Here is a 55,991-nt window from a genome sequence, read left to right on the forward strand (position 1 = left end):
ATGTCCCGACTCAATCCCCGGCAGCAAGAAGCCGTGAACTACGTCGGCGGCCCTCTATTGGTGCTCGCCGGTGCTGGCTCCGGCAAGACCAGCGTGATCACGCGCAAAATCGCGCACCTGATCCAGAACTGCGGTATCCGCGCCCAGTACATCGTCGCCATGACCTTTACCAACAAGGCCGCGCGCGAGATGAAAGAGCGGGTCGGTACCCTGTTGCGCGCCGGCGAAGGTCGCGGCCTGACCGTCTGCACCTTCCACAACCTCGGTCTGAACATCATCCGCAAGGAGCACGTGCGGTTGGGCTACAAGCCCGGTTTCTCGATCTTCGACGAGACCGACGTCAAGTCCCTGATGACCGACATCATGCAGAAGGAATACGCGGGCGACGACGGCGTCGACGAGATCAAGAACATGATCGGCGCCTGGAAAAACGACCTGATCCTGCCGCCTCAGGCGCTGGAGAACGCGCGTAATCCCAAGGAGCAGACCGCCGCGATCGTCTACACCCACTATCAGCGCACTCTCAAGGCGTTCAACGCGGTGGACTTCGACGACCTGATCCTGTTGCCGGTAAAACTCTTCGAAGAGCACGCCGACATCCTCGAAAAGTGGCAGAACAAGGTGCGCTACCTGCTGGTCGACGAATACCAGGACACCAACGCCAGCCAATACCTGCTGGTAAAAATGCTCATCGGCAAGCGCAACCAGTTCACCGTGGTAGGCGACGACGACCAGTCGATCTACGCCTGGCGTGGCGCGCGGCCGGAAAACCTGATGCTGCTGAAGGACGACTACCCATCGCTGAAAGTGGTGATGCTCGAGCAGAATTACCGCTCGACCAGCCGCATCCTGCGCTGCGCCAACGTGCTGATCTCGAACAACCCGCACGAATTCGAAAAGCAGCTGTGGAGTGAAATGGGCCACGGCGACGAAATCCGCGTGATCCGCTGCCGCAACGAAGACGCCGAAGCCGAGCGCGTGGCGATGGAAATCCTCAGCCTGCACTTGCGCACCGACCGCCCGTACAGCGACTTCGCGATTCTCTATCGCGGTAACTATCAGGCCAAGCTGATCGAGCTGAAGCTGCAGCACCATCAGGTGCCGTACCGCTTGAGCGGCGGCAACAGCTTCTTCGGTCGCCAGGAAGTGAAGGACCTGATGGCCTACTTCCGCCTGATCGTCAACCCGGACGATGACAACGCCTTCCTGCGGGTGATCAACGTGCCGCGCCGGGAAATCGGCTCGACCACCCTGGAAAAACTCGGCAACTACGCCACCGAACGCAAGATCTCGATGTACGCCGCCACCGACGAAATCGGTCTGGGCGAGCATCTGGACAGCCGCTTCACCGATCGCCTGGGGCGCTTCAAGCGCTTTATGGACAAGGTCCGCGAACAGTGCGCCGGCGAGGATCCGATCTCGGCGCTGCGCAGCATGGTCATGGACATCGACTACGAGAACTGGCTGCGCACCAATAGCTCCAGCGACAAGGCTGCCGACTACCGGATGAGCAACGTCTGGTTCCTGATCGAGGCATTGAAAAACACCCTCGAGAAGGACGAAGAAGGCGAAATGACCGTCGAGGACGCCATCGGCAAGCTGGTCCTGCGTGACATGCTCGAGCGTCAGCAGGAAGAAGAGGACGGCGCCGAAGGCGTGCAGATGATGACCCTGCATGCGTCAAAGGGTCTGGAATTCCCCTACGTGTTCATCATGGGCATGGAAGAGGAAATCCTCCCGCACCGTTCTAGCATCGAAGCCGACACCATCGAAGAAGAACGCCGCCTGGCCTACGTGGGCATCACCCGCGCGCGCCAGACCCTGGCGTTCACTTTCGCCGCCAAGCGCAAGCAGTACGGCGAGATCATCGACTGCGCGCCGAGCCGTTTCCTCGATGAGCTGCCACCGGACGATCTGGCGTGGGAAGGCAACGACGACACACCGACCGAAGTCAAAGTCGTGCGCGGCAATAGCGCATTGGCTGATATACGCGCGATGTTAAAGCGCTAGAATTGACCACTTTTTTTACTAGACCTTCGGCGCACAAAGCGCCAAAAGAGGACAGCTTCATGGAAGCATTGCAGCAGAAAATCCGCGAACAAGGCATTGTGCTTTCCGACCAGGTCCTGAAGGTCGACGCCTTCCTGAACCACCAGATCGACCCGGCCCTGATGAAGCTGATCGGCGACGAATTCGCCTCGCTGTTCAAGGACTCGGGCATCACCAAGATCGTCACCATCGAAGCCTCGGGCATCGCCCCGGCGATCATGACCGGTCTGAACCTCGGCGTGCCGGTGATCTTCGCCCGCAAGCAACAGTCCCTGACCCTGACGGAAAACCTGCTGTCGGCGACCGTTTACTCGTTCACCAAAAAGACCGAAAGCACCGTGGCCATCTCCCCGCGTCACCTGACCAGCAGCGACCGCGTGCTGATCATCGACGACTTTTTGGCCAACGGTAAGGCCTCGCAAGCGCTGATCTCGATCATCAAACAGGCCGGCGCGACCGTTGCCGGTCTGGGCATCGTCATCGAGAAGTCGTTCCAGGGCGGCCGCGCCGAGCTGGACTCGCAGGGTTACCGCGTAGAGTCGCTGGCCCGCGTGAAATCGCTGACGGGTGGCGTGGTCACCTTCATCGAATAAGCCAGCAGCACCGCAGTCCCCCTGTGGGAGCGAGCCTGCTCGCGAATGCTTAGGGTCAGTCGACATCTTGGTTGACTGATACACCGCTTTCGCGAGCAGGCTCGCTCCCACAGTGGGTTTTGCGGTGAGCAGTTACTGCGCGGTGGCTTTCAGGCCGGTGAGGAGCAGGCGTTGGAAGAGGTCTTCTTTCAGGCCTTCCGGGTTTGTGAGTTGCATGCGCTCAAGGTGTTCGGGGTAGAGCGATGCCTCGGGGGCGTCGAGGGCGGCTTTGCCGAGTTCGAGGATTTCGGTGAGTTTGAATTTGCTTTTTAGCCAGTTCAGCGCACGCAATAGATCCCGTTCGATCGCGGTGAAATCACAGCCCAGCGGGTATTCCGGAAAGAGGTTTTTGTGCCGTGCGGCGATCGCCTGCAAACGCTGTGGCGTGTTGTCGGCGAAGCGTGGGTCGAGGCGGAAATCTTTTGGCAGTTTGCCGACCTTTTGCGCTTGTTCGATCAGGCCCTGCTGGAAGCGTGAATCGCTGATATTCAGCAGCGACTCAATCACCACCGCGTCAGATTTGCCGCGCAGATCGGCGATGCCGTATTCGGTCACGACGATATCGCGCAGGTGCCGTGGGATCGTGCAATGGCCGTATTCCCAGACGATGTTGGAACTGACGTCGCCACCGGATTCACGCCAGCTGCGCAGGATCAGAATCGAACGGGCATCGTGCAACGCGTGACCCTGCGCGACGAAGTTGTACTGCCCGCCGACACCGCTGAGTACTCGGCCATCCTCCAGTTGATCCGCCACACCGGCGCCCAGCAACGTCATGGTGAAAACAGTGTTGATAAACCGCGCATCAAGACGCTGCAAGCGCTTGAGTTCTTCCTGCCCGTAGAGCTCGTTGATGTAGCTGATGCGGGTCATGTTGAATTCAAGGCGCTTGCTCTGCGGTAACTCACGCAGGCGCTCGTAGAAACTGCGCGGACCGAGGAAGAAGCCGCCGTGCACCGAGATGCCGTCAGTCTGCGCGGCCTCGTCGAGGGTGCCGGCGTTGGCCTGTTCTTGGGTCGGCACATCCGGATAGACCTTGCGCCGGATGATCCCGGCATCCGCCAGCACCAGCAGGCCGTTGACGAACATTTCGCTGCAGCCGTAAAGGCCTTTGGCGAATGGCCCGGTGCCGCCCTCACGGTGGATCAGTTGCGCCCATTGGCTGAGGTTGATGTCATCTAACAACGCCTTGTACCCGGCGTTATCCGCCTGACGCGCCAGCAATGCGGCGGTCAACGCGTCGCCCATCGAGCCGATGCCGATCTGCAACGTACCGCCGTCGCGCACCAGCGTACTCGCGTGCAAGCCAATGAAATGGTCCTGAAACCCGACCGGCATGTTCGGCGTGGAAAACAGCGTGCTGCTGTCCTTAGCGTCGATCAGCAGGTCGAAGGTGTCGATATCGACTTCAGCATCGCCGGGCATATACGGCAAATCGGTGTGCACCTGGCCGACCAGCAGAATCGTCTCCCCGGCGTCCCGGCGCTTGGCGATCATCGGCAACAGGTCGAGGGTGATGTCCGGGTTGCAACTCAGGCTCAGTCGATCGGGATGCTCGCTGCTGCTGGCCAATAACTGCGCCACCAGATTCAGGCCGGCGGCGTTGATGTCGCGAGCAGCGTGGCTGTAGTTGCTGCTAACGTAATCCTGCTGGGCCGGCGCGCTGTTGAGCAGGCTGCCGGGTTGCATGAAGAACTGTTCGATGCGGATGTTGGCGGGCAGGCTGTCGCGGTGCAGGTCGGCGAGGAAATCGAATTCCGGGTAGTCACCGAAGACGCGCTCGACGAAGGGTTCGATAAAGCGCTTTTGCAAGCCATCGCCCAATGCCGGGCGGCCGAGGCACAGTGCGGTATAGATCGTCAGTTGCCGCTCGGGCAGGCTTTTGATCCGCCGGTACAGCGCGTTGACGAAGTGATTGGGCTTGCCCAGGCCCAGCGGCATGCCCATGTGGATGTGCGCCGGCAAGCGTGCCAGCACGTCGTCCACTGCCTGTTCGATCGAACACAACTGCACCATCTGAAGCCTCCTCCCCGTTCCGTGAATAGGGGTAGACCGAGCTTGCCTTGAGTTTGCTGCAATGAACAGCTTCAGAGTGAGTGTGCGCTGTTCTTGAAATGTTTTCCGACTCGAAATTGTTGCCCTCACCCTAGCCCTCTCCCAGAGGTAGAGGGGACTGATTGGGGGATATTGGAAAGGTACGCCGACGTGAACCTGCTTTGCCGAATCCATAATCGACTTGATGTTTCAGGTCGATGCCGGACGAAAGACATCACGGTCGGCTCCCTCTCCCTCCGGGAGGGAGAGGGGACTGAATGGGGTATATTTGGGAGGTACGCCGACGTGAATTTGCTTTGCTGAATCCATAATCGCTAAGGTCTTTCAGGTCGATGTATAGCGAAAGACACCTCGGTCGGCCCCCTCTCCCTCCGGGAGAGGGCTGGGGTGAGGGGCTCTTGAATCGCAGGCACAAAAAAACCGTCCGAAGACGGTTTTTTTCGTCAGAAGCGCGGCTTATTTCAGGCCGGACATCTTCTCGATTGCGCCTTTCAGGTCAGCATCGGTGCAGTCAGCGCAGGTGCCTTTCGGTGGCATGGCGTTGATGCCGGTGATGGCCTTGGCGAGGATGCCGTCGAGGCCACCCTGGTGATCGGCGCGTTCCTTCCAGGCGGCGGTGTCACCGATTTTCGGCGCGCCTAAAAGGCCGGAGCCATGGCACGCGTTGCAATGTTTGGCAATGATTGAATCTGGAGTCTTGGCATCACCGCCGCCGGCAGTCGCAGCCACTTCCATCCCTTTGCATTCCTGCCCCTGTACACACACCTGGCCAACCGGCTCGAGGCGTTTGGCAATGTCGTCATTCGTCGCAGCTTGAGCGCTGACAGCCCAGAGGGCCAATACGGTTGCTGGTACAGCCAGCATTTTCATAATTAGATTCACGCGTTCACCCTCAATGGTGGCTATTCACGCCTGCGGCCACGGTTCGCAGGCGGGCGGAAGTATAGCGGGTAGCCCGTCACACTGAAACAACCCCATAGTCGAAGGGGTTATACCGCACGGTAGAAAAACTGTCCGGGTGCCTTTGCCGTAATGGCCTGGCGCCTCTTTGTTAAAAATTCGCCGGCGTGGCTGCGCTGATTAGTCGCGCAGGCAAGTCGAACGGATTACGGAAACGATGCGGCTTGGTACTTTCAAAGTAGTAGCTGTCGCCGGCTTCGAGAATAAAAGTTTCCAGACCCACCACCAGTTCCAGACGACCTTCCACCAGAATCCCGGTTTCCTCGCCTTCATGGGTGAGCATTTCTTCGCCGGTATCGGCGCCCGGCGGGTAGATTTCATTGAGGAAGGCGATGGCGCGGCTGGGGTGCGCGCGGCCGACCAGTTTCATGGTCACGGCGCCGTCGGAAATGTCGATCAGCTCGTTGGCCTTGTAGACGATCTGGGTCGGGACTTCCTGCAGGATTTCTTCGGAAAAGAACTCGACCATGGACATGGGGATGCCCCCCAGCACCTTTCTCAGCGAACTGATCGAAGGGCTGACGCTGTTCTTTTCGATCATCGAAATGGTGCTGTTGGTGACGCCCGCGCGTTTGGCGAGTTCACGCTGGGAAAGCCCTTTGAGCTTGCGGATCGATTGCAGTCGTTCACCGACGTCCAAGGCGGGAGCCTCCTGATGTTGTAAGAATATTGAGCGTTATCATGGCGACAGCGTTCAGTATTTACAACACTTGGCCCCCGCAGCGGCGTCAACCCTCGGAATAGAGCCTTGGCACTCGACGCAGGTTGCAGAAGATCTGGTACGGAATGGTGTCCGCCCAGTGCGCCACTTCGCTGGCGAGGATGTTTTTGCCCCACAGCTCGACGGTCGAACCGAGGCCTGCTTCCGGCACATCGGTCAGATCGATGCAGAGCATGTCCATCGACACGCGACCGAGAATGCGGCTGCGTTTGCCCGCCACCAAAACCGGGGTGCCGGTCGGCGCCTGACGCGGGTAGCCGTCAGCGTAACCCATGGCGACCACGCCGATGCGCATCGGCTTGTCGGTGATGAATTTGGCGCCGTAGCCGATCGGTTCGCCAGCAGGCAGTTCGCGTACGCAGATGACTTTCGATTCGAGGGTCATCACCGGTTGCAGGCGATCAGCCACGGCGTTGGCTTCTTCGAACGGAGTCGCGCCGTAAAGCATGATGCCCGGACGCACCCAGTCACTGTGGATCTTGGGCCATCCGAGCACGGCCGGCGAGTTGCGCAAGCTGACTTCCGCCGCCAGACCCTGACGCGCCGCTTCAAACACCGCGACTTGCTCGGTGCTGCTCTGCGCTTGCAGCTCATCGGCGCGGGCAAAGTGGCTCATCAAGACGATCTTCGCCACTTTGCCGCTGGCCAGCAGACGCTGGTAAGCCGCCGGATAATCCTTTGGATGTAGACCGACGCGGTGCATGCCCGAATCGAGCTTCAGCCACACGGTAATCGGTTTGCTCAGTGCCGCCTGCTCGATCGCTTCGAGCTGCCACAGCGAATGCACCACCGTCCAGAAATCATGCTCGACGATCAACGCCAGCTCATCGGCCTCGAAGATCCCTTCCAGCAACAACACCGGCGCACGAATACCGGCAGCGCGCAGCTCCAAAGCCTCCTCGATGCAGGCCACGGCAAAACCGTCGGCCTCGGCTTCCAGCGCCTGCGCGCAACGCACCGCGCCATGGCCATAGGCGTCCGCCTTGATCACGGCAAGCGCCTTGGCGCCGGTGACTTCGCGGGCAATTCGGTAGTTGTGGCGCAGGGTTTCTAGGTCGATCAGGGCACGGGCAGGACGCATGGCGGCAGACTTCTAGGCGGTCATGGGAAGAAAAACCGGCGCCGACTGACGACGTGAACCGCCAACAGCGCCGGGAGAGGGATCTTTACAACGGTTACGGCAGCGCGGCGACGATAGAGATTTCTACCAGAATGCTCGGCTTGGCCATTTTCGCTTCGACGGTGGCACGGGCCGGGGCAGCGCCTTTTGGCAGCCACTGGTCCCACACCGAGTTCATCCCGGCGAAGTGCGCTTCGATGTCGTTCAGGTAGATCGTCGCCGACAACAGATGCTGTTTGTCAGTCCCGGCCAGATCAAGCAAACGCTCGATATTGGCCAGTACGTCACGGGTCTGCTGTTCAATCCCGGCGTCGAAGTCGTCGCCGACCTGCCCCGCCAGATACACGGTGCCGTTGTGGCTGACGATCTGACTCATGCGCTCATTGGTGAGCTGGCGCTGGATTGCCATGTTTTGCGGACTCCTGAGTTTTGTTGCCGTAACGGGAAATATCGAGGCCTTCGGCGCTGATCTGTGGCTTTTTCTTCGCCATCAGGTCGGCCAGCAAACGACCGGAACCGCACGCCATGGTCCAACCGAGCGTGCCATGACCGGTGTTGAGAAACAGGTTCTTGAACGGCGTGGCGCCAACGATTGGCGTGCCGTCCGGGGTGGTCGGACGCAGACCGGTCCAGAAACTCGCCTCGGCCAGATTGCCGCCCTGAGGATAAAGGTCGTTGACGATCATCTCCAGGGTTTCGCGGCGGCGCGGGTTCAGCGACAGGTCAAAACCGGCGATCTCGGCCATGCCGCCAACGCGGATGCGGTTGTCGAAACGGGTGATCGCGACCTTGTAGGTCTCGTCGAGAATGGTCGAGGTCGGGGCCATCGCCGGGTTGGTGATCGGCACGGTCAGCGAGTAACCCTTGAGCGGATACACCGGGGCCTTGATGCCCAGCGGTTTGAGCAGTTGCGGCGAGTAGCTGCCGAGGGCCAGCACGTAGCGGTCGGCGGTTTCCAGCTTGCCGTCGATCCACACACCGTTGATGCGATCACCGGCGTAGTCGAGTTTCTGAATGTCCTGGCCGAAGCGGAATTCGACACCGAGCTTCACTGCCATTTCGGCGAGACGGGTGGTGAAGATCTGGCAGTCGCCGGTCTGGTCATTCGGCAGGCGCAGGGCACCGGCGAGGATGTCAGTCACGCCCGCCAGCGCCGGTTCAACGCGGGCAATGCCGGCGCGGTCGAGGACTTCAAACGGCACACCGGACTCTTTCAGCACGGCGATGTCTTTGGCGGCGCCATCGAGTTGCGCCTGGGTGCGGAACAGCTGAGTGGTGCCGAGGCTGCGGCCTTCGTAGGCAATGCCGGTTTCGGCGCGCAGTTCATCGAGGCAGTCGCGGCTGTACTCGGACAGGCGCACCATGCGCTCCTTGTTCACCGCGTAACGGCTGGCGGTGCAGTTGCGCAGCATCTGCGCCATCCACAGGTACTGGTCGATGTCGGCGGTGGCTTTGATCGCGAGAGGGGCGTGGCGTTGCAGCAACCACTTGATCGCTTTCAGCGGCACGCCCGGCGCGGCCCACGGCGAGGCATAGCCCGGCGACACCTGGCCGGCGTTGGCGAAACTGGTCTCCATGGCCGCAGCGGGCTGCCGGTCGACCACCACCACTTCGAACCCGGCACGGGCCAGATAGTAAGCACTGGCGGTACCGATGACGCCGCTACCCAAGACCATTACGCGCATTTTTGTATCCCTCATCGCGGCAGGGCCGCGTACGTCTGTTGTTAGAGCAATGATGCGCGCAGTGTAAAAAAGAAATGCCAGTGCTTTTCACTATATAAGCGCCTATATTTGGCGACAATTCTCGGCAAAAACCCTTTTCACGGAGGCGCATCCCCTATGCGTACCAACACTCAGACCAAACGTGAGCTGGACAAGATCGACCGCAACATCTTGCGGATCCTCCAGGCGGACGGGCGGATTTCCTTTACTGAACTGGGCGAAAAGGTTGGGCTCTCGACCACGCCGTGCACCGAGCGCGTGCGGCGTCTGGAGCGCGAAGGGATCATCATGGGCTACAACGCCCGGCTGAATCCGCAGCACTTGAAGGGTAGCTTGCTGGTGTTCGTCGAGATCAGTCTCGACTACAAATCCGGCGACACGTTCGAGGAGTTCCGCCGCGCGGTGCTGAAGTTGCCGCATGTGCTGGAGTGTCATCTGGTGTCGGGGGATTTCGACTATCTGGTGAAGGCGCGGATTTCCGAGATGGCCTCGTACCGCAAATTGCTGGGCGACATTCTGTTGAAACTGCCACATGTGCGGGAGTCGAAGAGTTATATCGTGATGGAAGAGGTTAAAGAGAGCTTGAGCTTACCTATTCCGGATTGAAGATCGGTGGCGCTCCATTCGCGAGCAGGCTCGCTCCCACAGGGAAATGCATTCCAAATGTGGGAGCGAGCCTGCTCGCGAAAGCGTCGACTCGGTCCCGAGTGAACGCGTTAAACCAACACCTGCCGATTCGCCGCCATGTACTCGAAAATCTGCTTCTCCACGCGCGGATGAATCAACTCCACCGGCCGCCGCTCATTCGGACAAGGCAAGGTTTTCGTCGTACCGAACAACCGGCAAATCAGCGGCCGCTCTTCATACACCGTGCAGCCATTCGGCCCCAGATGCACACAGTTCAGCTCCTCCATCGCCGCATCCTGCTCGGCGCGGGTCTTGCGCGGCAGGCGCGCCATTTCTTCCGGAGAGGTGGTCACCGGGCCGCAGCAGTCATGGCAGCCGGGCACGCACTCGAACGAGGGGATCTGCTGACGCAAAGTGCGGATTTTCTGGCTGTTGCAGCTCATTGCAGCGGTGACCGAGGTGAAATGGACGGCAATTGTGCCGCAAAAGCCGCGATCCAGACACCGCAGGCCGACCAATGTTGCCCACATTTGGGCGTGCGGCTTATGCTCCGTCAAATTTTCTCGACACTTAGCCGTTGGATGACGCCCATGACTGCCCGCGCCTTCACCTCCGCGAGCCAACCCCACGTTGCCTCTTATTACGCCGCCAGCAGCCTGCCGCAGCCGGATCATCCTGCGCTGCAAGGTGAAATGGTGGCTGATGTCTGCGTGGTTGGTGGCGGTTTTTCCGGGTTGAACACGGCACTGGAACTGGCTGAACGCGGCCTCAGCGTAGTGTTGCTGGAAGCGCACAAGATCGGTTGGGGCGCCAGTGGTCGCAACGGCGGGCAATTGATTCGCGGGGTCGGTCACGGCCTCGATCAGTTCACCAACGTCATTGGTGCCGACGGCGTGCGCGAGATGAAACTCATGGGCCTGGAAGCGGTGGAAATCGTTCGCCAGCGGGTCGAGCGCTTTCAGATTGCCTGCGACCTGACCTGGGGCTACTGCGACCTCGCCAACAAACCCGCCGACCTTGAGGGTTTTGGCGAAGACGCCGAAGAGTTGCGCAGCCTCGGTTATCGCTACGAAACCCGTTTACTGCAAGCCCACGAAATGCACACGGTGGTCGGTTCCAGGCGCTATGTCGGTGGTTTGATCGACATGGGGTCAGGGCATTTGCATCCGCTCAATCTCGCATTGGGCGAAGCAGCGGCGGCACAGCAATTGGGCGTCAAACTGTTTGAACACTCCGCAGTGACGCGTATCGATTACGGCCCTGAAGTCAAAGTCCATACAGCTCAAGGTTCGGTGCGCGCCAAAACATTGGTGCTCGGTTGCAACGCCTATCTCAACGATCTGAATTCACAGCTCAGCGGTAAGGTCCTGCCCGCCGGCAGCTACATCATCGCCACCGAACCTTTGAGCGAAGAACAGGCGCACAGCCTGTTGCCGCAGAACATGGCGGTCTGCGACCAGCGTGTCGCGCTGGATTACTACCGGCTCTCGGCGGATCGTCGTTTGTTGTTTGGCGGTGCCTGCCATTATTCGGGGCGTGATCCGAAAGACATCGCCGCGTATATGCAGCCAAAGATGCTGGAGGTCTTCCCGCAACTGGCCGGGGTGAAGATCGATTATCAGTGGGGCGGCATGATCGGCATCGGCGCCAACCGCTTGCCGCAGATCGGCCGGCTCAATGATCAGCCGAACGTGTATTACGCCCAAGCCTATTCCGGCCACGGCGTGAATGCCACGCACCTGGCGGGCAAGCTGCTGGCCGAGGCGATCAGCGGGCAGCACAGCGGTGGCTTTGATCTGTTTGCCAAGGTGCCGCATATCACCTTCCCGGGCGGCAAGCATTTGCGCTCGCCGTTGTTGGCGGTGGGGATGTTGTGGCATCGCCTCAAAGAGTTGGTCTGATGGTTTGCGGCGCTCATGAGGCCGCTTTCGCGAGCAGGCTCGCTCCCACAGGGGATCTGCGGTGGATGGGAATCTTGTATCCACTGGAGATCAATGTGGGAGCGAGCCTGCTCGCGAAGGGGCCGCAAGAACAATACAGATCTCAGATCCGCCAGAACGGCTTTAACCCCTCCTCCAGCGCCTGCTCACGGGTCAGCCCGATATCCTTGAGCTGATCCGCCGTCAGCGCCAGCAACGCCTTGCGCGTGTGCAGACGATGCCAGAACAGATTCCAGCGACTCAGGCCGGACGGTGCGTTACGCATGATCTCATTGCGTGCACGATCCTTCTGCCCTGCCGCCAGTTCCTGACTGTGTAACGTCAGCCGCACATCGCTCAAGCCGTTCATTTTCAATGCTCCTGTTTACTTGGGTAGCCAGAGATTCCATGATGCGCGGGCGAGCAAAACCATTACAGATTCAAAGCAACTGTATTAACCCCATACAGATTTGCCGCTTTACTGACTGAATTGTCGATTTTTGCCGTATCTGTACTGGTTTATCGAATCATCTGCACCGAGGCAGCGCCATGACCCTTTATGTAAACCTTGCCGAATTGCTCGGCACGCGCATCGAAAACGGCTTCTATCGACCCGGTGATCGGTTGCCGTCGGTGCGCGCCTTGAGCGTCGAACACGGGGTCAGCCTGAGCACGGTGCAACAGGCCTATCGCATGCTCGAAGACAGCGGTCTGGCCACGCCGAAACCCAAATCAGGCTACTTTGTGCCAGTCGGTCGCGAACTGCCGGAACTGCCCGTCGTCGGCCGCCCGGCGCAACGGCCGGTGGAGATTTCGCAGTGGGATCAGGTGCTGGAATTGATTCGCGCGGTGCCGCGCAAGGATGTCGTGCAACTGGGTCGCGGCATGCCCGACATCAGCTCGCCGACCATGAAACCGCTGCTGCGCGGCTTGGCACGGATCAGCCGCCGTCAGGACATGCCCGGCCTGTATTACGACAACATTCACGGCACCCTCGAGCTGCGCGAACAGATCGCTCGACTGATGCTCGATTCCGGCTGCCAGTTGAGCGCCAGCGATCTGGTGATCACCACCGGTTGTCACGAAGCGCTGTCCACCAGCATCCACGCGATCTGCGAGCCGGGCGACATCGTCGCGGTGGACTCGCCAAGCTTTCACGGCGCCATGCAGACGCTCAAAGGCCTGGGCATGAAGGCCCTGGAAATCCCCACCGACCCACTCACCGGGATCAGCCTTGAAGCGTTGGAACTGGCGCTCGAACAATGGCCGATCAAGGTCATCCAGCTCACCCCGAACTGCAACAACCCGCTCGGCTACATCATGCCGGAGTCACGCAAACGCGCCCTGCTTACCCTCGCCCAGCGCTTCGACGTGGCGATCATCGAAGACGATGTGTATGGCGAACTGGCCTACACCTACCCGCGTCCGCGCACGATCAAATCCTTCGACGAAGACGGCCGCGTATTGCTCTGCAGTTCGTTTTCCAAGACCCTGGCGCCAGGGCTGCGTATTGGTTGGGTCGCGCCGGGCCGCTACCTCGAGCGCGTGCTGCACATGAAATACATCAGCACCGGATCGACCGCACCGCAGCCACAGATCGCCATCGCCGAATTCCTCAAGGCCGGCCACTTCGAACCGCACTTGCGGCGCATGCGCACGCAATACCAGCGCAGCCGCGACCTGATGATCGATTGGGTGACCCGCTATTTCCCGGCAGGTACCCGCGCCAGTCGGCCCCAAGGCAGCTTCATGTTGTGGGTCGAATTGCCGGAAGGTTTCGACACCCTGAAACTGAATCGTGAGTTGCACGACCAAGGCGTACAGATTGCCGTCGGCAGCATCTTTTCCGCTTCGGGCAAGTACCGCAATTGCCTGCGCATGAACTACGCTGCCAAACCGACACCGCAGATCGAAGAGGCGGTGCGCAAGGTCGGCGAGACAGCGGTCAGATTGCTGGCCGAAGCCGACTGACCTTTTTCCCGAGAACCGCGTCCATATGCCGACCCTAGCCGCCATTCGGAATGACCCTACGTGAGCTTCAGACAGCCCCTACTCGCTTTGCTGTTACTCGCCTCGTTCCTGAGCGGCTGTGCCAGTCTCGATGTTCCGCGCGAGCCGAGTCAGGCTTTGCCGGCTTCCGATTCCAGCTTCGGCCGTTCGATTCAGGCGCAAGCGGCGCCCTATCAAGGCCGCTCGGGGTTTCGCCTACTGTCGAACAGCAGCGAGGCCTTCACCGCCCGCGCCGAACTGATCCGCAACGCCCAGTCCAGCCTCGATCTGCAGTACTACATCGTCCACGACGGCATCAGCACGCGGATGCTGGTGGAGGAACTGCTCAAGGCCGCTGATCGCGGCGTGCGCGTGCGCATCCTGCTCGACGACACCACCAGCGATGGCCTCGACCAGATCATCGCCACGCTCGCGGCGCATCCGCAGATTCAGATTCGCCTGTTCAATCCACTGCACCTTGGCCGCAGTACCGGCGTCACGCGGGCTGCAGGCCGCTTGTTCAATCTATCGCTGCAACACCGGCGCATGCATAACAAGCTGTGGCTGGCGGACAACAGCGTGGCCATCGTCGGCGGGCGCAATCTGGGTGACGAGTACTTCGACGCCGAGCCAAATCTGAATTTCACCGACATCGACATGCTCAGTGTCGGGCCGGTGGCTGAGCAACTCGGCCAAAGTTTCGATCAGTATTGGAACAGCGCGCTGAGCAAACCGATCGACGAGTTCCTTACCAGCCAACCGACCGCCAAGGACCTGGAGAACACCCGCACACGCCTGGAAGAATCGCTGGAAGACACCCGCAAACAAAATCACGCGCTGTATCAGCAGTTGATGACGTTCAAGACCGAACCGCGCATGGACATCTGGCGCAAAGAACTGATCTGGGCGTGGAATCAGGCGTTGTGGGACGCGCCGAGCAAGGTCTTGGCCAAGGGCGAACCGGATCCGCAATTGCTGCTGACCACGCAACTGGCACCCGAGCTCAGAGGAGTGAGCAAAGAGCTGATCATGATTTCGGCGTACTTCGTGCCGGGCCAGCCGGGACTGGTTTACCTGACCGGTCGCGCCGATGCCGGCGTCTCGGTGAGCCTGCTGACCAACGCGCTGGAGGCCACCGATGTGCCGGCGGTGCATGGCGGCTATGCGCCGTATCGCAAAGCGTTGCTGGAGCATGGCGTGAAGTTGTATGAACTGCGCCGTCAGCCTGGGGATAACTATGGCAGCGGCCCGCATGTGTTTTACAGCAAGTCGTTTCGTGGCTCGGACTCAAGCCTGCACAGCAAAGCGATGATCTTTGATCGGCAGAAATCGTTTATCGGCTCTTTCAACTTTGATCCGCGTTCGGTTTTGTGGAACACCGAAGTCGGGGTGTTGGTGGACAGCCCGGAACTGGCCGGGCATGTGCGCGAACTGGCGCTGCAAGGCATGGCGCCAGCGCTGAGTTACGAGGCGAAGTTACAGGATGGCCAGATCGTCTGGGTCACCGAAGACAACGGCCAGATGCATACCCTGACCAAAGAGCCGGGGAGTTGGTGGCGGCGGTTCAACGCGTGGTTCAGCACCACGGTAGGGCTTGAGCGAATGCTTTAAAAAGCAAAAGATCGCAGCCTTCAGCAGCTCCTACAGAACGAATGCATTTCAACTGTAGGAGCTGCCGAAGGCTGCGATCTTTTGATCTTAGGCAGGCTCGGTTATCGGTCCGAATGCCCCTTGGCGCAAAAGCAGAATCACCAAACCAAACGCCCCAATCGCCATCAACAACGGCAACGCATGCCCATTGATCCACTGGCTGCCCGCCCCGGCCGCGAGCGGCCCGACCAGACATCCCACGCCCCACAGCTGCGCAATATGCGCATTCGCCCGCACCAGCGCATCGTCACGATAACGCTCGCCGATCAGAATCAGCGACAGCGTAAACAAACCACCGGCACTCGCCCCGAACAACACCCACAACGGCCAGATCAGCAGCGTGTCGAGCAACATTGGAATCGCCAGACTCGACAGCATCAACACCACCGCACAACCCGCGAACAACGTACGCCGCGACAAGTAATCGGCCAACGCGCCAATCGGCAACTGCAGCAACGCATCGCCGACCACCACCGTGCTGACCATCGCCAGCGCGATTTCAGCGGTGAAGCCCTGTTGCAGGCAATACACCGGCAGCAACGTCAGGATCATCGCCTCGAACGCGGCGAACAACGACACCGCCCAGGCAATTGCCGGCAGCTCTCGGGCGAAGCCCCACAGATCGCGGAACGTCACACTGCTGGCTTCACTGCTCGGTGCACCACTGCGGCCCAACAGAAGCAAAGGCGAAACCAACAGCAGGCCGACGCCGACCCAGAATCCGTAATCCTTTTCGGTGCCGAGCGCACCCAGCAGCAATGGGCCAGACAACTGGCTCAACGCATAGCTGCTGCCGTACAGCGCCACCAAGCGACCGCGCCAGTGCTCGACCACCAGTTGATTGATCCAGCTCTCGCCGAGGATGAACACGATGGTCAGGATCACCCCGATCATCAGCCGCAGCACCAGCCAGATCGGATAGCTCGGCAACAGCGCCAGCAGACCGATCGACAGCGCCCCGGCCCACAGGCACAGGCGCATCAGATTGGCCGTGCCGAAGCGCGCCGCCAGATGACTGGAAATCTTCGCGCCCAACAACACGCCAATCGCCGGCATCGCCGCCATTACCCCAATGGCGAAGGAACCGTAACCCCAGCCTTCCAGGCGCAATGACACCAACGGCATGCTGACCCCCAGGGCCAGACCGACACTCAAGACAGACGCCAACACGGCGAAATACGTCGCCCACCGCATGTTCCACGCTCCTGTGGATAATTATCTTTTGGAGGCCACATCAAACAAATGTGGGAGCGAGCCTGCTCGCGAATACGGCTGCACATTCAGCACATGGGCTGACTGATACACCGCTTTCGCGAGCAGGCTCGCTCCCACAGGGGATCTGCTTGGTCTGGAGGTTCTGCTCTTGCGAACAGAACCTCCTAACGGCTTACAGCTTGATCCACGTCGCCTTCAGCTCGGTGTATTTGTCGAACGCGTGCAGCGACTTGTCGCGGCCGTTGCCCGACTGTTTGAAGCCGCCGAACGGCGCAGTCATGTCGCCGCCATCGTACTGATTGACCCACACGCTACCGGCACGCAGCGCCTTGGCGGTCAGGTGCGCCTTGGAGATGTCCTGGGTCCAGACCGCAGCGGCCAGGCCGTACGGCGTGTCGTTGGCGATCTGGATCGCTTCTTCAGCGGTGTCAAAAGCGATCACCGACAGCACCGGGCCGAAGATCTCTTCCTGCGCGATCTTCATCGCGTTGCTCACGCCGTCGAAAATCGTTGGCTCAACATAAGTGCCACCGGTTTCCTGCAGAATGCGCTTGCCGCCAGCGACCAGTTTGGCGCCATCGGTATGACCGGATTCGATGTACGACAGCACGGTGTTCATCTGCTGCGTGTCGACCAACGCACCGACATTGGTCGCCGGGTCCAGCGGATTGCCCGGTTTCCAGGCTTTCAGCGCCTCGATCACCATCGGCAGGAACTTGTCTTTGATCGAACGCTCGACCAGCAGACGCGAACCGGCGGTGCAGACTTCGCCCTGGTTGAAGGCGATGGCGCTGGCGGCGGATTCAGCCGCGGCCTGCAGATCCGGAGCATCGGCAAAGACGATGTTCGGGCTCTTGCCGCCGGCTTCCAGCCAGACGCGTTTCATGTTCGATTCGCCGGAGTAGATCATCAGTTGCTTGGCGATCTTGGTCGAACCGGTGAACACCAGCGTGTCGACATCGTTGTGCAGGGCCAGCGCCTTGCCGACGGTGTGGCCGTAGCCCGGCAGCACGTTGAGCACGCCTTTCGGAATACCGGCCTCAACGGCCAACTCGGCGATGCGGATGGCAGTCAGCGGGGATTTTTCCGACGGCTTGAGGATCACCGAGTTACCGGTCGACAATGCCGGACCGAGTTTCCAGCAGGCCATCATCAATGGGAAGTTCCACGGCACGATGGCACCGACCACGCCCACTGGCTCGCGGGTCACCAGACCCAATTGATCGTGCGGTGTAGCGGCAACTTCGTCGTAAATCTTGTCGATCGCCTCACCGCTCCAGCTCAGCGCTTGCGCCGCGCCCGGGACGTCGATGTACAGCGAATCGCTGATCGGCTTGCCCATGTCGAGGGTTTCGAGCAGGGCCAGTTCTTCGGCGTGCTGCTTGAGCAGGCCGGCAAAACGGATCATGGTGGCTTTGCGTTTGGTCGGCGCCAGGCGCGACCAGACGCCGGAATTGAAGGTGGCGCGGGCATTTTCCACGGCGCGCTGGGCGTCGGCGGCGTCACAGCTGGCAATCTTGCCGAGCAGACGGCCATCGACCGGGCTGATGCACTCGAAGGTCTCGCCGGAGACGGCGTCAGTGTATTCGCCATTCAGGTAGGCGCGGCCTTCGATTTTCAGGTCGCGGGCGCGTTGTTCCCAGTCGGCACGAGTCAGGGTGGTCATTTCGAGTGTCCTCCGCTTGTTGAATACGAGCGCCGCGCGATCTTCGCCAGCGTCCTCAAGAATTCTGCCCGGCCAGCCGGTTTTTCGGCCAGAGGCACCCGCCACCCTAAACCAGCGGCCGGGGTTGTTTCAATATATTTGACATAAGGTGGCCATACGGCCTTGCGGTGTTGATTTTAATCAACATAGACTTTGGCCCTTTCCAGCCAATCGCGCCGTATTCACGGGGGATAACAACAATGAACATCCAGAACGTCGTCGACATCAGCCTGACCAGCAGCGAAGCCGAACGCTATCGCCCGGATCCGGCGAAAGTGCTCAAGGGTGATCCTGAGCAAGCGGTGTTCCATCAATACGACAGCCCGTGTGGGCAGATGGGCGTTGGCGTGTGGGAAGGTGCGGTTGGGCAGTGGACGGTGAACTACACCGAGCATGAATACTGCGAGATTCTGCAGGGGGTTTCGGTGCTGCGTGATGGTGAGGGCAATGCCAAGACGTTGCGCGTTGGCGACCGGTTTGTGATTCCGGCGGGGTTTCGCGGCACTTGGGAAGTGCTTGAGGCTTGCCGCAAGGTCTATGTGATCTTTGAACAGAAAGCCTGATCCGACACACACGGTGACGAGCAGGGTAAGGCATATCCAGCAGGTTTGAGTGAAACTTCGACTGGTCGCTTAGGAATCGAGAAAAGATCAGTCAAACCAAGAGGTTAGTCTGATTCGATGAATAAGGGGCCTTAACTCAAACCAAAGCAAGGAGGCACAATGTCCAGCCAATGCAATCTCTACAACGCGCAATTTTTCCTCGGTGATTTTGCTACTACTGACAACCTGCTCGCTGTGCGCAACGCAGCCGGAGTAACAAAGCATCGCCTCGAAGTGCCGGACGGCATGTACAACCTGCGCACTGATGCGGACCGCATCAGGGTCCTGGTCAACGAGAAAAACGAGATCATTGAACTGATCTGTGGTTGATCGATCACGCTTCAAGGCAACAAAAAAGGCCCGTATCGTGAGATACGGGCCTTTTTCGTAAGTCCGGAAAAATCAATTACTTGATTTTGCCTTCCTTGTAGATCACGTGCTTGCGAACAACCGGATCATATTTCTTGATCTCGATTTTGTCCGGGGTAGTACGCTTGTTCTTGTCGGTAGTGTAGAAGTGACCAGTACCGGCGCTCGAGATCAAACGAATCAATTCACGCATGATTAGCTCCCTTAAATCTTGCCATCGCGGCGAAGTTCGGCGAGCACGACAGTGATGCCACGCTTGTCGATGATACGCATGCCTTTGGCAGATACGCGCAGACGCACAAAACGTTTCTCTTCTTCAACCCAGAAGCGGTGATGCTGCAGGTTCGGCAGGAAACGACGACGGGTTTTGTTGTTTGCGTGGGAAATGTTATTCCCAGTCACCGGACCCTTACCGGTAACTTGACATACTCTCGACATGCCTCAGCCCTCTAAAACCACATGCCCAACCCGGCATGGGTTGGCCGCTTAATCTCTCAGTCATTTGGCGCCAGGCGCCGCGTTTCTTTAGAGGTCTTACCGGCTACACCTACAGTGAAGGAACCGGGCCCCTAGAAAAGAGCGCTGCTTTATACCAGAAAGACTTCGGAGCAACAACAATCGGTGTGCAATCAATCCACAAAAAGGCGCTTTTTCATCCTGCGAACGCCTTGGATAAAGGCTGGCATCGATTTTTACCACTCGTCGCAGAAAATCGTCCTTACAGGCAATCCAGACTTTTTACCGCGCGCCGCAGTCTGAAAAACGGCCATCACTGTGCCCCGAAAAAGCAAAAAGGGGATAGTCATTTGTAATCCAGACCTCTAGGGTAGGCCTTTTCCAGACTGCACTTGCAGATGGGCCTTCGATCTGTAAAAGGAAACCGACCATGCGCCTCGCTGCCCTACCCCTGTTGCTCGCCCCGCTCCTGCTGAGCCCCCTGGCCCAGGCCGCCGCGCTGAGCGTCTGCACCGAGGCCAGCCCTGAAGGGTTCGACGTGGTGCAATACAACTCGCTGACCACCACCAACGCCTCGGCCGACGTGCTGATGAATCGCCTGGTGGATTTCGACACCGCCAGCGGCAAAGTCGTGCCGAGCCTGGCCGACAGCTGGGAAGTCAGCACCGACGGCCAGACTTACGTGTTCAAGCTGCGTCCGCAGGTGAAATTTCACACCACCGAATACTTCAAGCCAAGCCGTGAACTGACCGCCGAAGACGTCAAATTCAGCTTCGACCGCATGCTCGACCCGGCCAATCCGTGGCACAAAGTCGCCCAGAGCGGCTTCCCCCATGCGCAATCGATGCAGTTGCCCGCGCTGATCAAGAAGATCGACGCCCTCGATCCGCTCACCGTGCGCTTCACCCTTGATCACCCGGATTCGACGTTCCTGGCGACTCTGAGCATGGGCTTCGCTTCGATCTACTCCGCCGAATACGCCGACAAACTGATGAAGGCCGGCGCGACCGACAAGCTCAACAGCCAGCCGATCGGCACCGGCCCGTTCGTCTTCAACCGTTTCCAGAAAGATGCAGCCATCCGCTACAAGGCCAACCCGGATTACTTCGGCGGCAAGCCTGCGGTGGATCCGTTGATCTTCGCCATCACCCCGGACGCCAACGTGCGCCTGCAAAAGCTACGGCGCAACGAATGCCAGATCGCCCTCTCGCCGAAACCACTCGACGTACAAGCCGCGCTGAAAGAACCGACGCTAAAAGTCGAAAAGACTGACGCGTTCATGACCGCTTTCGTTGGCATCAACAGCCAGCATCCGCCGCTGGACAAGCCGGAAGTGCGTCAGGCGATCAACCTCGCCTTCGACAAGGCCAACTACATCAAGGCTGTGTTTGAAGACACCGCCGAAGCGGCCAACGGCCCTTACCCGCCGAACACCTGGAGTTACGCGAAGAACCTGCCGGGCTATCCGCATGACATCGCCAAAGCCAAGGCGCTGATGGTCAAGGCCGGTTTGAAGGATGGTTTCCAGACCACTATCTGGACGCGTCCGTCAGGCAGCCTGCTCAACCCGAATCCAAGCCTCGGCGCACAGATGTTGCAGTCAGACCTGGCGGAAATTGGCATTCAGGCGGAAATCCGCGTGATCGAGTGGGGTGAATTGATCCGCCGCGCCAAGGCCGGCGAGCATGATCTGTTGTTCATGGGTTGGGCGGGTGACAACGGTGACCCGGACAACTTCCTAACGCCGCAGTTTTCCTGTGCGGCGGTCAAATCGGGCACCAACTTCGCCCGCTACTGCAATGCCGATCTGGACAAGCTGATCAGTGCCGGCAAGACCACCAGCGAACAAGGCGTGCGCACCAAGCTGTACGAACAGGCGCAGACGCAGATTCAGCAGCAGGCGTTGTGGCTACCGCTGGCGCACCCGACCGCCTACGCACTGACGCGTAAGGACGTACAGGGTTACTCGGTAAGCCCGTTTGGCCGTCAGGACTACTCCAAAACCAGCGTCAAGCCGTAAGCGACAAGCCTCAAGCTAGAGCCCTCCGCGCATGGCTCTAGCTTGCCGCTTGCCGCTCGATGCTTGCCGCTGCTTTTTTACATCCAGCCACACTCAGCCATCGACAGCGGCTCACCATCGCCCACGATGAAGTGATCGAGCACCCGCACATCAATCAGCTCCAGCGCCTTCTGCAAACGCTTGGTCAGCAATCGATCAGCCTGACTGGGGTCAGTGTTCCCCGATGGATGGTTGTGGCACAGGATCAACGCAGCGGCGTTATTGGCCAGACATCGCTTCACAACCTCGCGGGGATGCACGCTGGTGTTGTCGATCGAGCCACGAAAAAGTATCTCGAAATTCAGTACTTGATGTTTGGAGTCGAGAAACAGGCAACCAAACACCTCATGCGGTTCGTGACGCAGCATCGCTTTCAGATAATCGCGAACGACTTGAGGGTTTTCCAGGGCTGGTTTCTGCCGTGATTTCTCAGCCAGATGCCGCCTGTTCATTTCCTGAGCCGCCTGCAGTTGCGCAAACTTCGCCGGCCCGAGCCCTAATTGTTTGCTGAATGCGTGCTGATCGGCCTCAAGCAGCAAACGCAGGCTGCCGAATTGAGTCAACAGATTGCGCGCCAGGTCCACAGCGCTTATTCCGGGCAATCCGGTGCGCAGAAAAATCGCCAATAACTCAGCGTCCGAAAGGCTCGCTGCCCCGTGCTCCAATAACCTTTCCCGCGGGCGTTCCGCCGCAGGCCAATCGCGAATACTCATACACATTCCCTGTCTGTGGGCGCCGCTGTTCCGTAGCGGTCGCTGTGATATCGTAGCCCATCTTTTTTGCGGTCGATTCAACCCTGGGGAGGGGCATCGCATCGCAGTCATCAACGAAATGAAAGGCAGACCTATGCAGCGGCTGTATCGGAAACGCATCGTTCTGGGCGTCGGCGGCGGCATCGCGGCCTACAAGAGCGCTGATCTGGTTCGTCGCCTGATCGACCAGGGCGCCGAAGTGCGCGTGGTCATGACCCATGGCGGCGCCGAGTTCATTACCCCGCTGACCATGCAAGCCTTGTCTGGCCACCCGGTGCACCTCGACTTGCTCGACCCGGCCGCCGAAGCCGCGATGGGCCACATCGAGCTGGCCAAGTGGGCCGATCTGGTGCTGATCGCCCCGGCCACCGCCGACCTGCTCGCCCGCCTGGCCCAAGGCATTGCCAACGATTTGCTGACCACCCTGGTGCTGGCCACCGACGCTGTCGTCGCCGTTGCTCCGGCAATGAATCAGGCGATGTGGCGCGATCCGGCGACCCAGGCCAACCTGCAACTCCTGGAAAGCCGTGGCCTGAAGACCTTCGGCCCGGCATCGGGCAGTCAGGCCTGCGGCGACGTCGGCATGGGCCGCATGATGGAAGCCACCGATCTGGCGCAATGCGCCGCGGACTGCTTCCAGCGGCAGGCGCTGACCGGTAAACACGTGGTGATTACCGCCGGCCCGACCCAGGAAAACATCGACCCGGTGCGCTACATCACCAACCACAGCTCCGGAAAAATGGGCTTTGCCCTCGCCGAAGCCGCAGTTGAAGCCGGCGCCCGCGTCACCTTGATCAGCGGCCCGGTGCACCTGCCGACGCCGGATCGCGTCACGCGCATCGATGTGGTCAGCGCTCGCGACATGCTCGCGGCCTGCGAATCGGCGATTCCGTGCGACGTGTTCATCGCCTCGGCAGCCGTTGCGGACTACCGTCCGGAAGTTGTTGCCCCGCAAAAACTCAAGAAAGATCCTACGAGCGGTGACGGCTTCGTCCTGCAAATGGTGCGTAACCCGGACATCCTGGCCACCATCGCGACCCGTCCCGACCGTCCGTTCAGTGTCGGCTTCGCCGCCGAGACCGAACACCTGCTCGACTACGCTGCGCGCAAGCTGAAGGACAAGAATCTCGATTTGATCGTCGCCAACGACGTCGCCAACCCGAGCATCGGTTTCAACAGTGAAGAAAACGCCTGCAGCGTGATTGACCGTGAGCTGCACGCCACGGTTTTCGCCCAGACCAGCAAGAGCAAGATCGCTCGCCAACTGGTCACTTTTATCGCCGAACGTCTGAACCAGGTTTAATTTACATGCACGCTTTGCAAGCCAAGATCCTCGACCCACGCATCGGCACCGATTTCCCGCTGCCGCAATACGCCACCCCGGGCTCCGCCGGCCTCGACCTGCGCGCCATGCTGGATCAGGACATCGTGATCAAACCGGGTGAAACCGTGCTGATCCCCACCGGTCTGTCGGTTTACATCGGCGACCCGAACCTCGCCGCGCTGATCCTGCCGCGCTCGGGCATGGGCCATAAACACGGGATCGTGCTGGGCAATCTCGTCGGCCTGATCGATTCGGATTACCAGGGCCCGCTGATGGTGTCCTGCTGGAACCGTGGCCAGACCGATTTCACCATGACCGTCGGCGAACGTCTGGCGCAACTGGTGCTGGTACCGGTGGTGCAGGCGCACTTCGAAATGGTTGAAGAGTTCGTTGAAACCGAACGCGGCACCGGCGGGTTTGGCCATACCGGCACTAAGTAACCGGAGTCATCTTCTGTAGGAGCTGCCGCAGGCTGCGATCTTTTGATCTTGATCTTAAAAAACCAAGTCAAAGGATCGCAGCCTTCGGCAGCTCCTACAGGGGAAATTTGTGCAATTTCAGCAGCAGGTTTTCACACCGAAAATCAAGGTTCTGCCGGCCCAAAGCCACGCCAGCCGAGGCGTCATGGCCCTTTCACACCACGAACTCTCTGTGAAAAACGCCGTCATACCCTTCAGTTTGAGCCTGCCGTCGAACGATTCGTCGGTCTGTCCCGCCACTTTCGAGATGGAGCATTTCCGTAGATGAGCACCCCAGCCAAGATTGCCCCGAAGCTGCCTGACAGCATTTTCCGCGCCTATGACATTCGTGGCACTGTGCCGGAATTCCTTAATGCCGAGACCGCTTACTGGATCGGCCGCGCCATCGGTTCGCAGAGCCTGGCCCAAGGCGAGCCGAATGTATCCGTCGGTCGCGACGGTCGCCTGTCCGGCCCGGAGCTGGTTGCAGAACTGATTCGCGGTATCGCCGAGAGTGGCTGCCACGTCAGCGATGTCGGCTTGGTGCCGACACCGGCGCTGTACTACGCCGCCAACGTGCTGGCCGGAAAGTCCGGGGTAATGCTCACCGGCAGTCACAACCCGTCGAACTACAACGGCTTCAAGATCGTCATCGCCGGCGACACCCTCGCCAACGAACAGATCCAGGCCCTGCACGAGCGCCTCAAGAGCAACAACTTGAGCAGCGGCACCGGCAGCGTCACCCAGGTCGAAATCCTCGACCGCTACAACACCGAAATCGTCCAGGACATCAAACTGGCACGACGCCTGAAAGTCGTGGTTGACTGCGGCAATGGCGCGGCCGGTGTGATCGCCCCGCAATTGATCGAGGCGCTGAACTGCGAAGTCATCCCGCTGTTCTGCGAAGTCGACGGCAACTTCCCGAACCACCACCCGGATCCGGGCAAGCCTGAGAACCTCGTCGACCTGATCGCCAAGGTCAAGGAAACCAACGCTGACATCGGCCTGGCCTTCGACGGCGACGGCGACCGTGTCGGCGTGGTGACCAACACCGGTAGCATCGTCTACCCCGATCGCCTGCTGATGCTGTTCGCCCGTGACGTGGTGGCGCGCAACCCGGACGCGGAAATCATCTTCGACGTCAAATGCACCCGTCGTCTGGTACCACTGATCAAGGAATACGGTGGTCGGCCGCTAATGTGGAAGACTGGTCATTCGTTGATCAAAAAGAAAATGAAACAATCCGGCGCGCTGTTGGCCGGTGAAATGAGCGGGCATATCTTCTTCAAAGAGCGCTGGTTCGGTTTCGATGACGGCATCTACAGCGCCGCACGGCTGCTGGAGATCCTCAGCAAGGAAAAATCCACTGCGGAAGAGTTGTTTGCGACCTTCCCGAACGATATTTCTACGCCGGAAATCAATATCCATGTGACCGAAGAGAGCAAATTCAGCATCATTGATGCACTGCACGACGCACAGTGGGGCGCAGGCGCTGACCTGACCACCATCGACGGCGTGCGAGTCGATTACGCCAAAGGCTGGGGCCTGGTGCGCGCCTCCAACACCACACCGGTGCTGGTGCTGCGCTTCGAGGCCGATGACGAGGCTGAATTACAGCGCATCAAGGACGTGTTCCACGCCCAATTGAAACGCGTTGCACCTGATCTCCAACTACCGTTCTGATCCACCCGGAGCCCTGAATGACCCTCGAACGCGATGCCGCCGCCAACACTGCCAAGGTCCTGTCCGAAGCGCTGCCTTACATCCGACGCTATGTCGGCAAGACCCTGGTGATCAAATACGGCGGCAACGCGATGGAAAGCGAGGAGCTGAAAACCGGCTTCGCCCGCGACATCGTGCTGATGAAAGCCGTGGGCATCAATCCGGTGGTCGTGCACGGCGGCGGCCCGCAGATCGGTGATCTGCTCAAGCGCCTGTCGATCGAAAGCCACTTCGTCGATGGCATGCGTGTTACCGACGCAGCAACCATGGACGTCGTGGAAATGGTCCTCGGCGGCCAGGTCAACAAAAGCATCGTCAACCTGATCAACCGCCATGGCGGCAGCGCCATCGGCCTGACCGGTAAAGATGCCGGGCTGATTCGTGCGAAGAAACTGACCGTCACCCGCCAGACACCGGAGATGACCCAGCCGGAAATCATCGACATCGGTCAGGTGGGCGAAGTGGTCGGGATCAACACCGAACTGCTGAACCTGCTGGTCAAAGGCAACTTTATTCCGGTGATTGCGCCGATTGGCGTGGGTGAGAACGGCGAGTCGTACAACATCAACGCGGATCTGGTGGCCGGTAAAGTCGCCGAGGCGCTGAAAGCCGAGAAGCTGATGCTGCTGACCAACATCGCCGGCCTGATGGACAAGTCGGGCACCGTACTGACCGGCCTGAGCACCCAGCAGGTCGACGACCTGATCGCCGACGGCACTATCTACGGCGGCATGCTGCCGAAGATCCGTTGCGCGCTGGAAGCGGTACAGGGCGGCGTGGGCAGCTCGCTGATCATCGACGGTCGCGTGCCGAACGCGATCCTGCTGGAAATCTTCACCGACACCGGTGTGGGCACGCTGATCAGCAATCGCAAGCGTCCGTAAGCGAAAGCGCAAATAAAAAGACCCCGCTCAGCCTGACTGAGCGGGGTCTTTTTTTGCCGGTAATTCCTGTGGGAGCGAGCCTGCTCGCGAAAGCGGTCTCTGCATCACATCAATGTTGAATGTGAAGCCCTCTTCGCGAGCAGGCTCGCTCCCACAGTGCTCTGCGGTTAAACGCCGAACTGCGCGCGATAGGCTTCCACGGCGGGCAGGTGTTGCTTGAGCTGCGGATCATCGGCGAGGAATTCCAGCACCTGATTCAGCGAAACAATGCTGATCACCGGAATACCGAAGTCACGCTCGACTTCCTGGATCGCCGACAACTCGCCGTTACCACGCTCCTGACGGTTCAGTGCGATCAGCACGCCGGCAGCCTTGGCGCCGTCCTGGGAAGCGATGATCTGCATCACTTCGCGGATTGCGGTACCGGCGGTAATCACGTCGTCGATGATCAGCACGTCGCCGGTCAGCGGGGCACCGACCAGACTGCCGCCTTCGCCGTGGGCCTTGGCTTCCTTGCGGTTGAAGCACCATGGCAGGTCACGGTCGTGATGCTCGGCCAGCGCGACGGCGGTAGTGGCCGCCAGCGGGATGCCTTTGTAGGCCGGGCCAAACAGAACGTCGAAGGGAATACCGCTTTCAGCGATGGCTGCCGCGTAGAAACGCCCCAGCTGCGCGAGGGCCGAACCCGAGTTGAACAGGCCGGCGTTGAAGAAGTAAGGACTGGTGCGCCCGGACTTCAGGGTGAACTCACCGAAGCGCAAAACGCCGCGATCGATGGCAAAACGAATGAAATCGCGCTGATACGCTTGCATGAAAAAAACCCCAAATACCACGGATTTAGCTAATTAGCTTGACGCCGTGTATCATACACGCACGCGATTTTTGGGGCCATTTATGCGGATCATCAGTGTGAACGTCAATGGTATTCAGGCTGCAGTCGAGCGTGGTTTGCTCAGTTGGCTGCAAGCACAGAATGCCGACGTCATCTGCCTGCAGGACACCCGTGCCTCCGCCTTTGAACTGGATGACCCAGCCTTCCAACTGGATGGCTACTTCCTTTATGCCTGCGATGCTGAAGTCCCTGCCCAAGGCGGCGTGGCTTTGTACTCGCGGTTGCAACCGAAGGCTGTCATCAGCGGTCTCGGTTTCGAGACGGCCGACCGCTACGGGCGCTACCTGCAAGCAGATTTCGACAAAGTCAGTATTGCCACCTTGCTGCTCCCTTCGGGGATGAACGGCGATGAAGACTTGAACCAGAAGTTCAAGCTCATGGACGACTTCGGCAAGTACCTGGACAAACAGCGACGCAAACGTCGCGAGTACATTTATTGTGGCTCGCTGTACGTGGCGCAGCAGAAGCTCGACATCAAGAACTGGCGCGACAGCCAGCAATCCCCGGGCTTCCTGGCGCCTGAACGCGCCTGGATGGACGAGATTGTCGGCAACATGGGCTATGTCGATGCCCTGCGCGAAGTGAGCCGCGAAGGCGACCAGTACAGTTGGTGGCCGGACAACGAACAGGCCGAGATGCTCAATCTGGGCTGGCGCTTCGACTACCAGATCCTGACTCCAGGGCTGCGACGCTTCGTACGCAGCGCACGCCTGCCACGTCAGCCGCGGTTCTCGCAGCACGCGCCGCTGATTGTCGACTACGACTGGACGCTGACCATCTAAGCGACGTTTCGCCGTACAAAAAATGCCCGTATCGCAAGATACGGGCATTTTTTATGCCTGCGCTCAAGGCGGAATCGAACTCAGACGGCGGCGAAGAACGGCAACATCAAGTACAGCTTGATCACGACGACATTGATAATGTCGATGAAGAACGCCCCGACCATCGGCACCACCAGAAACGCGATCTGCGAGGGGCCGTAGCGCTGCGTCACGGCCTGCATGTTGGCAATGGCCGTCGGCGTGGCGCCCAGGCCAAAACCGCAATGCCCTGCCGCCAGCACGGCCGCATCGTAGTTGCGGCCCATCACCCGGAACGTCACGAAGATCGCAAACAGCGCCATGACCAGTGCCTGCACCGCCAGAATGATGAAGATCGGTAACGCCAGTGCGGCCAGATCCCACAACTTGAGCGACATCAGGGCGATCGCCAGAAACAGCGACAGGCTGACATTGCCCAGTACCGAGACCTCACGCTCAAACACCTGATACAAGCCCAACGCTGAAAGACCGTTGCGCAACACCACGCCTACAAACAGGACGCAAACAAACGTCGGCAACTCGAATGCAGTCCCGTGCAGCAGCCCATTCAACAGATTGCCCGCCAGCAGGCTGACTGCAATCAGCGCCAGGGTTTCGACAAACGAAAAGGGCGTGATCGAGCGCTCCTTGTTCGGCTGCTCGAAACCTTTTGGCAATCGTGGCGCGTCCTGCTGATTGCAACCCGGCACTTCCACACGCTTGATGAGCAACCGCGCCACCGGCCCGCCGATCAAACCACCCAGCACCAGACCAAACGTCGCGGAAGCCATCGCCAGTTCGGACGCTGAGGCCAGACCGTACTTCTCGCTGAATACCGTGCCCCAAGCAGCGCCGGTTCCATGACCGCCCGCCAGGGTGATCGATCCGGTTAGCAGCCCCATCAATGGATCGAGCCCGAGCATTTTTGCCAACCCGATCCCCATCGCATTCTGCACCACCAACAGCCCGGTGACCGCCAGGAGAAATATCCCCACTATCCGACCACCTTTCTTCAGACTGGCGAAGTCTGCGCTTAAACCGATGGTGGCAAAAAAGGCCAGCATCAAAGGTGTCTGCAGGGAAGTATCGAAACGAACTTCAACATCGAACGTTCGCAGCAGCAACAACAGCAAGGCAACTACCAGCCCACCCGCTACAGGTTCAGGGATATTGTAACTGCGCATGAAACCAACACGCCTAACTAGCCCGCGCCCTAGCAGAAGTACTAAGGACGCGGCCACAAGTGTTCCGTAAAAATCGAGCTGAATCATTGGGATTATTCTTGGCTATATATTCAGAGGCGCGCTTTTTACCTGCACCCGCCTCATGAACCGGCTGATTGTCTCAACACTGATTACTGTGGAATTCAAGAGCCTTCGTTGGCTTGAATATATCTTAATATTTCAGAAGAAATATTAGCCCGGCAACTTTAACAATCGCCATCTGTGATTCCAATGATATGAACCAGAACCAAGCCACTGCAGTTGTGACAAAAAGTGTAATTACGCCATTGATATAAAATGTTACTTGCCACTCATCGCAACAAGATTATCCCTACATACCGAAGAGATAACTTTATGGTCGAAAATAAAAATGCCCTGACATCTCAGGGCATTTTTTAAACTGGGCGAGCTTTTATTTGATCAACCGCCAGGTAAACGGATATCGGTACGGGAAGCCTTCATTAGCCTTCACCCCCGCAATGATCGTCAAAACCAGTGCGCCGATAGCCAGTATTCCCAACAGAAAGAAACCGATGATCAACACCATCAACAGAAAGCAGATCAACGATGCGATGGCGACGGTAATCTGAAAATTCAGCGCCTCTTTACCTTGAGCATCGATGAACGGGTCCGTTTCGCGCTTCATCTGCCAGAGGATCAACGGTCCGATCAGATTGCCGAACGGAATCCAGATCCCCAGCAAGGCGGACAAGTGACAAAACATCGCCCATTGGCGAACCTCTTGGCTCGGTTTGGGCAGCAACTCTTGCTCGTCACTCATCGCGTCCTCCTTGCGGTTATCAACCTGCTCAGTCGGCCAGTGCAGCCTTTTGCAGTTCGAAGATTTCGTTCATGCCCTGCTTGGCCAGCTCCAGCATGGCGTTCAAGTCTTCAGGCTGGAACGGCGCGCCTTCGGCGGTGCCCTGCACTTCGATGAAACCACCGGTGCTGGTCATCACTACGTTGAGGTCAGTCTCGGCAGCAGAATCTTCAAGATAGTCCAGATCCAGCACGGCCTCGCCCTGATACATACCGACCGACACGGCACCAATCATCTGCTTGAGCGGATCGCCGCCCTTCAGGCCACCACGCTTCTTGATCACTTTCAATGCATCAACCAGCGCAACCATAGCGCCGGTGATCGAAGCGGTGCGAGTACCACCGTCAGCCTGGATCACGTCGCAGTCGACGTACAGGGTCACGTCGCCCAGCTTGGACATGTCCAGCGCCGCGCGCAGGGAACGACCGATCAGACGCTGGATTTCCAGGGTGCGACCGCCCTGCTTGCCACGGCTCGCTTCACGCTGGTTACGCTCGCCAGTGGCGCGCGGCAGCATGCCGTATTCGGCAGTCAACCAGCCTTGGCCCTGTCCCTTGAGGAAACGCGGCACGCCGTTTTCGACGCTGACGGTGCAGATGACTTTGGTATCACCGAATTCGACCAGTACGGATCCCTCGGCGTGTTTGGTGTAGTTGCGGGTAATGCGGATCGAGCGGAGCTGATCGGCAGCGCGACCACTTGGACGTTTCATAGGGAATACCTGTACTGGGGACGGAAAACTGCCGAGCATTATAGAGCGCTGTACCGCGCCTGGGCACTCGTTAAAAAATCCGGGCGACGATCAAAGCCCCTGAAACACCGATTACCGACGGGCTGCAGCCCTTTGTCACACCGTGTGTTTGGGCGCATTCGCCGCACTGCGCTACAATCCTGCGCCTTTGCTGCCAGTCGGCTTAAATTCATTGATATCGAGCCTGCGGAACATCCTGCTGCGCCGATCTGCATTGCGAGGTCACCGCCATGGTGCACAGCATGACCGCCTTCGCCCGCGTCGAAAAAGCCGGCGCACAGGGCACCCTGAGCTGGGAGCTGCGCTCGGTCAACAGCCGCTATCTGGAGCCCCACCTGCGCCTGCCGGAGTCGTTTCGCGACCTCGAAGGCGCGGTACGTGAAGCGCTGCGTCAGGGCCTGTCGCGAGGCAAACTCGAATGCACCCTGCGTTTCACCGAAGAAAGCACCGGCAAAACACTGCAAATCGATCGCGAGCGCGCCGCGCAGTTGGTCGCCGCCGCTGAGACGGTCGCTGGTCTGATCAAGAATCCTGCCGCATTGAATCCGCTGGAAGTGCTGGCCTGGCCCGGCGTGCTGGTAGGCGATGCGACCGACCCGCAGGCGCTGAATGCCGACGCGCTGACCCTGTTCAATCAAGGCCTGAAAGAGCTGAAGGCTGGCCGCGAGCGCGAAGGCGCGGAGCTGGCACGCCTGATCAACGAGCGCCTGACCTCCATTGAAGAAGACGTGGTGACCCTGCGTGAACTGGTGCCGCAAATGCTTGCGACCCAGCGCCAGAAAGTCCTCGATCGCTTCGCCGACATGAAGGCCGAACTGGATCCGCAGCGTCTCGAACAGGAAATGGTCATCCTCGCGCAAAAGAGCGACGTGGCCGAAGAACTGGATCGCTTGAGCACCCACATCATCGAAGTGCGCCGGGTGCTCAAATCCGGTGGTGCCGCCGGTCGGCGCCTGGACTTCCTGATGCAGGAACTCAACCGCGAAGCCAACACACTGGGCTCCAAGGCCTTCGACCCGCGCAGCACCCAAGCCGCCGTCAACCTCAAGGTGTTGATCGAGCAGATGCGCGAACAAGTGCAGAATATTGAGTAAGGCTACCCCGACATGACCCACAGCACCGGCACCCTGTACATCATTTCCGCGCCATCGGGCGCGGGCAAGAGCAGCCTGGTCAAGGCCTTGACCGACGCCATACCGGAAATTCGCGTTTCGGTTTCCCACACCACCCGCGCCATGCGCCCGGGTGAAGTGGACGGCGTGAACTATCACTTCGTGACCCGCGAAGAGTTCGTGAAAATGGGCGAGCACGGCGACTTCCTCGAACGCGCCGAAGTCTTCGGCAACTTCTACGGCACCTCGCAAAGCCGCCTGCAGCAGACGCTGGACGAAGGTCACGACCTGATTCTGGAAATCGACTGGCAAGGCGCCGAGCAAGTACGCAAGCTGATGCCGCAAGCACGCTCGATCTTTATCCTGCCGCCGTCGCTTCAGGCCCTGCACCAGCGCCTGACCAACCGCGGCCAGGACAGCGATGAGATCATCGACGGCCGGATGCGCGAAGCGGTCAGCGAGATGAGTCACTATGTCGAGTACGACTACCTGATCATCAACGACGATTTTGCTCACGCACTGGACGATCTGAAGGCGATTTTCCGCGCCAATCAACTCCAGCAGAAACGCCAGCAGGTACGTTTCGGCAAATTGCTGGCCGAATTGCTCGGTTAATCAGCACTTCCCAAAACCGCTGCAAGCGCTTTACATTGGTACTTGCAGCGCGTCGAAGGGTCTGGTCAAAAAATCAGCGCTTCCCTAATCGCTGGTGATTTTTTAAACTGCTCAGTCCGCTCGCCCACCCGGGCAGCGCGCATATTGCATTCGCTCCGAGGAATACCATGGCCCGCGTAACCGTTGAAGACTGCCTGAACCACGTGGAAAACCGTTTTGAACTGGTCATGCTGTCCACCAAGCGTGCCCGTCAACTGGCCACCGGCGGCAAAGAGCCACTGGTCCAGTGGGAAAACGACAAGCCGACTGTTGTCGCCCTGCGTGAAATCGCTGAAGGCCTGATGAGCTACGAGTTCATCGCCGAGCAGGAAATCGTCCAGGATGAGCCGCTGTTCGCAGCGTTCGAGGACGAGTCCAACGAGGCCGTCTAAGCCTATGCCTGGTCGACGTAGCACGGCGCGGGATCACAGCTTACGGCAGGAGTCATCATGCCGAGCATAGACGCCCTCGCCGATCGCTTATCGACCTACCTCGGCAATGACCAGGTCAACCTGGTCCGCCGAGCGTATTTCTACGCCGAACAAGCCCATGACGGTCAACGCCGTCGCAGTGGCGAGGCTTACGTCACGCATCCTCTTGCCGTGGCCAATATTCTTGCCGACATGCACATGGACCATCAGAGCCTGATGGCCGCGATGCTGCATGACGTGATCGAAGACACCGGTATCGCCAAAGAAGCGCTGCAAGCGCAGTTCGGTGAAACCGTGGCCGAACTGGTCGACGGGGTCAGCAAACTGACCCAGATGAATTTCGAGACCAAGGCCGAAGCCCAGGCTGAAAACTTCCAGAAAATGGCCATGGCCATGGCGCGCGACATTCGTGTGATCCTGGTCAAACTCGCCGACCGCCTGCACAACATGCGCACGCTGGAAGTGCTGTCCGGCGAAAAACGCCGCCGGATCGCCAAGGAAACCCTCGAAATCTACGCGCCCATCGCCAACCGGCTGGGCATGCATGCGATCCGCATCGAATTCGAAGACCTCGGCTTCAAGGCCATGCACCCGATGCGTTCCGCGCGGATCTACCAGGCGGTCAAGCGCGCCCGGGGCAACCGCAAGGAAATCGTCAACAAGATCGAAGAATCCCTTGGCCATTGCCTCGCTATCGACGGCATCCAGGGCGAAGTCAGCGGTCGGCAGAAACACCTCTACGGCATCTACAAGAAAATGCGCGGCAAGCGTCGGGCCTTCAACGAGATCATGGACGTCTATGCGTTCCGGATCATCGTCGACAAGGTCGATACCTGCTACCGCGTACTGGGTGCTGTACATAATTTGTACAAACCGTTGCCGGGGCGCTTCAAGGATTACATCGCGATCCCCAAGGCCAACGGCTATCAGTCGCTGCACACCACATTGTTCGGCATGCACGGCGTACCGATCGAGATCCAGATCCGTACCCGCGAAATGGAAGAGATGGCCAACAACGGCATCGCCGCCCACTGGCTGTACAAATCCAGCGGCGACGAGCAGCCGAAAGGCACTCACGCCCGTGCCCGCCAGTGGGTCAAAGGCGTGCTGGAAATGCAGCAACGCGCCGGCAACTCGCTGGAATTCATCGAGAGCGTGAAGATCGACCTGTTCCCGGACGAGGTCTACGTGTTCACGCCCAAAGGCCGGATCATGGAGCTGCCGAAAGGCTCCACGGCGGTCGACTTTGCCTACGCGGTACACACCGACGTCGGCAACAGCTGCATCGCCTGCCGGATCAACCGTCGTCTCGCACCGCTGTCCGAACCGCTGCAAAGCGGCTCCACGGTCGAGATCGTCAGCGCCCCCGGCGCACGACCGAATCCGGCGTGGCTCAATTTCGTGGTCACCGGCAAGGCGCGCACGCACATCCGTCATGCGCTGAAACTGCAACGTCGCTCTGAGTCCATCAGCCTCGGCGAACGCCTGCTGAACAAGGTGCTTAACGGTTTCGACAGTTCGCTGGAGAAGATCCCGGCCGAACGCGTCAAAGCCATGCTCACCGAGTACCGCCTCGAACTGATCGAAGACCTGCTCGAAGACATCGGCCTGGGCAACCGCATGGCCTATGTGGTCGCCCGCCGCCTGCTTGGCGAAGGCGAACAGCTGCCAAGCCCGGAAGGGCCGCTGGCGATTCGCGGTACCGAAGGTTTGGTGCTCAGCTACGCCAAGTGCTGCACGCCGATCCCGGGCGACCCGATTGTCGGGCACCTGTCGGCGGGCAAAGGCATGGTCGTGCACCTGGACAACTGCCGCAACATCAGCGAAATCAGGCACAACCCGGAAAAATGCATCCAGCTCTCGTGGGCCAAGGATGTCACCGGCGAATTCAACGTCGAACTGCGCGTCGAGCTGGAACACCAGCGCGGCCTGATCGCCCTGCTGGCCAGCAGCGTCAACGCAGCCGACGGCAATATCGAGAAAATCAGCATGGACGAACGCGATGGTCGCATCAGCGTGGTCCAGTTGGTGGTCAGCGTCCACGACCGTGTGCACCTGGCCCGCGTGATCAAGAAGCTGCGCGCCTTGACCGGGGTGATTCGCATCACCCGCATGCGTGCATAACTCAACCATTACAAGGAGTCATACATGACCAAGACTGTTATCACCAGCGACAAGGCCCCGGCCGCCATCGGCACTTACTCCCAGGCGATCAAGGCAGGCAACACCGTATACATGTCGGGTCAGATTCCTCTGGACCCAAAAACCATGGAACTGGTTGAAGGCTTCGAAGCCCAGACCGTCCAGGTGTTCGAGAACCTGAAGGCCGTGGCCGAAGCCGCTGGCGGTTCGTTCAAGGACATCGTCAAACTGAACATCTTCCTCACCGATCTGAGCCACTTCGCCAAGGTCAACGAGATCATGGGCAAGTATTTCGACCAGCCATACCCGGCCCGCGCCGCCATTGGCGTGGCTGCCCTGCCAAAGGGTTCGCAGGTTGAAATGGATGCCATTCTGGTCATCGAGTGATGCGCACGGCGCGGCCTTCAAACGCCGCGCCGACTGCTCTGCAAGAAAAGGTTTTGAAAGGATTCCACCATGCGCAAAGCGCTAGCTCTCCCGCTGCTCGCCATTTTCCTCGGCGGCTGCGCCAGCAACCCTGCCGACCGTGACATCAGCGGCACCTGGATCAACCAGGTGGCGATCGATGCCGCAGCCAAGGGCGGCCCCCTGCGCGAAGCGCTTCAGGCTTACGGCCCGAACCTGGAATGGGACGTCAACACCAAGGCCAGTCAGGCCCGCTACACCAACGGTTTTGAGAACGTCGAAGGACGGCTGCTGGGTGAAAAATCCGGTGCCTGGAAAGTCGACTTCTATGGCAGCTCCGCCAGCGAGCTGAAACGTGATGGCGGACAACTGCAGCAAGCCGCCAGCGACAACGAACCGGAGCAGGTGTTCGACCGCGCACAGATTCCGGTGCCGGAAGGCGCACCGATCGGCGCCAGCTTCGAACGGGCGCTGTATTCCGCCTACATGGGCGGCAGCTGGACAATCGCCAGTGGTCAGGGCGAAGGCAGCACCGTGCAGTTCCAGGCTGACGGCCAAGTGTCCGGCTTGCCCGGAGCCGATCGCTACGCACTTTGTCTGGCGGGCGATTGCGCATCGATGAGCAACGGCAACGACAGCATGTGGCTGCAGCAGAACGGTCAGGGCAATAACTGGATCTTTGTGCGCAAGGGCAAAGAGCTGGAAATTCTGCAGGCGGTGAATGCTGCCATGGCGGATGAACAACCGCAGTTCACCGCGGGCGAGCGCAAGTGGTTGCTGGAGAAGCAGTAACCCGCTTCTGAAACCGCTGAAGATCAAATGTGGGAGCGAGCCTGCTCGCGAAAGCAGTGTGTCAGTCAAAGTAATATTGCCTGATACACCGCTTTCGCGAGCAGGCTCGCTCCCACAGTTGTTTTGTGTTGTTAGAAAGTCAGCATTTACCTTCGAGGATCGCGGCGTAGCCTTCGCGGTAGCTCGGGTACGTTGGCGTCCACCCCAGAGCCTTTGCTCGCGCATTGCTGCAGCGTTTGCTGCCGGTACGCCGCACGCTGGCATCTTCAGACCATTCGGTAACGCCCAGATACTCACGCAACCAGCCCACGACTTCCGCCAATGGCGCTGGCGCATCGTCGACACCGATGTAGAAATCCTCCAGCTTCACGCCCTGCCGAGCCTTTTCCAGCAGAAACGCCAATAACCCTGCTGCGTCATCGGCATGAATACGGTTGCCATACAGCGGCGGATCAACCGCCACGCGATAGCCGCGACGCACTTGAGTCAGCAGCCACTCGCGGCCCGGTCCATAGATGCCGGTCAAACGCAGAATGCTTGCCGGAATACCGCTGTTGAGCGCGACCTGCTCAGCCTCCAGCATCAATCGTCCTGAATAACCGGCAGCGATGGTCTCTGAGTTCTCATCAACCCACTCACCCTCCTGCTGCCCATACACACTGCTGCTGGAAACGAAGATCAGCCGCTCAGGCACTTGCCCGTAATCGTCGAGCCAACTCAGAACATTCTGCAAACCCTGCACATAAGCCGCGCGATAACCGGCTTCATCGTGATCGGTTGCCGCTGCGCAATACACCAGATAGTCCACCGCCCCCACCGGCCAGGTCGCCGGGCAGTCTTCGTTGAACAGGTCGCCGGCAACGCCAATCACCCCAGCAGGCAGCTTCGAAACATCCCGGCGCAAGCCATGAACTTCCCAGCCAGCCGCCAGCAATTGCTTGGCCAGACGACTGCCGACATCACCACAACCGGCAATCAAAACAGAAGGCGCGGACATCAAAAAACTCCTATCGGAAAGACACAGACTAGCCTCGGGACAGGACGAGCGGCTAGCAATGCAGGAAAAAAAGATACTCTATTACTTTTGTTAACAAGAATTACTTGCAATAATGCACGCCACTTTTGTTCTCGGCCTCACGAGGCCTGGTAGAGCATCACCGTTTTTCTATCTCAGGTCCGGCCAGCATGACACGTAATCAAATCCCCGCTTCGCCAACCAATCGACCTCGCGCCTGGAGCGCGCTGGCGGCTCTGCTGCTCAGCCTGATGCTGGCACCGACCGCCGCTTTCGCCGACGCTCAAGCGCCAGCAACGCCAGCTGCCACCGAGCAAAGCGCACCAGCCGCCGCTCCGGCTGCCCCGGCCGCTACCGATCCAGTGCAAGCAGTTGACGCTGCCGACGTCCCTGAAGTTCTCGAAGCCGACAACAGCCTGGGCATGGCCCACGACCTGTCGCCTTGGGGCATGTACCAGAACGCCGACATCATCGTGAAAATCGTGATGATCGGTCTGGCCATCGCTTCCATCATCACCTGGACCATCTGGATCGCCAAAGGCTTCGAGCTGATGGGCGCCAAGCGTCGTCTGCGTGGTGAAATCGCCGCCCTGAAGAAAGCCACCACCCTTAAAGAAGCCAGTACCACTGCCGGCAAGGAAGGCACCCTCGCCAACCTGCTGGTGCACGACGCCCTCGAAGAGATGCGCCTGTCGGTCAACAGCCGCGAGAAGGAAGGCATCAAGGAACGCGTCAGCTTCCGTCTCGAGCGTCTGGTAGCAGCCTGCGGTCGCAACATGAGCAGCGGCACCGGCGTCCTCGCCACTATCGGTTCCACCGCGCCGTTCGTCGGCCTGTTCGGTACCGTATGGGGCATCATGAACTCCTTCATCGGCATCGCCAAAACCCAGACCACCAACCTTGCTGTCGTAGCGCCCGGTATTGCTGAAGCACTGCTGGCCACCGCACTGGGTCTGGTTGCCGCGATTCCAGCCGTGGTGATCTACAACGTCTTCGCCCGCTCCATCGCCGGTTACAAGGCGCAGGTTTCCGACGCCTCGGCAGAAGTTCTGCTGCTGGTCAGCCGTGACCTCGACCACCAGCCTGAGCGCAGCTCGCAGCCGCACATGGTCAAAGTGGGGTAATCGGCCATGGGCCTGCATTTGAAAGAAGGCGCAGACGACGATCTGGCCGAGAACCACGAAATCAACGTCACGCCGTTCATCGACGTGATGCTGGTGCTGTTGATCATCTTCATGGTGGCGGCTCCATTGGCCACCGTGGACATCAAAGTTGACCTGCCCGCCTCGACCGCCAAACCGGCGCCGCGGCCAGAGAAACCGGTGTTCCTCAGCGTCAAGGCTGACCAGCGCCTGTACATCGGCGACGAGGAAGTCAAAGCCGAAACCCTTGGCGCCGTGCTCGACGCCAAGACTCAGGGCAAGAAAGACACCACCATCTTCTTCCAGGCCGATAAAGGCGTGGATTACGGCGACCTCATGAGCGTGATGGACAAGCTGCGCGGCGCCGGTTACCTGAAGGTCGGTCTGGTCGGACTTGAGACGGCAGCCAAGAAATGATCACGACGCGCCATAAGCTGACGCGTTACAGCGGTAGCCTGGCCGTGGTGCTGGGCGTTCACGCGCTGGCCATCGCGCTGGCGCTGAACTGGACCGCCCGCCCGCCCATCGAATTGCCGCCGCAGGCAATGATGGTCGAGCTGGCCCCGGTTCCGGCCCCGCCACCGCCTGCTCCGCCGAAAGTCGTCACACCGCCGCAGCCACCGGCTCCGGTCGAAGAGTTGCCGATTCCGAAGCTGGCCGAAGCACCGAAAGCTGAAATCGCGGTGCAGAAACCCAAGCCGAAGCCAAAGCCTAAACCGCCGAAGCCGGTTGAGAAGAAGCTGCCCGATCCACCGAAGGAAAAACCTTCCGAGGAGAAACCGGCTGACACTCAACCGACTCAGGCCCCGACGGAGAAATCCGCCCAGCCTGCACCGGGTCCGTCGCCGGCTCAGATGGCTGCCAAGGCCAGTTGGCAAGGCACCCTGCTCGCGCATTTGGCCAAGTACAAAAAGTACCCGGCCAGTGCTCAGGCACGGGGCAAGGAAGGCTTGAACCGTCTGCGTTTCGTGGTGGATGCCGAAGGCAATGTGTTGTCGTTCGAACTGGTCGGCCGCTCCGGCAACGCCGATCTGGACCGGGCCACCCTGGAAATGATCCGCCGCGCGCAGCCGCTGCCCAAGCCACCGGCCGACATGTTGAACAATGGCTCGATTGAAATTGTTGCGCCGTTTGTTTACTCGCTCGAACGCCGCCGCTAAGTAGCAAGATCAAAAGATCGCAGCCTTCGGCAGCTCCTACATTGGAATGCATTTCCCTGTAGGAGCTGCCGAAGGCTGCGATCTTTTGCTTTATGACGTAGTCGCATTGGGCCCTCAGTCTGATAACGTGCGTCTATCGATTGCAGCCGGTATGCTTGGCCCGCATCTTCATGGACGCTTGCTATGACCCTCACAGAATTACGCTACATCGTTACCCTCGCCCAAGAGCAGCATTTCGGCCACGCCGCCGAACGTTGCCACGTCAGCCAGCCGACCCTGTCGGTGGGCGTGAAAAAGCTTGAAGACGAACTCGGTGTGCTGATTTTCGAGCGCAGCAAAAGTGCCGTGCGCCTGACCCCGGTCGGCGAAGGCATCGTCGCCCAGGCGCAGAAAGTCCTCGAGCAAGCGCAAGGCATTCGCGAACTGGCCCAGGCCGGCAAGAACCAGCTGACCGCACCGCTGAAAGTCGGCGCGATCTACACCGTCGGCCCGTACCTGTTCCCGCACCTGATTCCGCAACTGCACCGGGTCGCCCCGCAGATGCCGTTGTACATCGAAGAAAACTTCACCCACGTGCTGCGCGACAAACTGCGCAACGGCGAGCTCGACGCGATCATCATCGCCCTGCCGTTCAACGAAGCCGACGTGCTGACCCTGCCGCTGTACGACGAGCCGTTCTACGTCCTGATGCCGGCCCAGCACCCGTGGACGCAAAAAGAAACCATCGACGCCGGCCTGCTCAACGACAAGAGCCTGCTGCTGCTCGGCGAAGGCCACTGCTTCCGCGACCAAGTGCTGGAAGCCTGCCCGACCCTGACCAAGGGCAACGACGGCGCCAAACACACCACGGTCGAATCCAGCTCGCTGGAAACCATTCGCCACATGGTCGCCTCCGGCCTGGGCATCTCGATCCTGCCGTTGTCGGCCGTCGACAGCCATCACTACGCTCCGGGCGTGATCGAAGTGCGCCCACTGTCGCCGCCGGTGCCGTTCCGCACCGTGGCCATTGCCTGGCGCGCGAGCTTCCCACGGCCGAAAGCCATCGAGATTCTCGCCGACTCCATTCGCCTGTGTTCGGTGGCCAAGCCAGCGGCACCGGTTACGGCCGGTTAAGCGAGCGTCATGACGGAGCTGTCGCAAGTGTCGGTGACGGCACTCAAGGGTGTCGGCGAAGCCATGGCCGAGAAATTGGCCAAGGTCGGTCTGGAGAACCTGCAGGACGTGCTGTTTCACCTGCCGCTGCGCTATCAGGATCGCACCCGTGTGGTGCCGATCGGCGCGCTGCGACCGGGACAGGATGCCGTGGTCGAAGGCACCGTCAGCGGCGCCGACGTGGTCATGGGCCGCCGTCGCAGCCTCGTTGTGCGCTTGCAGGATGGCACCGGCGGTCTCAGCCTGCGCTTCTACCATTTCAGCAACGCGCAGAAAGAAGGCCTCAAGCGCGGCACGCGGGTTCGCTGTTACGGCGAGGCCCGGCCCGGCGCCTCAGGCCTGGAAATCTACCACCCGGAATACCGCGCCATTACTGGTGACGAACCGCCGCCAGTCGATGAAACCCTGACCCCGGTCTATCCGCTCACCGAAGGTCTGACCCAAGCGCGCCTTCGTCAGTTGTGCATGCAGACGTTGACCCTGCTCAAGCCCGACACCCTGCCCGACTGGCTGCCGACCGAACTGGCGCGCGACTATCAATTGGCGCCGCTGGCCGACGCGATCCGCTACCTGCACAACCCGCCTGCCGATGCCGATGTCGACGAACTCGCCCTCGGTCATCACTGGGCGCAGCATCGTCTGGCTTTCGAAGAACTGCTGACCCATCAACTGTCGCAGCAACGTCTGCGCGAAAGCATGCGGTCGCTGCGCGCGCCAGCGATGCCGAAAGCGAAAAAGCTGCCGCCGAAATACCTGGCCAACCTCGGCTTCAACCCGACCGGCGCCCAACAGCGCGTCGGCAACGAAATCGCCTACGACCTCAGCCAGCACGAACCGATGCTGCGGTTGATTCAGGGCGACGTCGGCGCGGGCAAAACCGTGGTCGCCGCCCTCGCCGCACTGCAAGCGCTGGAGGCCGGTTATCAGGTTGCGCTGATGGCGCCGACCGAGATTCTCGCCGAACAACACTTCATCACCTTCAAGCGCTGGCTCGAGCCGCTGGGCATTGAAGTCGCATGGCTGGCCGGCAAGCTCAAGGGCAAGAACCGCGTTACCGCGCTGGAACAGATCGCCAGCGGCGCACCGATGGTGGTCGGCACTCACGCGCTGTTCCAGGACGAAGTGCAGTTCAAGAATCTCGCGCTGGTGATCATCGACGAGCAGCACCGCTTCGGCGTACAGCAACGTCTGGCGCTGCGGCAGAAAGGCGTCGGCGGACGCATGTGCCCGCACCAGTTGATCATGACCGCCACGCCGATTCCACGGACATTGGCGATGAGTGCCTACGCCGACCTCGACACCTCGATCCTCGACGAACTGCCACCCGGACGAACGCCGGTTAACACCGTGCTGGTCACCGACACCCGCCGCGTCGAAGTCATCGAGCGCGTGCGCGGTGCCTGCGCCGAAGGCCGTCAGGCCTATTGGGTGTGCACGCTGATTGAAGAATCCGAAGAGCTGACCTGCCAGGCCGCCGAAACCACGTTTGAAGACCTCACCCTCGCCCTCGGCGAGCTGAAAGTCGGGCTGATTCACGGGCGCATGAAGCCCGTCGAGAAGGCCGCCGTCATGGCCGAATTCAAGGCCGGCAACCTGCAACTGCTGGTCGCCACCACGGTGATCGAAGTCGGCGTCGACGTGCCCAACGCCAGCCTGATGATCATCGAAAACCCCGAGCGCCTCGGCCTCGCGCAACTGCACCAGCTGCGTGGCCGTGTCGGCCGGGGCAGCGCCGCCAGCCATTGCGTGCTGCTCTACCATCCGCCGCTGTCGCAGATCGGTCGCCAGCGCCTGGGCATCATGCGCGAGACCAACGACGGTTTCGTCATCGCCGAAAAAGACCTCGAACTGCGCGGCCCCGGGGAAATGCTCGGCACCCGCCAGACCGGCCTGCTGCAATTCAAAGTCGCCGACCTGATGCGCGACGCCGACCTGCTGCCCGCCGTCCGCGACGCCGCGCAAGCCTTGCTGGAACGCTGGCCAACCCACGTCAGCCCATTACTCGATCGCTGGTTGCGCCACGGGCAGCAATACGGCCAAGTGTGAGCACCGTCGCAGTTTCTGACAGATCGTTCTGATCAAGCTGGTTATACTCCTGCCATTGTTTCAAAAACGGATACAGATCATGACCGAAGCCGCTCTCGCCCCCGAATCCCCGCACGCGCCGTCTGTCATTCGGCTGCTGCTAGGCAAACTCGGGATCGCCTACGAAGAAGTGCTCGACCACCACGGCCTCAATGCATCGCGCAAGGTACAAGCCGTGTTGCTGGACGACGCCGTCGGCGCGCTGATGGTGCTGTTTCCGCAGAGCCAATTGCTCGACCTCAACCGCCTCGCCGAACTGACTGGCCGTCGCCTGACCGCCGTGTCCACCGAGCGCCTGGAAAAGATGCTCGGCAAACACAGCCTGAGCCTGCTGCCAGGCCTGCCGGCGCTGACCAGCTCGCCGTGCCTCTACGAAGAAAGCCTGCTGCGCGAGCCGAAGTTGCTGATCAACTCCGGCGAGCCGGGCCTGCTGCTGGAAATCGCCAGCGAAGACTTCAAGACCATGCTGACCAAGGCCAGCGCCGCCAACTTCGGCGAAGCCCTGAGCAGCATCCGCCCGAACCTCGACCGCCCGGACGATGACCGCGAGGAAATCACCCAGGCCGTGCAAGCGTTCACCGCGCGGCGCATTCAGCAACGGCTGGAAGCGACCATCGAGATTCCGCCGCTGGCCGAGACTGCGCAAAAAATCATCAAACTGCGCGTCGACCCTAACGCCACCATCGACGACATCACCGGCGTCGTCGAAACCGACCCGGCACTGGCCGCGCAAGTGGTGAGCTGGGCGGCGTCGCCGTACTACGCCTCGCCGGGCAAGATTCGTTCGGTGGAAGACGCGATCGTTCGCGTGCTCGGTTTTGATCTGGTGATCAACCTCGCGCTGGGCCTGGCCCTCGGCAAGACCCTGAGCCTGCCCAAAGACCACCCGCAACACACCACACCGTACTGGCAGCAGTCGATCTACACCGCCGCCGTCATCGAAGGCCTGACCCGCGCCATGCCGCGCGCCCAGCGCCCGGAAGCCGGCCTGACCTACTTGGCTGGCTTGCTGCACAACTTCGGTTACCTGCTGCTGGCCCACGTATTCCCGCCGCACTTCTCGCTGATCTGCCGCCACCTGGAGGTCAACCCGCACCTGTGCCACAGCTACATCGAGCAACACCTGCTCGGTATCAGCCGCGAACAGATCGGCTCATGGCTGATGCGCTACTGGGACATGCCCGACGAACTGGCCACCGCCCTGCGCTTCCAGCACGACCCAAGCTATGACGGCGCCTACGCCGAATACCCGAACCTCGTCTGCCTGGCCGTGCGCCTGTTGCGCAGCCGCGGGATTGGCTCTGGGCCGGATGAAGACATCCCGGATGCGCTGCTTGAACGTGTGGGCCTGACCCGCGACAAGGCCAACGACGTCGTCAGCAAAGTCCTCGAAGCCGAAGTCCTGCTGCGTGAACTGGCCTCGCAGTTCAGCCAGGCCTAAAACGAAACAGGCCCGCTCCCCAAGGATCACCAAAATCCCTGTGGGAGCGAGCCTGCTCGCGAAGAATCCAACTCGGTCTACCAGACCGCCCCTGATCGTTCCGACGCTCCGCGTGGGAATGCATCCCGTGACGCTCCGCGTCACCAAAGGCTCAAGCCTTAGGCTTAGCCTTCCTCGGCACCAAATACTTCATCAACCCCTGAAACCACATCACCAGCGCCGGATTGCCCTTGAGCTGGATCGACTTGTCCTGAATCCCCTGCATAAACGCCAACTGCTTGTTCTTCGCCTGCATCGTGGCAAAGCCATAACCGGCATCTTTAAACGCAATCGCAAACGCCGGCTCCGCCACCACGCCAGACTTACTGGTGATGCGCTGATCCTTGACCACGAAATGCCGCGCCACTTTCCCGTCCAGCGTCTGCAGCTGAAACACCAGATCCTTGTCACCCAACTGCTGCTGGAACGCAGGATTTGTCCGGCTGGCCTTACCCATCAACAAACCCATCATCCACAGAAGAAAACGAAATTTCATGCGCACAGCCTCAAAAGGAAAATGAACGGCCGGGGCAGTGTAAGGGATTCGGACGATAACGCCAGTATCTGACTCTATTGGAAGAGGATGCAGACCATTTCCCGCACGATGACCGCCAAGTCACGATTCAGCGCTCGCCCACTGATCGTTCCCCCGCTGCGCGTGGGAATGCATCCCGAGACGCTCCGCGTCTCACCACTCACCTTTCCTACACCTGTTGAAACACATCCCTGTAGGAGTTGGCGAAGCCTGCGATCTTTTGATCTTCCGCCCCGCGAATCTATGGGAAATTTCCTGCAAAGTGCGGGGCTGTCCATGAACTAGGCGAGTTGGTGCGGTGGGGATAGGCTCTGTGGGTCGCCGCAAAATCGGTGACTCGGACGTGCAAGTCCAGACTCGTCATGCATTCAGTTATGGCTATTCGCCGAGTGTTTTCCTATGCTCGCGAACTGTTATGGCGGCTGTGTATGGGAGGCCTTCGGGTCTGCCGGTTTCCGAGTCCGGTCTTGCACACCTATACACAGCTGCCACCCTTTCGAAGCAAGCGAAACGGTGTTGGCTCCATAACTCGGAAAATACCTATGATCAAACCAACACCCAATCCCCCAGAAAACCCGGATATTTCGCCCTACGAATCTCTGGAATCAAAGAAATTCCACGAAGCCGCCGAGCGCGCCCTCGACCACCATTTCAAACCAGCCGTCGAACCACACCCCAAACGTGAGAACGGCCTCTTCAAACTCTCCCCCGGCACCGACGCCGAAGCCCTCATGGCCAACGCCTCCGAAGATCTCCTGTCCATCAGCGTCATCGCCTGCGACCTCGCCGACGACCTCCACGGCTCCCGCCGCTCGGTGGCGCTGGCCCTGAGCAGAATGGCGGACGGCGTGAGATTGATGGTCGAAGGGACGCTCGATCAGATTGAAGTGCGAAGCGTGGCGGCCAAGCCGTAGCGGGATTTGCGGATGAAAAAAGGGGACGTTAAGTCCCCTTTCTGCAACTGCCTGTAAAAGTCCAGGCACAAAAAAACTGCCAATCACGGCAGCTTTATTGAGAATCCGAAAACCTTCAGCCAGCCAGTCGACCGACAGGCTCGAAATCACTGCCATTGGACAGAGCAACATCCAGAAAGCGGCTGCGCTTACCAGAACGCTTGGCCAAAGCTTCACGAGCTTCGGCCTGGAACCGGGCAGCCATCATCGGCTTTGGTTCATGTTTGGACTTTTTCATGGAAACCTCTCGGGTCTCGTAATTTGACTGGATCGCCCTGTCTGGCGGCGCCACCCGCCCCTTTGATTCTTGGGCATGGATAATCAATGGCGATTTTGAAGGTCGAGAGAGTAGCGATATTTGAAAGCTCTTGAATAGCAGCCGGAAACACCCCGACATTGATTATCTGATCGAAGCAAACCGCAGGTTCTATCCCTGTCGCTGACTCATCACGCATCGGCGAGACGAGATTTACTGCCCATAAAGGGAGGTTAAGTCCCCTTCCCGAATATTCCCCGCCTCACCATTGGCAACCTGTTTCAGGTTTCGAATCCATGTTGTAATCGTTTTCAAACGAATACTTCTTTGCGGATTTGTAATTCGTATACGACATCGCATCAACCCGGCCACCCTGAGTAACCATCTGATACTCACCTGTCAGTGCGCCATCAACTACTTCAACCCAAGTGGTCGTGTACTGGTAGGGCCGGCCATACACGAGTTCTTCTTGTTCAGTATTGCGATGAACCAGAGTGATGGCCTTCTTCGACTTGCTGTACTTGACGCCAGCACCGCTCCACTTGGCGACAGAATCGTAATAGGTTCTGAACTCAAAATTTATGGGCTTGCCTTCGTGAGAGCGGAAGCAAAAAACCTCGGTCGTGACCTCGCTATGCGCCGCCAGAGGAACGAAAACGAGCAACGCGGAAAACAATGCAGACGAAAATTTCAAACCGAACATTCCTTTAGCGGTTCATGGGTAATAAAAAACATGCTTTCAGCAACTCACCGAGCGCTGGTCACGCCTCGGGCGCCACAGCGCTGCGCTCAACCACCCTCGCCGGGATCTTCGAAGCCTTTCCCGCTTCCGACATACGCGATGCGTATTGCTTGTACGCCGGCACTGCTCGCTCTTTATCGTTCATAGCCCAATAGCTATCTGCGAGATTCAGGTAAGCCACCGTCCGCTCTGGGTTGTGTGCAATTACCGCATTCAACAGTTCAATGGACTCTACGTAGTAACCCGCTTCGCCGAGTAGAAAACCTAGGTCGTTGGACCAGCCGGGACGCTGCGGGTAGTAGTACTTTGCGGCGATATAGCTATCCGGGGGACAAGTGTCATGTGAACCACCACCCATCAACGCGTAGCTCATCGTATCCTTGAAGGAAGAGTCATAACCCTTTCGGTAGGCTGCCAGCGCCATATCCAGCAGATCAGCTGAATCGACGGTCATCAATTTCTTTCTAACGCCCTCAATACTGCCAGTACGAGCAACCTGCAGCTTCTGCAGCGCCTCACGCCCATCGAAAGAGGCGAGAGTGATCGGGCCCAATGTCTGCACCGGCAACTCCACTACGCTGACAAGCGACCGATCACAGGAGTCGTTGTTCGCCACTTCCAGCAGAGCTTTCAGCTCAAACTGCTTTGAACCTCTGTTGAAGGCGAACAACAGGTTGAAGTTGTAAACCGCGTTATCTTCTTCGCTGGTTACCAGCGCGATGTAATCCCCTGCCTCAACGAACGGCTGCTTGACCACAGCTTCCTCAGCCTGCGGATCAATGACAGTCATGACGCCAGGGCGACCTTTGAGTACATGGACGCTGAAGACACCCTGAAGAGCGGACGAGTACTGACTCTTGATCAGAGGCAGCGCCTTCGACGTATCGAGCAAAATTTCCTCATTACGTGCCTGCACCGGCGCGATCAACAACCGATTGGAGGCCTCGTCCGCATCCCCTGTCAGAACAAATACCTTTTGCCGTGATGCATCACCCAGCAAGCTAGCCGGAATTTCCTTCAGGACTTGTGGGGCAGCGAGTGCGTATGAAGTGGTTAGCAGCCCAAGGCTCAACACGATAAAGCGGAAGAACATATTCACTGTCTCAGTCCCTGAATTTCAGATCGCTCAACGACGCGTTGCGGAATCTTCTGCGCTTTACCGGCGGCACTCATCGCGTCGCGGTACTCGCGGTAATAACGCTGCGCTTCTTCTTGCCGAGACATTGGTAGCGCTGAACAAACTGCTGATCATCAACACCCACTTAAGGCTGGCCATAGACGATCCTCTTCACCACCGGGCTTTCTGACATTAACTGTCTCTTCGTAACGCCATAGGCCTTGATCAGCTCTTCCCGAGATCCCTTCGAGCCAAAAGAGCGCTGGTTATTATCGAAGCTGTATTGCTCCAATCGCCCTGCTGTCGAGTAATACCCATGCCACTCCGCGCAGGCACCACAACCGCCATATCCGCCTATCGAAACAAGACTGCCCTTGGTGCCTTCCACGCAATCCATCACCACAACAACATTGCTCAACATCTTCGTCTTCGCACCGTCGGAAGTGAGCTGTGAAACTTTGCTGATATCGCGTCGAAGCACCTTGCTACCGATATTGATGGTCTGGTCGGAGCAGACCGGGATGACGTGGGTTTGCGCACCATCCACCGTCACCGATCGGCAGGACGACACCAACACCACTTCAACACCGCCGCACTGCATGACATCGCGCTGGGTAAAGGCGTCCGAAGGCGCGGCGAAGGCTGGCAGAGAGAGCAGCAGCGAAAGGCTGCCCGCGAGAAGACGGTTCATCCACTCACTCCTCATCCATCGGCGACGATTCCACGTCGGTCATGCTCAGCAGTCGAAATTCATTGTTCACAAACTCGTAGTAACGATCCCGGTTACCACTTTCCAACGCATTCCCCTGCGCATCTTCTTCACCGTCGAGCGTGATGCCGGACACGATGATCAAGCGGCTCTCGGGCTGGTAAACCATGCCGAACGTGCTGCCGTCGTAAGCATTGGGCAGACCGCCAACGACTTCCCCAGTCTGAGCGTCCAGCACTTCGCCGCAAATGGCGCTGCCGCCACAGCCGAGCCTGTGCAGGATGTAATGGCCTGCGAAGTTGACCTTGCCTTTCAGGGCTTGCACCCGTGCATGATCCATCATTGGGCTGCTGTTTTCTTGCGGCACCAGCTTATGGTTGGGGCCGGTGAAAACTGGCGTGACGGTGTAATCCTTGAAGGTTGGATCGGCAGCGAATGCCATGGACGCGGCAGCCAATATCAAGCTGCCGAGAACAATCGAAAATCCTTTCACGTAGTAACTCCGTAAATGCCGTGGGGACCGTCGGCTTACTCAGCCAGCCCTTCATAACGCTGTGTCTGCGGGTCGAATTGCCACAGATGTGGCCGTGTCATGGCCTTTTCACCCTTGTAGCGAATCCGCCCGCGCTTGTCCCTGATGTAGGAGTAGATCTCGATGTCCTTGAACTCACCTCCCCCCTTGGGTGGGCCGTCCAGAACTTTGACCCCGGCGAAGTAATCGCCGCCCGAATACCTCAAATAACCACGGCACTGGATCAGGAAGGCAAATGTGCTATCCATTGATGAGCCAATGCCGACGCGGGAATTGAAGATGAAGTCTTCGATGCCATCGCCATTTAGATCGCCGCGAAAAACCACGTGGCCCGGATCGATAGAAAACTCTTTTCCATCGAGACTGGAAAGTATGTCTTCCGGATGTTCACTGCTCTGCGACCATTGCGATAAGAAATATTTTGAGTCAGCTTCCTGATTGCAAACATCTGCCGCCATAACCGCTATCGGCAACCAGCTCACACATAACACCAGCAATCGTTTCACTTCGTATCCTTCGAATTAATCAATTGCAACTCACCATCCCGATACAACACCTCACACCCCACCCACGCCGGATCCACCTGCGGCATCACCGCCGACGGCTTGCGCAGCTCCCGCAGCAACGTCGAGCCATGCGACAAGCGTCCGCCCATCCGCGCAATCACTGCCCGCGCCGTCTGGTAATGCGCGTGTCGCCCCGGATCGAGGGTGTCTTCGAGCAGGATGTCGGCGCCGAGGATGCCTTGCACCTGTCCCGGATAAATCATGAACCCGGTGGCCAGCTCCGCACCCTCGCGACCGTCCTGCCAGAAGCTGCCGTCTCGGGTGCGCACATCGGGGTGCGGTGCAAACCAGTGTTCGCGATCCGCCAGCGGCATGGCGTGGTGCAGACGGAAGAAGATGCGCATGAGGTTGTCGCGATACCACTCGCGCACTTGCAGGTAGTAACCGCGCAGGCCCGGCAGGCCGGTCGAATGCGCGAGGCGGATCAGCCCTGACCATTGCGGGAATGGCTGTAGCGGCAGTTCGCTCGACGCGGGTCGAGGTGTAGCCGGATCGGTTTCCCACGGCAATCGATGCGGACTGTTTTCAAGGTTGTCGTAAGCGGTCGGCGGACGGCCCAGCCAATCGCCGCCACTACTGGCCAGCGCCGTGGCGATACACAGATTGCCTTGCACCACGAACACGTAAAACCGGGTGAACCAGTCCGCCAGTTGCTGGCCATCGGCAGCTTGGGCGACGAGTTCGGCCAGTTCCCGATCGAAGCGCTGCAAGCCGTTTTCAAGATTCAGCAAATGGCCGCGAGCCTTGCGTTGCATACGCAAAAACAGCGGCAACGAACGCAGCATCTTCAGCGGTTGCCACGGCAGATGAGGCGTCGCGCCGCCAACTTCACCCGCGTAGTTATCGGCGCTGATGCCCCAGTCGGCCAGCCTTGCAAGAAACAGATCATTGTTGATATAGGACGCGCCGCCGAACACTGCGGTGAACGGCTCGTTGTCCTGCAACACCCGCGCATCCCAACGCGCCATGATCGCCGGAATACTCGCTGCCGCGCGGCGCTGGGCGTATTCCACCAACACGCTCGGTTGCGGCGGCAGGATCTCGGCGATATTGGCGGCGGTGAGGTGCCGGCGCCAGCCGTAGTCGCTGATCGGCCGGTATTGCAGGAGCCAGAGTTGCGAGCCATCCCAGGCCCATTCGACGTCGCCGGGCACGTAGTGGAACACGCGCAGCACGTCTTGCAGAAAGCGCCACAACAGGTCTTCGGTCAAACCGTGGGACGGCGTGAATGTGCCGCTGCGCCAGGCATCGCCGAGCCGCGAAAACGTTGCCCGCGAGGGGCTTACGTGACCGTCGGCCAGCGATTCGAGATGGCCTTCCACCCATTCGAGTTCTACCGAGAGATGGCGCACGAAAGCGATGCCGGAAACGACCGGCGTGATGAAGCGCTGCACCACCACTTCCTCAACGCCTTCGGCCGTCAGTTCGGCGATGCGTGTTGGCACGTTGGCGGTCGGCTCGCGCAGATAGGTTGTGCTCAAACCGGCATTCGCCGAATCGGCCTGATCCTCGCCATAACTGGAGGAGCGCACCGCCCAGGTCACATCAGGTTGGGCGGCGAGAAATGCCGGCAGACGCGGATCGGTGTAATCGTTGAGGGTCAGCGCTGCCGGTACCGCTTTCCGGGCCAGTTCAGCCAGACGCAAACGCCCGCCCTTGGTGTGCGCAACAAACCCGCGCTCGCCCGACTCCAGCCACTGCGCGAACTGCGCGGGCGAGTCGATCCACGGGTAATGACCCCAACCGGGTTTCAGGCTGATGGTCAGATCAGCGCGGGCGAGAATCGCCGACCACGCTGCCGCTTGCTCGATGCCGAGTACAGCGTCCTGATCGCCCCAAACCAACTCGACCGGATCGGTGATCCACTCCAGCAGTGGCAACGCGGTATCGGCGCGAATCAGATCCCAATGCGGTACAAACGCACGGCAGCGCGCATAGCCGGCGCCCATGCGCTGGTACTGCGCGGGCGTCCAGGTCTGGTTGGAGAACTTGCGGGCGAACAGCTTGGGCTTGTTCGACAGCAGCCAGTGAATGGTCTTGCGGATCGGCAGCGGCGACATCAGTGCCGGTAACCGCCGCTGCCACAAAAACGCACCGACCGGCGCCAACAAAACGCTGCGGGAAAAGTGTCCGGGCCGACGCTGCAACGCATGCAATACAAGCAAGGCATTGACCCCGACCGCCATGATCGCGCTGCCCTTCTGCGTCATCGCCAACAAGGTCTGCGCGTAGTCCGCCAGATCCTCGCAGGGTGGCAGCGGATTGGCGCCGAAGCCCGGTAACTCCAGCGGCACCACGTCGTAGCGCTGAAAGTGCGGCAGCGCGTCATCCCACCAATCGGCAGCGCTGCCGTTGCCGGCCAGCAGGTACATCAACGGCTTGCTCATGAGCGATCCTCAGGTCAGATCGCGCAGAGCGGCGTCGAGGGTTGGATAACGGAATGTGTAGCCGGCCTCGGTCAAACGCTGCGGCACCACGCGCTGACCATCGAAAAACAGCTGCGCCATCTCCCCCGCCATTGCACGCACTGGCGCGGCGGGAATGTGCAACCACACCGGGCGTTTGAGGACCTTGCCGGCCTGCTCGGCGAACGCGGCCTGACTGACCGCTTCGGGCGCCACCATGTTGTAGGTCCCGCGCAGATTGTCATCGTTGAAAGCCCGCGCGATCACCTGAAGCACATCGTCGCGATGCACCCAGCTCATGATCTGCCGACCGTCACCCATGCGCCCGCCGAAACCCAGGCGGAACGGCATCAGAAGCGGTGTCAAAGCACCGCCGGGGCCGAACACCACGCCGAGGCGCAGCACCACCTGACGCACGCCAAACTCTATGGCCGGTTGCGCGGCGGCTTCCCAACGTGCGCAGAGTTCGGCCATGAAGCCATCGCCCTTGCTGGCGTGTTCGTCGAGGTTTTCGCTGGCATCGCGCACGCCGTAGAAGCCGATGGCCGAGGCTTGAATCCATAGCGTTGGTTTTTGCTTGGTATTCTTCAGCCAGGTTATCAACGCTTCGGTGTTGCCGACTCGGCTGGCGAGCAGCTGCGCCTGACGCTTGGGAGTCCAGCGTGGGCCGGCGACGGGAGCGCCGGCGAGATTGATCACTACGTCGAAGGCTTCGTCGTGGCTGAGTTCGCTGAGCGAGTGTACGCAGCGGACGCGGCCGTTGAATAGATTGGCCGCGTTCAACGGATCGCGCGTCAGTACGCTGACCGAGTGGCCCGCGTCGAGTAATTGATTGACCACGGCCTCGCCGATAAATCCGGTGCCGCCGGTGATTAGCACGCGTTTGTAGGCGCCGCCGGCAAACGGGTTGGACTCGTTCGGTGCTATTTCTGGAAGGGATTTTTTGCGGTCATGGCGATACAGCCAGACCAGCGGCGGTAACAGCACCAGCAGCGCAAAACCGTCGAGCCACAGGTGCGACCAGACCTGTTGTTGCGCTGACAGCCACATGTCCTGCGGCGCCCATAACAGGATGCCAGCGCTCAACCAGCCCCACACTGCCGGGGCTTTCAAGCGATTGCCCAAGTGCACCAGCGCGAGCATGTACAGCGAATAACTTTGCAGCGTCGCGCCGAACAGCGCGAGCCACCAGACCTGTTGTTCGTGGCCGGCCGCAGGTACCGCATCGGCGCCCCAGAATGCGAGTTCGAGGGAATGCAGGTAGCCGTCGAGTAAACCGGAATGCCCGGCCCAGGTCAGGGTGAGACCGGCGAGAATGTGCACGATTGCGGCGGCGTATAGCCAGAGCACTAACGCTGGGCGAAGGGAGATCGAGGGGGCTGGCATTCCGTGTCCTGAGCGCATTCCTTGGGGGTGGGGAGTTTAAAGGAAAATAGTGGTCGTCAGACGCTCAAAAACTAAACGTTTTACCGGACGGATTCAGACTCAACGACTGCGAAAACGCATCAGACATGACCCGGCATTTCAGATGCAGTGACTGGCCTTGATCGGCGCCGTGCCTGTCGATCCCAATCGCCCCACGTTGAAGATGCCCAACTGATTACCTTTGTCAGCCGCCATCTGATAACAGGCTAACGCCCGGGACATATCCTTCGTTCCAAACTCGCCACCTTCAAAGGTCGAGGCCAGATAATTCATCGCATCAGCTGAGCCCATGGAAATAGCACGAATAACCTGCTCTTTTGCCTGCTCGGGATGGAGGCAAGGGCCGTTATAGTCAGTGGAGTTTCCTGAACAAAGAAACGTGGCATAGGCCAACGCGCCACTCGGTATTTTCGAGGCCGCTTTGAATAGCGCCTCAACCTTAGGGGTTTCCAACTGAGACGCCATTTGCGAAAGGCTTAGGCTAGCCGCCGACAGGCTCGCCTGTGCATCACCCGACTCTGCAGCACACACAAAATTTTCCAGCGACGCTTCAATCAACTCCACCGTCAGCGGGTATTGCTCAAGAAACCCTAGCCCTCCCAACGCTTCTGCACGCTGATAACAGAAGTTCTCGGCGCGGCTCATTCCCGGATTATCTGTTGCGACAAGATCCTTCTCACTGATCGACCAATCCTCAATCCCCTCAAGCACCCAGCACGCCTGACGAGAGAAGTTGAAGATTTTCACATTGCTGTTACCTGCCCTTTTATCCACAACGTTGACGTGACTGTCATCGACCTCTTCGATCTCGACTCCAGGTGTCTTGCCGGGCGTGATTGCAGCCATCAGCGGATAGTTGAAAGTAGCTCCACTGACTCCCGAGGTCGAAGGCTCAAAGGTACTTCGATCCTTCCCCGCTACCGGTTTCAACACCAGCGACTTGACCGTCATTGCGGTAAGACGGCGTTGTGATTCGCTGTTGGCGGAAAACGCTGTCAGGAACGGCGCGAACTCCTCCGAGGGGCAAGCGTCGCTGGTGGGAGCCGTCGAAGCGCTCTTATCGGATGCAAGCGCAGGGACAATCTTGTCCAGATACGCCGAGCGCTCGCGACTCATTCTGGCGATGCACGAGTTAACGGCGAACACATGCGCCGGCATCCCCGTCTCGATTTCGAATGCCACCAAAGGGCAGTTCGCATCGCGCAACTTCAACCACGCACGTTGCGACTCTTTAACCTTCGCCGCGTACTCCGCGCCCAAGGCCGGATCTGCTTGATAGTCAGACTCAAGCCGCGACATCAACTGCTTGTAGCTGACGTTCAACTGCGTATCGGCAGCCTTCTTCGCCGCCTCCGAGCACGGCACCATTTCCAGGTTTGAGGTGACATGGCGGCAGTCGTCCTGCGCGTAGGCGGCTGAAGCCGGCAGCAGTACGGCTAGAAGGGTTAAAACAAAACGGTTCACTGTGTTCATCCTTGAGTCATTCAGGTTTGCGTTTGGTGAATCGGGTGATGCATTGCTTGGGGATGTTCATTTCCCAGTAAGTGCTGAGCAACGCTTTACGCTTTTTGTCGACGCGCAGGTTAACGAAGCCATCGCCGCAGTCCGGCTGCAACTCTTCGAAGGTGCCGGTTTTGACTTGGTAAATGAACACCCGGTAGTAGTGGTAAGTGCCCATGCCGTCATCGAGTTGCCAGACCGCG

General features: G+C 59.5%; 57 protein-coding genes and 1 pseudogene (1 of these 58 running past the window's edge). 28 read left to right on the forward strand and 30 right to left on the reverse strand.

Translation table 11 applies throughout. The features are described from left to right. On the forward strand, nt 1-2,010 hold the full coding sequence (gene rep / locus HU718_RS00005; RefSeq protein ID WP_186613351.1) for a DNA helicase Rep: 2,010 nt from the start codon (nt 1-3) through the stop codon (nt 2,008-2,010). A 59-nt stretch (nt 2,011-2,069) separates the two neighbouring features. Further along, complete coding sequence (locus tag HU718_RS00010) at nt 2,070-2,642, forward strand: xanthine phosphoribosyltransferase (RefSeq protein ID WP_034152041.1); 573 nt, start codon at nt 2,070-2,072, stop codon at nt 2,640-2,642. Between the two features lie 132 nt (nt 2,643-2,774). Here HU718_RS00010 and HU718_RS00015 read toward each other — a convergent pair whose 3' ends face one another. From HU718_RS00015 to dadA, 6 genes are all read right to left on the reverse strand, one after another. After that, on the reverse strand, nt 2,775-4,697 hold the full coding sequence (locus HU718_RS00015) for an acetyl-CoA hydrolase/transferase C-terminal domain-containing protein (protein ID WP_186613349.1): 1,923 nt from the start codon (nt 4,695-4,697) through the stop codon (nt 2,775-2,777). Between the two features lie 495 nt (nt 4,698-5,192). Continuing rightward, the gene (locus HU718_RS00020; protein WP_150729017.1) at nt 5,193-5,606 is read right to left on the reverse strand and encodes a c-type cytochrome; all 414 of its coding nucleotides are present in this window, start codon (nt 5,604-5,606) and stop codon (nt 5,193-5,195) included. Between the two features lie 181 nt (nt 5,607-5,787). Next, nucleotides 5,788-6,336, reverse strand: coding sequence for a cupin domain-containing protein (locus HU718_RS00025; RefSeq protein ID WP_008086779.1), 549 nt, complete (start codon nt 6,334-6,336; stop codon nt 5,788-5,790). An 88-nt stretch (nt 6,337-6,424) separates the two neighbouring features. After that, on the reverse strand, nt 6,425-7,498 hold the full coding sequence (gene alr / locus HU718_RS00030; protein WP_186613347.1) for an alanine racemase: 1,074 nt from the start codon (nt 7,496-7,498) through the stop codon (nt 6,425-6,427). A gap of 94 nt (nt 7,499-7,592) precedes the next feature. Continuing rightward, on the reverse strand, nt 7,593-7,946 hold the full coding sequence (locus HU718_RS00035) for a RidA family protein (RefSeq protein WP_038359209.1): 354 nt from the start codon (nt 7,944-7,946) through the stop codon (nt 7,593-7,595). After that, a complete protein-coding gene (gene dadA, locus HU718_RS00040; RefSeq protein ID WP_186613344.1) occupies nt 7,918-9,222 on the reverse strand; it encodes a D-amino acid dehydrogenase in 1,305 nt (434 codons plus the stop codon). Before dadA ends, HU718_RS00035 begins: the two co-directional genes overlap by 29 nt. A gap of 156 nt (nt 9,223-9,378) precedes the next feature. On the opposite strand from dadA, the gene HU718_RS00045 reads away from it, so the two are divergent. Next, complete coding sequence (locus tag HU718_RS00045) at nt 9,379-9,867, forward strand: Lrp/AsnC ligand binding domain-containing protein (protein ID WP_003177284.1); 489 nt, start codon at nt 9,379-9,381, stop codon at nt 9,865-9,867. Between the two features lie 110 nt (nt 9,868-9,977). Here the strand turns inward: HU718_RS00045 and HU718_RS00050 are convergent, their stop codons facing one another. Next, nucleotides 9,978-10,331 (reverse strand): YkgJ family cysteine cluster protein, encoded by a 354-nt coding sequence (locus HU718_RS00050; RefSeq protein WP_064389779.1) that lies wholly within the window; start codon nt 10,329-10,331, stop codon nt 9,978-9,980. Between the two features lie 147 nt (nt 10,332-10,478). On the opposite strand from HU718_RS00050, the gene HU718_RS00055 reads away from it, so the two are divergent. Next, nucleotides 10,479-11,789 (forward strand): NAD(P)/FAD-dependent oxidoreductase, encoded by a 1,311-nt coding sequence (locus HU718_RS00055; RefSeq protein WP_150706279.1) that lies wholly within the window; start codon nt 10,479-10,481, stop codon nt 11,787-11,789. A 142-nt stretch (nt 11,790-11,931) separates the two neighbouring features. On the opposite strand, the gene HU718_RS00060 is transcribed toward HU718_RS00055, so the two are convergent. Next, nucleotides 11,932-12,177: a DUF1127 domain-containing protein gene (locus tag HU718_RS00060; RefSeq protein ID WP_095119819.1), complete on the reverse strand. Its 246-nt coding sequence runs from the start codon at nt 12,175-12,177 to the stop codon at nt 11,932-11,934. A 179-nt stretch (nt 12,178-12,356) separates the two neighbouring features. On the opposite strand from HU718_RS00060, the gene HU718_RS00065 reads away from it, so the two are divergent. Both HU718_RS00065 and HU718_RS00070 read left to right on the forward strand, forming a co-directional pair. Beyond that, on the forward strand, nt 12,357-13,778 hold the full coding sequence (locus tag HU718_RS00065; protein WP_186613342.1) for an aminotransferase-like domain-containing protein: 1,422 nt from the start codon (nt 12,357-12,359) through the stop codon (nt 13,776-13,778). 60 nt (nt 13,779-13,838) lie between these two features. Then, nucleotides 13,839-15,407, forward strand: coding sequence for a phospholipase D family protein (locus HU718_RS00070; protein ID WP_186613340.1), 1,569 nt, complete (start codon nt 13,839-13,841; stop codon nt 15,405-15,407). Nucleotides 15,408-15,494: 87 nt separating this feature from the next. Here HU718_RS00070 and HU718_RS00075 read toward each other — a convergent pair whose 3' ends face one another. Both HU718_RS00075 and HU718_RS00080 read right to left on the reverse strand, forming a co-directional pair. Then, nucleotides 15,495-16,640 carry an MFS transporter gene (locus HU718_RS00075; RefSeq protein ID WP_186613338.1) on the reverse strand — a complete coding sequence of 382 codons (1,146 nt, stop codon included), beginning with the start codon at nt 16,638-16,640 and terminating at the stop codon, nt 15,495-15,497. A 193-nt stretch (nt 16,641-16,833) separates the two neighbouring features. Then, nucleotides 16,834-18,327, reverse strand: a complete 1,494-nt coding sequence (locus HU718_RS00080; protein ID WP_186613336.1) for an aldehyde dehydrogenase — start codon at nt 18,325-18,327, stop codon at nt 16,834-16,836. A gap of 239 nt (nt 18,328-18,566) precedes the next feature. On the opposite strand from HU718_RS00080, the gene HU718_RS00085 reads away from it, so the two are divergent. Beyond that, a complete protein-coding gene (locus HU718_RS00085; protein WP_064389555.1) occupies nt 18,567-18,929 on the forward strand; it encodes a cupin domain-containing protein in 363 nt (120 codons plus the stop codon). 159 nt (nt 18,930-19,088) lie between these two features. Continuing rightward, on the forward strand, nt 19,089-19,298 hold the full coding sequence (locus HU718_RS00090; RefSeq protein WP_095119814.1) for a peptidase inhibitor: 210 nt from the start codon (nt 19,089-19,091) through the stop codon (nt 19,296-19,298). A 76-nt stretch (nt 19,299-19,374) separates the two neighbouring features. Here the strand turns inward: HU718_RS00090 and rpmG are convergent, their stop codons facing one another. Next, a complete protein-coding gene (gene rpmG, locus HU718_RS00095) occupies nt 19,375-19,530 on the reverse strand; it encodes a 50S ribosomal protein L33 (RefSeq protein ID WP_003177274.1) in 156 nt (51 codons plus the stop codon). Between the two features lie 11 nt (nt 19,531-19,541). Continuing rightward, on the reverse strand, nt 19,542-19,775 hold the full coding sequence (gene rpmB / locus HU718_RS00100) for a 50S ribosomal protein L28 (RefSeq protein WP_007920377.1): 234 nt from the start codon (nt 19,773-19,775) through the stop codon (nt 19,542-19,544). A 35-nt stretch (nt 19,776-19,810) separates the two neighbouring features. Between rpmB and HU718_RS00105 the strand changes: the two genes are divergently transcribed. Continuing rightward, the gene (locus HU718_RS00105; protein WP_186613334.1) at nt 19,811-20,149 is read left to right on the forward strand and encodes a hypothetical protein; all 339 of its coding nucleotides are present in this window, start codon (nt 19,811-19,813) and stop codon (nt 20,147-20,149) included. A gap of 74 nt (nt 20,150-20,223) precedes the next feature. Continuing rightward, nucleotides 20,224-21,813, forward strand: a complete 1,590-nt coding sequence (locus tag HU718_RS00110; RefSeq protein WP_186613332.1) for an ABC transporter substrate-binding protein — start codon at nt 20,224-20,226, stop codon at nt 21,811-21,813. Between the two features lie 77 nt (nt 21,814-21,890). On the opposite strand, the gene radC is transcribed toward HU718_RS00110, so the two are convergent. Then, nucleotides 21,891-22,565, reverse strand: coding sequence for a RadC family protein (gene radC, locus HU718_RS00115; RefSeq protein ID WP_102901456.1), 675 nt, complete (start codon nt 22,563-22,565; stop codon nt 21,891-21,893). A 133-nt stretch (nt 22,566-22,698) separates the two neighbouring features. On the opposite strand from radC, the gene coaBC reads away from it, so the two are divergent. The 4 genes and pseudogenes from coaBC (at nt 22,699) to argB (ending at nt 26,992) form a co-directional block, all read left to right on the forward strand. Next, nucleotides 22,699-23,907, forward strand: a complete 1,209-nt coding sequence (gene coaBC, locus HU718_RS00120; protein ID WP_122604565.1) for a bifunctional phosphopantothenoylcysteine decarboxylase/phosphopantothenate--cysteine ligase CoaBC — start codon at nt 22,699-22,701, stop codon at nt 23,905-23,907. Nucleotides 23,908-23,912: 5 nt separating this feature from the next. After that, nucleotides 23,913-24,368 (forward strand): dUTP diphosphatase, encoded by a 456-nt coding sequence (gene dut, locus HU718_RS00125; RefSeq protein ID WP_038359240.1) that lies wholly within the window; start codon nt 23,913-23,915, stop codon nt 24,366-24,368. 324 nt (nt 24,369-24,692) lie between these two features. Continuing rightward, nucleotides 24,693-26,069: pseudogene (locus tag HU718_RS00130) on the forward strand (phosphomannomutase/phosphoglucomutase); the annotation flags it as partial. Between the two features lie 17 nt (nt 26,070-26,086). Next, nucleotides 26,087-26,992 (forward strand): acetylglutamate kinase, encoded by a 906-nt coding sequence (gene argB, locus HU718_RS00135; protein WP_186613330.1) that lies wholly within the window; start codon nt 26,087-26,089, stop codon nt 26,990-26,992. A 167-nt stretch (nt 26,993-27,159) separates the two neighbouring features. Here the strand turns inward: argB and pyrE are convergent, their stop codons facing one another. Continuing rightward, nucleotides 27,160-27,804 carry an orotate phosphoribosyltransferase gene (gene pyrE / locus HU718_RS00140; protein ID WP_008078597.1) on the reverse strand — a complete coding sequence of 215 codons (645 nt, stop codon included), beginning with the start codon at nt 27,802-27,804 and terminating at the stop codon, nt 27,160-27,162. A gap of 82 nt (nt 27,805-27,886) precedes the next feature. On the opposite strand from pyrE, the gene crc reads away from it, so the two are divergent. Further along, a complete protein-coding gene (gene crc / locus HU718_RS00145; protein ID WP_007920349.1) occupies nt 27,887-28,666 on the forward strand; it encodes a catabolite repression control protein Crc in 780 nt (259 codons plus the stop codon). Between the two features lie 80 nt (nt 28,667-28,746). Here the strand turns inward: crc and gltS are convergent, their stop codons facing one another. The 3 genes from gltS to rph form a co-directional block, all read right to left on the reverse strand. Further along, nucleotides 28,747-29,955 carry a sodium/glutamate symporter gene (gltS, locus tag HU718_RS00150; protein WP_077575045.1) on the reverse strand — a complete coding sequence of 403 codons (1,209 nt, stop codon included), beginning with the start codon at nt 29,953-29,955 and terminating at the stop codon, nt 28,747-28,749. A 364-nt stretch (nt 29,956-30,319) separates the two neighbouring features. Continuing rightward, nucleotides 30,320-30,688 (reverse strand): DUF4870 domain-containing protein, encoded by a 369-nt coding sequence (locus HU718_RS00155; protein WP_007920344.1) that lies wholly within the window; start codon nt 30,686-30,688, stop codon nt 30,320-30,322. A gap of 28 nt (nt 30,689-30,716) precedes the next feature. Further along, nucleotides 30,717-31,439, reverse strand: coding sequence for a ribonuclease PH (gene rph, locus HU718_RS00160; RefSeq protein WP_016985814.1), 723 nt, complete (start codon nt 31,437-31,439; stop codon nt 30,717-30,719). A gap of 269 nt (nt 31,440-31,708) precedes the next feature. Between rph and HU718_RS00165 the strand changes: the two genes are divergently transcribed. The 6 genes from HU718_RS00165 to HU718_RS00190 all read left to right on the forward strand — a co-directional run bounded on the left by HU718_RS00165 (nt 31,709) and on the right by HU718_RS00190 (nt 37,014). Then, complete coding sequence (locus HU718_RS00165; RefSeq protein ID WP_186613328.1) at nt 31,709-32,572, forward strand: YicC/YloC family endoribonuclease; 864 nt, start codon at nt 31,709-31,711, stop codon at nt 32,570-32,572. A gap of 12 nt (nt 32,573-32,584) precedes the next feature. Further along, entirely contained in the window at nt 32,585-33,205 is a 621-nt protein-coding gene (gene gmk / locus HU718_RS00170; RefSeq protein ID WP_008078609.1) for a guanylate kinase, read from the forward strand. A 167-nt stretch (nt 33,206-33,372) separates the two neighbouring features. After that, on the forward strand, nt 33,373-33,636 hold the full coding sequence (rpoZ, locus tag HU718_RS00175; protein ID WP_016985812.1) for a DNA-directed RNA polymerase subunit omega: 264 nt from the start codon (nt 33,373-33,375) through the stop codon (nt 33,634-33,636). Between the two features lie 57 nt (nt 33,637-33,693). After that, complete coding sequence (spoT, locus tag HU718_RS00180; RefSeq protein ID WP_007920338.1) at nt 33,694-35,799, forward strand: bifunctional GTP diphosphokinase/guanosine-3',5'-bis pyrophosphate 3'-pyrophosphohydrolase; 2,106 nt, start codon at nt 33,694-33,696, stop codon at nt 35,797-35,799. A gap of 24 nt (nt 35,800-35,823) precedes the next feature. Then, nucleotides 35,824-36,204 (forward strand): RidA family protein, encoded by a 381-nt coding sequence (locus HU718_RS00185; RefSeq protein WP_003229509.1) that lies wholly within the window; start codon nt 35,824-35,826, stop codon nt 36,202-36,204. 69 nt (nt 36,205-36,273) lie between these two features. Then, a complete protein-coding gene (locus tag HU718_RS00190) occupies nt 36,274-37,014 on the forward strand; it encodes a hypothetical protein (protein ID WP_186613326.1) in 741 nt (246 codons plus the stop codon). 139 nt (nt 37,015-37,153) lie between these two features. On the opposite strand, the gene HU718_RS00195 is transcribed toward HU718_RS00190, so the two are convergent. Then, nucleotides 37,154-38,011: an SDR family oxidoreductase gene (locus HU718_RS00195; RefSeq protein WP_186613324.1), complete on the reverse strand. Its 858-nt coding sequence runs from the start codon at nt 38,009-38,011 to the stop codon at nt 37,154-37,156. A 188-nt stretch (nt 38,012-38,199) separates the two neighbouring features. Here HU718_RS00195 and exbB point away from each other — a divergent pair, with 188 nt between their 5' ends. The 6 genes from exbB (at nt 38,200) to HU718_RS00225 (ending at nt 45,009) form a co-directional block, all read left to right on the forward strand. Then, nucleotides 38,200-39,153, forward strand: coding sequence for a tonB-system energizer ExbB (gene exbB, locus HU718_RS00200; protein ID WP_150729004.1), 954 nt, complete (start codon nt 38,200-38,202; stop codon nt 39,151-39,153). Between the two features lie 6 nt (nt 39,154-39,159). Next, entirely contained in the window at nt 39,160-39,588 is a 429-nt protein-coding gene (gene exbD, locus HU718_RS00205; protein ID WP_134178450.1) for a TonB system transport protein ExbD, read from the forward strand. Next, the gene (locus HU718_RS00210) at nt 39,585-40,331 is read left to right on the forward strand and encodes a TonB family protein (RefSeq protein ID WP_038359287.1); all 747 of its coding nucleotides are present in this window, start codon (nt 39,585-39,587) and stop codon (nt 40,329-40,331) included. The genes exbD and HU718_RS00210 overlap by 4 nt, the downstream gene beginning before the upstream one ends. Before the next feature lie 183 nt (nt 40,332-40,514). After that, nucleotides 40,515-41,444 carry a hydrogen peroxide-inducible genes activator gene (locus HU718_RS00215; protein WP_007920331.1) on the forward strand — a complete coding sequence of 310 codons (930 nt, stop codon included), beginning with the start codon at nt 40,515-40,517 and terminating at the stop codon, nt 41,442-41,444. A gap of 9 nt (nt 41,445-41,453) precedes the next feature. Then, entirely contained in the window at nt 41,454-43,529 is a 2,076-nt protein-coding gene (gene recG / locus HU718_RS00220; RefSeq protein WP_127930239.1) for an ATP-dependent DNA helicase RecG, read from the forward strand. A gap of 79 nt (nt 43,530-43,608) precedes the next feature. Then, entirely contained in the window at nt 43,609-45,009 is a 1,401-nt protein-coding gene (locus HU718_RS00225) for an aminoacyl-tRNA deacylase and HDOD domain-containing protein (protein ID WP_016985804.1), read from the forward strand. Nucleotides 45,010-45,160: 151 nt separating this feature from the next. On the opposite strand, the gene HU718_RS00230 is transcribed toward HU718_RS00225, so the two are convergent. Beyond that, complete coding sequence (locus HU718_RS00230) at nt 45,161-45,544, reverse strand: helicase (RefSeq protein WP_016985803.1); 384 nt, start codon at nt 45,542-45,544, stop codon at nt 45,161-45,163. 581 nt (nt 45,545-46,125) lie between these two features. On the opposite strand from HU718_RS00230, the gene HU718_RS00235 reads away from it, so the two are divergent. Continuing rightward, nucleotides 46,126-46,497: a DUF6124 family protein gene (locus HU718_RS00235; RefSeq protein ID WP_016985802.1), complete on the forward strand. Its 372-nt coding sequence runs from the start codon at nt 46,126-46,128 to the stop codon at nt 46,495-46,497. 115 nt (nt 46,498-46,612) lie between these two features. Here the strand turns inward: HU718_RS00235 and HU718_RS00240 are convergent, their stop codons facing one another. The 11 genes from HU718_RS00240 to HU718_RS00290 form a co-directional block, all read right to left on the reverse strand. After that, nucleotides 46,613-46,774 (reverse strand): hypothetical protein, encoded by a 162-nt coding sequence (locus HU718_RS00240; protein ID WP_163004675.1) that lies wholly within the window; start codon nt 46,772-46,774, stop codon nt 46,613-46,615. 280 nt (nt 46,775-47,054) lie between these two features. Beyond that, entirely contained in the window at nt 47,055-47,486 is a 432-nt protein-coding gene (locus HU718_RS00245) for a hypothetical protein (RefSeq protein ID WP_225936830.1), read from the reverse strand. Between the two features lie 67 nt (nt 47,487-47,553). Continuing rightward, a complete protein-coding gene (locus HU718_RS00250; RefSeq protein ID WP_186613423.1) occupies nt 47,554-48,627 on the reverse strand; it encodes a tetratricopeptide repeat protein in 1,074 nt (357 codons plus the stop codon). Nucleotides 48,628-48,629: 2 nt separating this feature from the next. Further along, a complete protein-coding gene (locus HU718_RS29780; protein ID WP_263597794.1) occupies nt 48,630-48,758 on the reverse strand; it encodes a hypothetical protein in 129 nt (42 codons plus the stop codon). Between the two features lie 38 nt (nt 48,759-48,796). Continuing rightward, nucleotides 48,797-49,342: a hypothetical protein gene (locus HU718_RS00260; protein WP_186613320.1), complete on the reverse strand. Its 546-nt coding sequence runs from the start codon at nt 49,340-49,342 to the stop codon at nt 48,797-48,799. A 4-nt stretch (nt 49,343-49,346) separates the two neighbouring features. Then, entirely contained in the window at nt 49,347-49,802 is a 456-nt protein-coding gene (locus tag HU718_RS00265) for a hypothetical protein (protein ID WP_150729013.1), read from the reverse strand. Nucleotides 49,803-49,888: 86 nt separating this feature from the next. Next, entirely contained in the window at nt 49,889-50,398 is a 510-nt protein-coding gene (locus HU718_RS00270) for a hypothetical protein (protein ID WP_186613318.1), read from the reverse strand. Continuing rightward, nucleotides 50,395-52,845, reverse strand: a complete 2,451-nt coding sequence (locus tag HU718_RS00275) for an alpha/beta fold hydrolase (protein WP_186613316.1) — start codon at nt 52,843-52,845, stop codon at nt 50,395-50,397. The genes HU718_RS00270 and HU718_RS00275 overlap by 4 nt, the downstream gene beginning before the upstream one ends. 9 nt (nt 52,846-52,854) lie before the next feature. Beyond that, complete coding sequence (locus HU718_RS00280; RefSeq protein WP_186613314.1) at nt 52,855-54,249, reverse strand: TIGR01777 family oxidoreductase; 1,395 nt, start codon at nt 54,247-54,249, stop codon at nt 52,855-52,857. Between the two features lie 138 nt (nt 54,250-54,387). Beyond that, on the reverse strand, nt 54,388-55,752 hold the full coding sequence (locus tag HU718_RS00285; RefSeq protein WP_186613312.1) for a lysozyme inhibitor LprI family protein: 1,365 nt from the start codon (nt 55,750-55,752) through the stop codon (nt 54,388-54,390). Nucleotides 55,753-55,768: 16 nt separating this feature from the next. After that, on the reverse strand, nt 55,769-55,991 hold the final stretch of the coding sequence (locus HU718_RS00290) for an XAC2610-related protein (RefSeq protein WP_186613310.1). The gene runs 242 nt beyond the window's last position; the window shows 223 of its 465 coding nt (coding positions 243-465); the start codon falls outside the window, past its right edge — the gene reads right to left on this strand; its stop codon occupies nt 55,769-55,771.

Origin of the sequence: Pseudomonas tensinigenes, assembly GCF_014268445.2 — a bacterium.
Classification (GTDB): Bacteria; Pseudomonadota; Gammaproteobacteria; order Pseudomonadales; family Pseudomonadaceae; genus Aquipseudomonas; species Aquipseudomonas tensinigenes.

Excerpts from the sequence above, each read along its gene's own strand:
- rep (WP_186613351.1), top strand. The coding sequence starts at position 1 with ATGTCCCGACTCAATCCCCGGCAGCAAGAAGCCGTGAACTACGTCGGC.
- HU718_RS00010 (WP_034152041.1), top strand. The coding sequence starts at position 2,070 with ATGGAAGCATTGCAGCAGAAAATCCGCGAACAAGGCATTGTGCTTTCC.
- HU718_RS00015 (WP_186613349.1), bottom strand. The coding sequence starts at position 4,697 with ATGGTGCAGTTGTGTTCGATCGAACAGGCAGTGGACGACGTGCTGGCA.
- HU718_RS00020 (WP_150729017.1), bottom strand. The coding sequence starts at position 5,606 with ATGAAAATGCTGGCTGTACCAGCAACCGTATTGGCCCTCTGGGCTGTC.
- alr (WP_186613347.1), bottom strand. The coding sequence starts at position 7,498 with ATGCGTCCTGCCCGTGCCCTGATCGACCTAGAAACCCTGCGCCACAAC.
- HU718_RS00035 (WP_038359209.1), bottom strand. The coding sequence starts at position 7,946 with ATGGCAATCCAGCGCCAGCTCACCAATGAGCGCATGAGTCAGATCGTC.
- dadA (WP_186613344.1), bottom strand. The coding sequence starts at position 9,222 with ATGCGCGTAATGGTCTTGGGTAGCGGCGTCATCGGTACCGCCAGTGCT.
- HU718_RS00045 (WP_003177284.1), top strand. The coding sequence starts at position 9,379 with ATGCGTACCAACACTCAGACCAAACGTGAGCTGGACAAGATCGACCGC.
- HU718_RS00050 (WP_064389779.1), bottom strand. The coding sequence starts at position 10,331 with ATGAGCTGCAACAGCCAGAAAATCCGCACTTTGCGTCAGCAGATCCCC.
- HU718_RS00055 (WP_150706279.1), top strand. The coding sequence starts at position 10,479 with ATGACTGCCCGCGCCTTCACCTCCGCGAGCCAACCCCACGTTGCCTCT.
- HU718_RS00060 (WP_095119819.1), bottom strand. The coding sequence starts at position 12,177 with ATGAACGGCTTGAGCGATGTGCGGCTGACGTTACACAGTCAGGAACTG.
- HU718_RS00065 (WP_186613342.1), top strand. The coding sequence starts at position 12,357 with ATGACCCTTTATGTAAACCTTGCCGAATTGCTCGGCACGCGCATCGAA.
- HU718_RS00075 (WP_186613338.1), bottom strand. The coding sequence starts at position 16,640 with ATGCGGTGGGCGACGTATTTCGCCGTGTTGGCGTCTGTCTTGAGTGTC.
- HU718_RS00080 (WP_186613336.1), bottom strand. The coding sequence starts at position 18,327 with ATGACCACCCTGACTCGTGCCGACTGGGAACAACGCGCCCGCGACCTG.
- HU718_RS00085 (WP_064389555.1), top strand. The coding sequence starts at position 18,567 with ATGAACATCCAGAACGTCGTCGACATCAGCCTGACCAGCAGCGAAGCC.
- HU718_RS00090 (WP_095119814.1), top strand. The coding sequence starts at position 19,089 with ATGTCCAGCCAATGCAATCTCTACAACGCGCAATTTTTCCTCGGTGAT.
- rpmG (WP_003177274.1), bottom strand. The coding sequence starts at position 19,530 with ATGCGTGAATTGATTCGTTTGATCTCGAGCGCCGGTACTGGTCACTTC.
- rpmB (WP_007920377.1), bottom strand. The coding sequence starts at position 19,775 with ATGTCGAGAGTATGTCAAGTTACCGGTAAGGGTCCGGTGACTGGGAAT.
- HU718_RS00105 (WP_186613334.1), top strand. The coding sequence starts at position 19,811 with ATGGGTTGGCCGCTTAATCTCTCAGTCATTTGGCGCCAGGCGCCGCGT.
- HU718_RS00110 (WP_186613332.1), top strand. The coding sequence starts at position 20,224 with ATGCGCCTCGCTGCCCTACCCCTGTTGCTCGCCCCGCTCCTGCTGAGC.
- radC (WP_102901456.1), bottom strand. The coding sequence starts at position 22,565 with ATGAGTATTCGCGATTGGCCTGCGGCGGAACGCCCGCGGGAAAGGTTA.
- coaBC (WP_122604565.1), top strand. The coding sequence starts at position 22,699 with ATGCAGCGGCTGTATCGGAAACGCATCGTTCTGGGCGTCGGCGGCGGC.
- dut (WP_038359240.1), top strand. The coding sequence starts at position 23,913 with ATGCACGCTTTGCAAGCCAAGATCCTCGACCCACGCATCGGCACCGAT.
- argB (WP_186613330.1), top strand. The coding sequence starts at position 26,087 with ATGACCCTCGAACGCGATGCCGCCGCCAACACTGCCAAGGTCCTGTCC.
- pyrE (WP_008078597.1), bottom strand. The coding sequence starts at position 27,804 with ATGCAAGCGTATCAGCGCGATTTCATTCGTTTTGCCATCGATCGCGGC.
- crc (WP_007920349.1), top strand. The coding sequence starts at position 27,887 with ATGCGGATCATCAGTGTGAACGTCAATGGTATTCAGGCTGCAGTCGAG.
- gltS (WP_077575045.1), bottom strand. The coding sequence starts at position 29,955 with ATGATTCAGCTCGATTTTTACGGAACACTTGTGGCCGCGTCCTTAGTA.
- HU718_RS00155 (WP_007920344.1), bottom strand. The coding sequence starts at position 30,688 with ATGAGTGACGAGCAAGAGTTGCTGCCCAAACCGAGCCAAGAGGTTCGC.
- rph (WP_016985814.1), bottom strand. The coding sequence starts at position 31,439 with ATGAAACGTCCAAGTGGTCGCGCTGCCGATCAGCTCCGCTCGATCCGC.
- HU718_RS00165 (WP_186613328.1), top strand. The coding sequence starts at position 31,709 with ATGGTGCACAGCATGACCGCCTTCGCCCGCGTCGAAAAAGCCGGCGCA.
- gmk (WP_008078609.1), top strand. The coding sequence starts at position 32,585 with ATGACCCACAGCACCGGCACCCTGTACATCATTTCCGCGCCATCGGGC.
- rpoZ (WP_016985812.1), top strand. The coding sequence starts at position 33,373 with ATGGCCCGCGTAACCGTTGAAGACTGCCTGAACCACGTGGAAAACCGT.
- spoT (WP_007920338.1), top strand. The coding sequence starts at position 33,694 with ATGCCGAGCATAGACGCCCTCGCCGATCGCTTATCGACCTACCTCGGC.
- HU718_RS00185 (WP_003229509.1), top strand. The coding sequence starts at position 35,824 with ATGACCAAGACTGTTATCACCAGCGACAAGGCCCCGGCCGCCATCGGC.
- HU718_RS00190 (WP_186613326.1), top strand. The coding sequence starts at position 36,274 with ATGCGCAAAGCGCTAGCTCTCCCGCTGCTCGCCATTTTCCTCGGCGGC.
- HU718_RS00195 (WP_186613324.1), bottom strand. The coding sequence starts at position 38,011 with ATGTCCGCGCCTTCTGTTTTGATTGCCGGTTGTGGTGATGTCGGCAGT.
- exbB (WP_150729004.1), top strand. The coding sequence starts at position 38,200 with ATGACACGTAATCAAATCCCCGCTTCGCCAACCAATCGACCTCGCGCC.
- exbD (WP_134178450.1), top strand. The coding sequence starts at position 39,160 with ATGGGCCTGCATTTGAAAGAAGGCGCAGACGACGATCTGGCCGAGAAC.
- HU718_RS00210 (WP_038359287.1), top strand. The coding sequence starts at position 39,585 with ATGATCACGACGCGCCATAAGCTGACGCGTTACAGCGGTAGCCTGGCC.
- HU718_RS00215 (WP_007920331.1), top strand. The coding sequence starts at position 40,515 with ATGACCCTCACAGAATTACGCTACATCGTTACCCTCGCCCAAGAGCAG.
- recG (WP_127930239.1), top strand. The coding sequence starts at position 41,454 with ATGACGGAGCTGTCGCAAGTGTCGGTGACGGCACTCAAGGGTGTCGGC.
- HU718_RS00225 (WP_016985804.1), top strand. The coding sequence starts at position 43,609 with ATGACCGAAGCCGCTCTCGCCCCCGAATCCCCGCACGCGCCGTCTGTC.
- HU718_RS00230 (WP_016985803.1), bottom strand. The coding sequence starts at position 45,544 with ATGAAATTTCGTTTTCTTCTGTGGATGATGGGTTTGTTGATGGGTAAG.
- HU718_RS00235 (WP_016985802.1), top strand. The coding sequence starts at position 46,126 with ATGATCAAACCAACACCCAATCCCCCAGAAAACCCGGATATTTCGCCC.
- HU718_RS00240 (WP_163004675.1), bottom strand. The coding sequence starts at position 46,774 with ATGAAAAAGTCCAAACATGAACCAAAGCCGATGATGGCTGCCCGGTTC.
- HU718_RS00250 (WP_186613423.1), bottom strand. The coding sequence starts at position 48,627 with ATGTTCTTCCGCTTTATCGTGTTGAGCCTTGGGCTGCTAACCACTTCA.
- HU718_RS29780 (WP_263597794.1), bottom strand. The coding sequence starts at position 48,758 with ATGTCTCGGCAAGAAGAAGCGCAGCGTTATTACCGCGAGTACCGCGAC.
- HU718_RS00260 (WP_186613320.1), bottom strand. The coding sequence starts at position 49,342 with ATGAACCGTCTTCTCGCGGGCAGCCTTTCGCTGCTGCTCTCTCTGCCA.
- HU718_RS00265 (WP_150729013.1), bottom strand. The coding sequence starts at position 49,802 with ATGGCATTCGCTGCCGATCCAACCTTCAAGGATTACACCGTCACGCCA.
- HU718_RS00275 (WP_186613316.1), bottom strand. The coding sequence starts at position 52,845 with ATGAGCAAGCCGTTGATGTACCTGCTGGCCGGCAACGGCAGCGCTGCC.
- HU718_RS00280 (WP_186613314.1), bottom strand. The coding sequence starts at position 54,249 with ATGCCAGCCCCCTCGATCTCCCTTCGCCCAGCGTTAGTGCTCTGGCTA.